This is a genomic window from Deltaproteobacteria bacterium (genome assembly GCA_026712905.1).
Lineage (GTDB): Bacteria > Desulfobacterota > Binatia > UBA9968 > JAJDTQ01 > JAJDTQ01.
This window is the reverse complement of sequence record JAPOPM010000038.1, coordinates 1-57,671: the sequence shown is the minus strand read 5'-3', so window position 1 is coordinate 57,671 and position 57,671 is coordinate 1. Positions and strand designations below refer to the sequence as shown.

The window sequence follows — 57,671 nt, the reverse complement described above, 5'->3', positions numbered from 1 at the left end:
TCGCCGGAACGGCGCGAGGACATGTCCGGGTGGTTCTCGGTGGCGGACTATTCGGACACGGTCTTCGCCCTCGAGATCCGCACTCCCGGCAATCCGGGTGCGCCGGGCACCGCCCGCTACCAGCTCTTCATGGGGCCCAAGGTTCTCAACCTGCTCAAGTCCTTCCGGCGCGGTCTCGATGAGTCCATCGACTTCGGCTACTTCGGCTTCATCTCGGTGCCGATGCTGCAGGCGCTGCACTTCTTCCAGACCTATACCGGGAACTACGGTCTCGACATTATCCTGCTCACGCTCATCATCAAGCTGCTGCTGTGGCCGCTGACGCAGAAGAGCTTCGTCTCCATGAAGCGCATGCAGAAGCTCCAGCCGCAAATGCAGCGTCTCAAGGACAAGTTCGGGGAAGACAAGACGCGGCTCAACAAGGAGATGATGGACCTCTACAAGCGGAACAAGGTGAACCCGCTGGGAGGCTGTCTGCCGATGCTCCTGCAGTTCCCCTTCTTCATCGGCTTCTACAACGCCTTGTTGACGCCCATCGAGTTGCGGCACGCGAGCTTCCTGTGGATCAAGGACCTGTCCCGTCCCGACTGGGAGTCGCTGCCGTTCTCCCTGTTCGGGTTCGACGCGGGCATACCGGTGCTGGTGCTGCTCATGGGCGCGAGCATGTTCATCCAGCAGTGGATGTCGCCGGCCGTCGGCGATCCCAACCAGCGGCGCATGATGATGCTGATGCCGCTGATATTCACCGTGATATTCGTGAGCTTCCCGTCGGGGCTCACCATCTACTGGTTCGTCAACAACCTGCTGAGCATCCTTCAGCAGTACATGATCAACCGCAAAGAGCGCTGACAGCCCCGTGGCGGCAGTCCCGAAGGCTGTCGCGCCCCGTGGAGGAGAGGCTTGTGATGAAGCAAGTGGAAACGGAAGGCGAGACTCTTGACGAGGCCATCGGCAAGGCGCTGAGCTTGTTGGGAGTCGAACGGGACGAGGTGTCCCTCGACATTCTGGCGGATGAGAAGGCCGGGCTGCTCGGCTTCGGGCGCCAGAACGCACGTGTCCGCGCCACCATACGGACCTCGGTGACAGCCGTGGTCGACGAGGCGGCGTCCGATGGGGGTTCCGAAGATGAGGCCCGGGAGAGCGAACCCGCCGAAGCGGCGGCCGAGGTGGACGTGCGCGACACCCCCGTCGTGGACGAAGCCGGCGATTCGCCCGTGCCGGATGAACCCGCGGAAGAGCTGTCCGCGGATGTCGAAGAGAGCGTGGCGGAGGTCCGGAAGATCGGTGTCGAGGTGCTCACCGAGATACTGCGACTGATGGGCATCGATTCCAAGGTCGTGGTCAAGCCGGGGCACGGTCCCGCGGAAGTCGTCCTCGACATCCAGGGTGACAGCGGCGCGCTGCTGATCGGTCGCCGCGGTCAGACCCTGGAAGCGCTGCAGCACATCGTGAGCCGCATCGTCGCGGAGAAGGTCGGGGCGGACGGCGCGCAGCCCATCGTCGACACCGAAGACTACCGTGGCCGGCGTATCCGCTCCCTGGAGGACATGGCCCTCCGTCTGGGCGAGAAGGCCAAACGCAGCCGCAAGCCCCAGAGCATCGACGCTCTCAACGCGCGCGACCGGCGTGTCGTGCACATGGCGCTCAAGGACGACCCTTGGCTCACCACCAAGAGCCAAGGCGAGGGCGCCTTCCGCCAACTCCTGATCGTCCCCGAGGGGGACCGGCGCTCGCCCGACGAGGACGGCGCCGGCGACGACCGCTGAGTCGGTTCACCGCGTTTCAGCGGTTCCCGAGCAATTCGCCGAAAGGTTGACTTGCCCTATTGACTTGGGTGCGGCTGGTACTATAATTTTTAATTGACCGGCTGGCCGGTCATATTGAGATATGCCTATCGTTGTCGACAAGGAGCGCAAGCGCGCGGAGATCCTGGAAGCGGCCATGGCCGTTTTCGCCAGCAAGGGCTTCCATCGCGCCAAGATGGAGGAAGTGGCCGCCGCCGCGCAGATCGGCAAGGGCACCATCTACGAGTATTTCACGAGCAAGCCGCAACTGCTTCAGTCCCTCCACGGCCACATGCTGGGCAAGCTCAAGGAGTACTACGGCGAGAAGCTCAAGGGCATCGAGGAGCCTCCCGAGATCCTGGCCCATTTCCTGGCCGCGGCCCTGGCGAGCTTCCGGGAATGGCAGCCCTTCTTCTACGTCTTTTGCGACGTCTGGGCCGAGGCCGGCCGGCCCGAGCAGCAGAACCTCCTGCGCATGCAGTTGCGCGAGGCCTACCGGTCGTCCATCGACGACCTGACCCGTGTGGTCGAGGCGGGCGTGGCCGGCGGATTCTTCCGTTGCGAGCAGCCCCGGCTGGCGGCCGAGCACATTCTCGCCTGCGTCGACGGCCTGGCGCTCCACTGGCTCTATGACCAGGAGGCCTTCGACCTCGACGAGATGACCGAATCGCTGACGCGGACGGTCCTGAGGAGCCTTTCGTGAGAGTCCGCATCGCCGTATCCGTGTTGTTGATCCTGCTGCTGAGCGCGGTGACCGCGGTGGGCGTGTACGTGATCCAGGACGTGGAAGAAAAGCCGCCGGTCCAGCCCGTAGCGGTGCCCGTACCCGTGGAGGTGGCCGCGGTGGCGGCGGCCGACTTCATGCACCGGATCGAGGCCTTGGGAAGCATCGCGGCGGTGCGCGAAGGGCCGGTCAGCGCCGAGGTTGCCGGCCGCATCGTCGAGATCCCGGCGGACGTGGATCTGGGCAGCGAGGTGGCGACCGGCGATCTGCTGGCCAAGGTGGATCACCGGGACTACGAGATCTCGTTACGGAAGGCCGCGGCCCAGGTGTCCGCGGCCACGGCGCGGCGGCGCAAGGCCTCGGTGGACATCGAGAGACAACGGAACTTGGTGCGCCTCAACGCGGAACAGCTCCGGCTTGCGCAGGCGGAGCACGACCGCCTCCTCAAGCTGCGCGAGAAGGAGCTCGTGTCCAGCCAGGAAGTCGAGCGGCAGGAGCTTTCCTGGCGGCGCATCGAGGAGGAACTGGAGTCGGCCAGGAGTGGACAGCACCAGGCGGAAGCCCTGTACGCCATCGCCCAGGCCGACCTCGACCTCGCCGGCGTGCAATTGGAACAGGCGCGGGAGACGTTGCGCGACACCGAGATCCGCGCGCCCTATGCCGGCATCATCGCGCGCAAGAGCATCACTCTGGGAGAGCGGGTCGCGCTGGGCCAGGTGCTCTTTCAACTGGCCGACGTGGAGACGGTGAAACTCGACGTGCGCATCCCGGCCTCCGATATTCGACAGATCAAATCGCGGGTGGCGGCGAGCGTGCGGGTGACCGGCATGGAGCGGGAATTCACCGGACAGGTGACCAACATCGGTCCGCGCGCCGACCCGGGCACCCGCTCCTTCCCGGTGGAGATCTTCCTGTCCAACGAGGGACGCCGGCTTCTTCCCGGGATGTTCGCGCGGGCCAGGATTCCGGTCCGCGGCTATCCGGGGGCCATCCTGATCCCGCGGGAAAGCGTGCTCTTCGAGGGCGACAAGGCCACCGTCTTCGTGGTGGATACCGATTCCGGCCGCGCGGCGCGGCGCGCGGTGCGCATCGCCGGGCGTTTCGGCGCACGCTACATGATCGCCGGGGGCCTTGAGCCCGGAGACCTACTCATCACCGCCGGGCAGCGCCTGCTGCTGGACGGCGCGCGCATTCGCGTGGTCACGCGCCGGGATCTTTCCTCATGAAGAAGGTGATCGAGTTCTCGATCGGGAACCCCGTCATCGTCAACCTGGTGGTGCTCCTGATCCTCGTCTCGGGGGTCATCGCCTTTGTCGGGATGAAGCGGGAGTTGTTCCCCGATTTCTCCCGCCGCGTGATCCGGATCGATACGACGTACCGAGGCGCCTCGCCCGAAGAGGTGGAGGAGCTCATCACCGCCAAGATCGAGGACAGGGTCCGCAACGTGGACGGCGTCAACGAGATGCTGTCCACTTCCCGCGAAGGGCAATCCGAAATCCGTCTACAGATGCAGTCGGATACCGAGATGAGCCGCGCTCTGGGGGACGTGCGCGCCGCCCTGGACCAGGTCGCCGGACTACCGGAGGAGGCCGAGGAGCCCCGGGTGAGCGAGGTCTTGTCCGCCGTCCCGGTGATCACCGTCGCATTGAGCGGCGACATCCCCGAGCGCGAGTTGGGGGAGATCGCCAAGGACGTGCGCGATCGGCTCCGGCGCGTCGACGGCGTCGCCACCGTCTCGATCTTCGGCTTGCGCGACAGCCGTATCCTCATCGAGATCGATCCGGAACGGCTCGATCAGTACGGGTTGAGCCTGGAAGAGATTCGCGCCGCCGTGGCCAATCAGAACCGCAACGTGCCCGGAGGCGCGCTGAAGACGGCGCGCGGCGAAATCCTTGTGCGGACCCTGGGGGTGGCCGGAGGCGTGGCCGATGTGGAGCGCATGATTCTCCGCTCCACCAGCACCGGGCATGCCCTCACGGTCGGTGACGTGGCCGTGGTGCGCGAATCCTTCGAAGACCCCACGGCGTTGTCGCGTTACGGCGGCAGGCCGGCGATGAACCTTGTGGTGATCAAGGAGGACAGCGGCGATACCATCAGTGTCTCGGAACGCGTCCGCGACTCCGTGGCGGAGTTCCGCGGCACCTTGCCGGGAACCGTTTCCATCGGGATCTTCAACGACTTTTCGGTGTTCATCCGAAACCGTTTGGGTACTCTGGGCGAGAGCGGCGCCATCGGCCTGAGCATCGTGCTGGCCACGCTGTGCCTGTTCGTGCGCGGCCGGATCGCCGTGTTGACCGCCCTCGGCATTCCGTTCGCGGTGCTGGGCTGCATGGTTCTGATGTCGGTCTTCGATTACAGCCTGAACATGATCTCCGCCTTCGGTCTGATCCTGGTCCTCGGCCTCTTGGTGGACGATGCCGTCATCGTGACCGAGAACGTGTACCGTTACGTGGAGCAGGGTCTGCCCGCCAAGGAGGCGGCGCTCCGGGGCACCTACGAGGTCGCCTGGCCCGTGGTCACCACCGTGATGACCACGGTCGCGGCTTTCGTTCCGTTCCTGCTGATCCCGGGAACCATCGGCTTCTTCATGGAGCCGCTCCCCATCGTGGTGACCTTCGCCTTGCTGCTCTCGCTGCTCGAGGTGTTGTTCATCCTGCCGTCGCATCTTTCGGAGGTGATCACGCCGGCCTATGCGAACAAGCTGCGCCGCGGGGAGCGCCTGTGGCTTACGCGAATGCGCCGTCGCGACCGCCTGACCGGTCTCCGGCGCATGCACGTGCCCGGCCAGCGCGCGTGGCTTGCCAGACTGCGCGGGGGCTATGAAACGATCCTCGGAGTCGCGGTCCGCTGGCGTTATGTGGCGGTCAGCGTGATCGTCGCGGGCAGTGTGCTGCTGGCGGTGGCGGCCCAGTATCGGGTGCCCTTCGTGCTCTTCAAGGAGTTCGAATCGAGCCAGTTCTTCATCAACTTCGAGACTTCCGCCAACGCCAAGCTGGAAGACACGGAGGCCGTGGCCGTTCAGGCAGAGGAGATCGTGCTGGGGTTGCCACCCGGCGAGATGAAGTCCCTATCCACCACCGTCGGCGCCGCCTTCCTGGACGTGAACCGCGTGGTGCGGGGAAGCAACGTGGGGCAACTCACCCTGGAGTTGCAAGAAGATCGCGTCCGCGGCTCGGGCGAGGTCATCGAGGATCTCCGGGACAAGATGGAGCGGATACCGGGCATCACCAAGCTCCAGTTCCTCAGTCTCCAGGCCGGACCCGGAGGGCCGGACATCGAGGCCCGGGTCATCGGCGAGGACCTGGCGAGCCTCAGGCGGCTGACGGATGAGGTGAAGGCGTTCCTGGCGACCTTGCCCGGAGTATTGGACATCCGCGACGACGTGGTCGCCGGCAAGGAGGAACTGCGCATCAGCCTCAAGCCGGAAGGGCGCACGCTGGGACTCGATGTGAGGAGCATCGCGCGTCAGGTGCAGCAGGGTTTCCAGGGGGTCGAGGCTTCGAGCATCCAGCGCGGCGACGAGGACGTGCCCATCGTCGTCCGGTTTCCCGGAGACCAGCGCAGCCAGGTCGACACCGTGTCGCGCATGAAGCTCACGTTGCCCTCCGGTGAGCGGGTCTTCCTGAGTGACGTCGCCGACATCGGCACCGGCATCAGCGCGACCCAGATCAACCGGGACGACCAGAAGCGGGCGCTGAGCGTTTTCGCGGACGTGGAGGTGAAGACAACCACGGTGTTGGAGGTTACGGACGCCTTGAAGCGGCAGTTCGCCGACGCCGGCCGCCGCTACCCGGGCCAGCGCGTCGTGGTCAAGGGCGAGCGGCAGGAGATGGAGGAGTCGCTGGGTTCCCTGCCGCAAATCTCCTTGATCACGTTGTTCGTCATCTATTTCGTGCTGGGTTCCCTGTTCAAGTCGTTCGTACAGCCGTTCATCGTCATGGCCGCGATTCCCTTCTCCCTCGGCGGCGTCGTGATCGGCCATCTCGTCATGGGGGAAAACCTGACCTTCATGTCCCTCCTGGGCTTCATCGCCCTCGCGGGCGTGGTGGTCAACGATTCCCTCATCCTGGTGGACTTCATCAACCGCAGCCGGAAAAGCGGCACGCCGGCGTACGAGTCGATCATCCAGTCGGGCGTCGTGCGCCTGAGGCCGGTCATGCTCACCACCGTCACCACGGTCGGCGGGCTTCTGCCGCTGGCCTTCTTCGCCACCGGCCAGGCCAAGTTCCTCTCGCCCATGGCCATCTCGGTGGTCTGGGGTCTGTCGTTCGCCACCGTCCTCACGCTGATCCTCACCCCCTGTCTCTACGCCATACTGGATGACTTGAAGGTGATCGTCCGGCGGTTGTTCCGCTACCGCGCCATGCCGCCCGAGGCAGTCGCCGCGGAGCATCCTTGAGACCAGGGAGCGCCGGCCAGGATCCGCTATCCCAGCGGAACAGGCTGTGTCCGGACCAGCCAGGCAAGGACCTCACGAACCGTCATTCCCGCGAAAGCTTGCCCTCGACCCCGATCGGGGGCGGGAATCCAGGGGTGGGGCGCGGCGGCATGGCGAGACAGCCCGAATTTGACACCTTCCGGGGCGCTGCCTATAAGTGATGCATGCGCTGGCGAACGTCTTTCATACCCACGGTCAAGGAAGACCCTTCGGACGCGGATGTGGTCAGTCACCGGCTGCTGGTGCGCGCCGGCATGATCCGGCAGGTGAGCCGCGGGGTGTACGATATCCTGCCGCTGGCGCTCCGCACCCTGCGCAAGATCGAGGCCATCGTGCGCGAGGAGATGAACCGGGCCGGCGCCCAGGAACTGCTGATGCCCGTCACCTCCCCCGCCGAGCTGTGGCAGGACAGCGGCCGCTGGAACGTGTACGGCAAGGAGCTGCTGCGCTTCAAGGACCGTCACGAGCGCGACTTCTGCCTCGCCCCCACCCACGAGGAGGTCATCACCGACATCGTGCGCCGGGACGTGCGCTCCTACCGCGAGTTGCCCATGAACCTCTACCAGATCCAGACCAAGTTCCGGGACGAGGTGCGGCCGCGGTTCGGGCTCATGCGCGGGCGTGAGTTCATCATGAAGGATGCCTACAGCTTCCACCTGGACCGGGAAGACGCCGAGCGCGAGTACCACAACATGTACGACACCTACCGGCGCATCTTCACTCGCTGCGGCCTGAGCTTCCGCGCGGTGGAGGCCGATTCCGGCGCCATCGGCGGGAGCCTGTCGCACGAGTTCCAGGTGCTGGCGGAATCGGGCGAGGACGCGCTCGCGGCGTGCGGCGCCTGCGACTACGCGGCCAACGTGCAGAAGGCGGAGTCGCGGCTGGCGGAATACGAGGGCGCCGCGGGCGGTGCCGAGGCGGAGGTGGTGGCCACTCCCGGCCTCAAGACCGTCCCGGAAGTCTCCGAGTTCCTGAAGGTACCGCCGGAGCGCTTCATCAAGACCATGATCTACCGGAAGCCGTCCAGAGGGCTGCTGGCGGTGCTGGTGCGCGGCGACCACGAGGTCAACGAGACCAAGCTGGGCAACCTGCTGGATACCATCGCCGTGGAGTTGGCCGACGAGGATGAGGTGCGGCAGGCCGTGGGGGCGCCGACGGGGTTCCTGGGCCCCGTGAACCTGCCCCTGGAGGTGTGGGCGGACCACGCCGTTCAGGGCATGACCGACGCGGTCGTCGGCGCCAACCGGAACGACGCCCACACCATCCACGTGGACCAGGCCCGGGATTTCACCCCCGCGCGCTTCGCGGATCTGCGTCTGGTTCGGGCCGGAGACCGTTGCGCGCGCTGCGAGGCGGGCGTCATCGAGGAGCATCGCGGCATCGAGGTGGGGCACGTCTTCTACCTCGGCCGCAAGTACAGCGAAGCCATGAGTGCCACCATCCTCGACTCCGAGGGGCACGAGCGCGCCATGGAGATGGGCTGCTACGGCATCGGCGTCACGCGGCTCATGGCCGCATCCATTGAGCAGAACAACGACGCCGACGGCATCATCTGGCCCCTGTCCATCGCGCCCTTCGCCGTCGAGCTGCTGCCCCTCAACTACAAGGAGGACGCCGTCCGGGAGGTCACGGACCGTATCTACGACGGCCTCAGGGAAGCCGGCTGGGAGGTCTTGCTGGACGACCGCGACGAACGGCCCGGCGTCAAGTTCAAGGACGCCGACCTGGTGGGCATCCCGCTGCGCATCACCGTCGGCGCCCGGGGTCTGGCCAAGGGCAACGTGGAACTGCGCTGGCGCCGGGATGGGGCCAGCGAGGATATTCCCGTGGATGACGCCGCGGCGCGCATCGTCGCGGCGCTCGAAGGAGCGGCGACATGACCTCCGGCGGCTCCGGTGTCAAGGAACGGCTGATCGTCGCGCTGGACCTGGCCGACCCGGAAAAGGCGCGCTCCCTCGCCACCCTGCTGGCGCCGGAAGTGGGGATGTTCAAGGTCGGCAAGCAGCTCTTCGTGAACGCCGGGCCGGACATCGTGCGCATGATCCACGACCTCGGCGGCGAGGTTTTCCTCGACCTCAAGTTCCACGACATACCCAACACCGTGGCGGCGGCGGCCGTGGAGGCCGCCCGGCTGGGCGTCAAGCTGTTCAACGTGCACGCCTCCGGCGGGCGCGAGATGATGCGCCAGACCGCGGCGGCGGTGGAGGAAGCGTGCGCCGCGGAGAGCCTGCGGCGTCCGGCGGTGCTCGGCGTCACGGTGCTCACCAGCCTGGACGGCGCGGACCTCGAAGCACAGGGTATCCAGGGAGACGTTCCCGCTCACGTGGTGCGGCTTGCACGCATGACCCGTGAGACCGGACTGGCGGGCGTGGTCTGCTCCGCGCAGGAAGTCCGCGACATCCGGCGCGCTTGCGGCGACGCGTTCCTGCTGGTGACGCCGGGCATCCGCCCCGCCGGCCAGCAGGCGGGCGACCAGAAGCGGGTCATGACCCCCGGCGACGCCGTGCGCGCCGGCATCGACTACATCGTGGTGGGCAGGCCCATCACCGGGGCGGACGACCCGCCCGCGGCGGCGCGGTCGGTGGTGGCGGAGATGGATGGCGGATGTTAGGTTAGGAACCCATGGCCGTAGCCACCATCGAAGAATCACTGGAAGACATCCGTCAAGGCAAGATGGTCATCCTGATGGATGACGAGAACCGCGAGAACGAGGGCGACCTCACCATGGCCGCGGAGTTGGTCACTCCCGAGGCCATCAACTTCATGGCCACTTGGGGACGGGGCCTGATCTGCCTGCCGCTGACCGAGGACAAGGTCGCGCAACTCGGCCTCACCATGATGGTGCGGGACAACACGGCCCCCTATGGCACGGCCTTCACGGTATCCATCGACGGCGTCAAGAACGTCACCACCGGCATCTCCGCCTCCGACCGCGCCGAGACCATCCTCGCCGCCATCGCGGACGACGCCAATCCCGGGGACCTGTGCACTCCAGGACACATTTTCCCCCTGCGCGCCAGGAACGGCGGCGTGCTCGTGCGCACCGGCCAGACCGAAGGATCCGTGGACCTGTGCCGGCTGGCGGGGCTCAAGCCCGCCGGCGTGATCTGCGAGATCATGAAGGACGACGGCACGATGGCGCGGCTGTCGGACCTCGAGGAGTTCGGCGAGAAGTACGACCTCAAGCTTTGCACCATCAAGGACCTCATCGAGTACCGGCTCAAGCACGACTCGCTCATCCACCGGGTCGCCTCGACGCGCCTGCCCACGCGCTACGGCGGCGATTTCCAGGCGGTGGTGTACAACACCCACGTGGATGCCACCGAGCACCTGGCGCTCATCAAGGGAGAGATATCCGGGGACCGCGAGACCATGGTGCGGGTGTGCACCAAGTTTCTCCCCGGCGACGTCTTCGGCTTCGAGTTCTTCGACACCGGCTCGGTCATCAAGCAGTCCATGGAGCTGATCGCCAAGGAAGGCGCCGGCGTCGTGCTCTACCTGCAGCCCGAGGGCAAGGGACTGCGCACCGACGAGGCGGGAAAGCAAAGGAGCTTCCGCGACTTCGGCATCGGCGCCCAGATCCTCCGGGACTTGGGCGTACGCAAGCTCCGCCTCGTCACCAACAACCCTCGAAACCTCGTCGGCCTTTCCGGCTACGGCCTCGAAATCACCAGCTCCGTCTCCTTCACCACCCCGCCCAACACCATCGGCAGACCCGCCGCGGGCGGCTGACGCCTGCTCACCCGAAGGTGAAGAGCCGCGGGTCGTATTCGAACATCCGGGTGTAGGAAATATAGATGCGGGTCACCGCCTCGTGCCGGTGGTTGATCAGAAAGTTTCTGTCGCCGGACTCCGCGATGGGAACGATCACCGATGGAACACGCAACAGGCAACCGCCGGCGCCGTGCAGCCATTCGTCACCGATTCGCTGTGTCGCTGGTTGGTTCGATCGCCAATTGACCGGCAATTGGTCTGTTCGGACTTCGTCCGTTGCGAGCTCGTCAGGCACTTCGTAACAGACCAGCGTGGTGCCGTCCGGCAGTAGTGCCGGGTCCTCCACATGAACGAGCTTTTCCAGCACACAAAGCGCGGGACCGGTGGCGCAATAGGTCACAAGGTGCCCACGCGTATTCCAGCGGCCATCATGGTACAGGCCATAGCCGCCGTCGAAGCGGTGGGCATCCTCGGCGTTCGACAACCGCCAAAGCCGCATCAGGCAGCGGCACCCCAGGCGATTTTCGCCAGGATGTCTTCGACGAGACGGGTGCCTGCCGCCGTTTGGGTCAGGTCGATCGGTCGCCGATCGTCCAACGAAGCGAGGTTCTTGTGAAGCCAGCGACAGGCCTTGTCTTGGTTTCCGAAGGTCCTCTCCGCCAACGCGATCACCCGAGCCACCCGCGCCGCACGGTCGGATTCCTCGACCGTCAGCCTCCCGCTGCCTGCCCTTCGGTGGGAGAGGGTCCGAGGTTTGATGATCAGGCGGCCAATTTCATTTTCCGTTACCCCCCGCCGTCTCAGAGCGTCAACAGTCGTGACGGAGAAACCGCCCTCTACCGCTTTGGTCATGTCGGCATCGGTGTTCACCGTCACCCCAATGGCTCGACATCCGCCAAGTATGGTTGCCGCAACATTCGCCAAATGCATCGTGTCTTCCATAGTCGCTCCCTGCGCATTTGCGTAGTTTGTAGCGGCAAATTGCGATCCGGGCAAGGGTTGGCGTCCATCCTTCCGGCGTGGCCCGGCTGCCGGCATGGTCGTCGATCGTGTGTATGTGGAGGTCGGCTTTGAACCAACGTGCGCCAGGGATGTCGCGTTGCCATTGGTCAGTTGATTGTCGTCTGAAGCTCATGACTCCGCCTCGACCACTGTCGTCCGCAAATACCGGTGCACGGAATTTCGCAGGCGCTTGAGGGCGTCGTCGATGGAGCGGAACATCTGCTCTTCGACCAGGTCGCCGTGGATCCAGTAGTCCAGGGACGGCGACTCGGTGAAGTTGATGTCCAGGAGCTTTTCGCCCGGGGGGTCGCCGGTGATGAGGATGCGGACGGAGTAGCCGGCGTCGACGGCGAGGGCGCGGGCGTAGCGCGGGATGCGCAGGGCGTCCTTGATGTGGTTGAGGCGCTTGGTGGGGAACTCGCCGACACCCAGGGACACGTAGACCCAGCGTTCGTCGTTGTTGCCCAGCTCGCGCAGGACCTGGCCGTTGATGTTGACGATGTTCTGGAGCGCGCGTTCCTGGCGATAGTCCTTCAGCAGCTCGAAGGCCCAGCGCTCTATGACGCCCTTGGGTTCGCGCTCGGCGGGTTCCTGTCCCCGCCGGATGCCGGTGTCGATCCACCACTTGGTTTCCTGGATGGCGGGATCGGGGCCGCTTGCTGACGGCTCCGGCGTCATGGGCTGTTCGGGCGGAGGGGCGTCGCCGCCCGGCTTTTCGGGGTCGGCCAAGTACCTGTACCTTATACGATGCCTATACCTTGAACTCGTTCAGCGTGCTCGGCGCGAACAGGCTGTCCACTTCCAGCCGCTGCTTGATGAGACCCTGCTCGTGGGCGTAGCCCACCAGCGTCTCCAAAACGTGGCGGTTGGGCTCCAGGCCGTAGGCCCAGGGGTCGGGCCCCAGGACCTCCCGTTCCTTCTCCATCTGCTCGATGGACCAGGCCATCATGTACTTGAGCGCGGAGTATTCGTACATGGCCTCGGCGCACAGCCGCTTGGACTCGCAGAAGGCCTTGTAGAGGTTCTGGGCCACCCAGGGATGGCGTTCGTACACGTCCTCCCGGAAGACCAGGGTGTGCATGATGGGGAAGATGCCGGTCTTGCGGAAGTACGCCTCCTCCACCGCGCGGAAGTCCGGGAACAGGCGCGCCACCCCGGGGGAGCGGCGCACGAAGGGCGACGGCATGTGCGCCGAGATCAGCGCGTCGATGTCGCCGTTCTCCAACATGGAGGAGAGCGTCTGCTCCGGGCCGATGGGGGTGATGGAAAGGGTCTCGGGGAGGTCCGGACGGAGCTTTTCCTCCCGGCCGGGTGTCTCTTCCCCGCCCGTGAACCAGTTTACCTTTTCGAGTTCCACGCCGTACTCGTGCTGCAAGAGGCCGCGTTGCCAGATGGCCGCGGTCATCTGGTACTCGGGAACACCGATGCGCTTGCCGTTGAGGTCGCCGGGTGCCTTGATGCCGGAGCCGGTGTGAATGTAGATGCCGGAGTGGCGGAAGGCGCGGGAGGGAAACACGGGAATCGCCACGAAACGGGGCGTGCCCTTGTCCTTGGACATCAGGTACGAGCCCATGGACATCTCGGCGGCGTCGAAGTCCTGGTAGCGCAGCATGCGCCAGAAGGTCTCCTCGACGCGGAACGGCAGGTAGGTCAGCTCGACCCCCTCCACCGGCACGCGGCCCTCCTGCAAGGGGCGCGTACGGTCATAGTCCCAACAGGCGACGGTGATGCGGACACTTGCCATGGTGTGTGCTCTCTTTCGTTGCGTCGGAGGGTTTGCGCCGGCCATCCGGCTGCCGGTTAGGGTAACAGGAACGGTGCGGCAGTGTAAGCGCGCCCCGTGGCTGGCCCGCACCGCTTGGTTTGACCGGGAGGGGCTTTTGTGTATATAGTGGCCGTCTGAAAAAGGTCATTGATTTCTTTAGCTTATCCAAGGAAAAATGCTTTTCGACTTTGCCAGCGTCCTTTGCTTCACGTTGTTGGGGGCGGCCTTCGTCTGGGTCAACCTGCTGATCGGCCGGCTGCTGAGGCCTTCCAATCCGCAGCTCCGCAAGCTCATGACCTACGAGTGCGGCGAGCCCGCGTCCGGCAGCGCCTGGGTCAACTTCAACGTCCGGTTCTACTTTATCGCCCTCATATTCATCATCTTCGAGGTGGAGATCGCCTTCATCTTCCCGGTGGCGGTGGTGTTCCGCGACTGGCTCCAGAACGACGCGGGGCTCTTTGCCTTCGCCGCCATCTCCGTCTTCACCCTCATCGTGTTCCTGGGGCTCATCTACGACTGGTGCAAGGGCGATCTGGAGTGGGTGAAGAACTGACCCTTCGTCTCCGGCAGGTACCGACGACATGACGGCAAAAGAGATATACGAGCGCGTCCGGGAACTGTGCCCGGACGGCGTGGGTGGGTTCGACGAGGAGGTTCCGGAGCCGTTCTTCAAGGTCGAGCCGGCGCGCGTCCAGGAGGTCTGCCGAGCGTTGCGCGACGACGAGGCCCTCAGGTTCCACGTGCTCTCGGACCTGACGGCCGTGGACCTCCCGAAGGAGAACGTCATCCAGGTGGTCTACCACCTGTATTCATACGACTCCAAGGAGCAGACCGTGGTCAAGGTCGATCTCGACCGCGACGCGGCGCGGATCGCCACGGTGGAGGAGATCTGGAAGGTCGCCAACTGGTTCGAGCGGGAGGTGTTCGACCTTTTTGGAGTCTTCTTCGAAGGGCACTCGGACCTGCGCAGGATCCTGTTGCCCGAAGACTGGGTGGGTTATCCCCTGCGCAAGGATTTCGTCGAGCAGGAAGAGTACGACGGCATCAGCACCGAGCGCGCGCCGCTGGTGCCGGAGAACCTGCGGTAGGGACGGGGCTCGAGCCCCTCGCGTCCGGCCGCGAATCGGGCCGAGGGCGGGGTTTGATGCCGTCCGGTCAGGCCGTCGTCGGACCGACTGACGAAGGATCGATATCATGAGCGAGGTTTCCACCGGTACGGGCCTGCACACCGAGGACATGACCCTGAACGTGGGGCCGCAGCACCCGAGCACCCACGGGGTGCTTCGGTTCGTGGTCAAGACCGACGGCGAGGTCATCAACGAGGCCATCCCGGACGTGGGCTACCTGCACCGCTCCATCGAGAAGATCGGCGAGAAGTGCACGTGGCACGGCTACGTGCCCTACACCGACCGGGCCGACTATCTCGCCGCCATGTTCGCCAACCAGGGCTTCTGCATGGCCGCCGAGCGGCTGGGCGGAGTCGAGGTGCCGCCGCGCGGCGAGTACTGCCGCGTCATCGCCTGCGAGCTCAACCGCGTCGCCAGCCACCTCATCGCGGTGGGCACGTTCGGCCAGGACATCGGCGCCATCACGCCGTTCCTGCACGCGCTGCGCGAGCGCGAGACCATCAACGACCTCATGGAGGAGATCTGCGGCGCGCGCCTCACCTACAACTACCTGCGCATCGGCGGCGTCGGCTACGACATCAAGCCCGAGACATGCGGCCGCATCACCGCGTTCCTGGACCACTTCGAGACCATCGTCGACGAGTACAACCGGTTGCTGTCCAACAACAAGATCTTCATCGAGCGGCTGGCCAACGTCGCGGTCATTTCGAAGGAGGACGCGCTCCAGTACAACCTGGTGGGGCCCAACCTGCGGGCGTCCGGGGTGCATTGGGACATTCGCCGGGACATCCCCTACTCGGTCTATCCCGAGCTGGACTTCGACGTGCCGGTGGGCCGGGGGGAGCGCGGCTCGCAGGGCGATTCCTACGACCGCTACTACGTGCGAATTCGCGAGCTGCTGGAGAGTTGCAGGATCCTGCGCCAGTGCCTCGACAAGATGCCCGACGGCCCGGCCGTCGCCAAGGTCGCGCGCAAGTTCAAGCCGCCCGCCGGTGAGACCTACGTGCGCATCGAGGCGCCGCGCGGCGACATGGGCTACTACGTGGTGAGCGACGGCAGCGAGTACCCTTACCGGGTGCGCATCCGCACCGGCTCCTTCACCGCCATGAGCATCATCGACAAGATCAGTCCGGGCATCATGGTGGCGGACCTGATCGCGCTGATCGCGAGCCTGGACGTGGACGCTCCAGAGATTGACCGCTAGACACGACGCTGAGGCCGCAGAGATGGAATTCACCGTTCAAGACCTGATACAGGCGTTGCTGCCGGCGGCGATCCCGGCGCCCGTGGGCTATGCGCTGGCCGCGATCCTGGTGGCCTTCGCCGTGCTGTCGTTGTTCGTGGCGCCGCTGGCCGGGGTGACGAGCTGGCTCGAGCGGCGCGTGTGGGCGCGCATGCAGTCCCGCGTCGGCCCCAACCGGGTCGGGCCGCAGGGTATCCTCCAGTGGCTCGCGGACGGCGTCAAGAACATACAGAAAGAGGACATCATCCCGTCGTCGGCCGACAGGAAGCTCTTCCTGCTGGCACCGTACATCGTCTTCGCCGGGTTCCTCGGGGCCTTCGTCGTCATCCCCTTCGGCAGTTGGCTGATCCCCGCGGACCTCAATATCGGCATCCTCTACCTGTTGGCCATCACCTCGCTCGCGGTGGTGGGCATCCTGATGGCGGGCTGGTCTTCCAACAACAAGTGGTCGCTGCTGGGCGGCATGCGCTCGGCCGCGCAGATCGTCAGCTACGAGATCCCCGCCGGGCTGTCGGTGCTGACGGTGATCTTCCTGTCCGGCACCCTGAGCATGCAGGGGATCATCCAGGCCCAGGGATGGGCGCCGCAGGACTGGTTCATCTTCTACAATCCCTTCACCCTGGTGGCCTTCTTCATGTTCTTCACCTCCGCGCTGGCCGAGGGGAACCGCACGCCCTTCGACATTCCCGAGGCGGAGTCGGAGCTGGTGGCCGGCTACGTGACCGAGTACAGCGGCATGCGCTTCCTGTTCTTCTTCTTCGCGGAGTGGGGCAACCTGTACGTCATCGGCGCCATCGCGACGACCCTGTTCCTCGGCGGGTGGCAGATCCCCGCGACCATCCTGGGCGTGACCATGGCCGAGTATCCGGTGGCCAAGGGCGTGGTGGAGTTCACGGTCTTCTTCGCCAAGTCGTATATGTGGGTCCTCGTGGCCATGTGGATCCGCGGCACCCTGCCGCGGGTGCGGGTGGACCAGCTCATGGCCATGTGCTGGAAATACATGGTGCCCATCGCGTTCGTGTGCATGTTCGGCACCATCGTGCTGCTGGTGGCCTGGCCCGACGGGAATCCCGCGCTGAGCCTGGCGACCCTGGGCTTCACGGTGCTGGTCGTCCTTTATTTCATGTGGCGGGTGGTCTACCAGATCATGCACTCGCGCCCCGAGCTTTACCTCAAGCCCTACGTATAGGGACCAACGCGGGGAAACGTCATGAGCGAAGTCATCAACTACTTCCAGAACATCAAGGATACGGTGAGCAGTATCTTCGAGGGCATGTCCATCACGTTCTCGCACTTCGTGCGCAAGCCCTCGACGGTGCAGTATCCCGACCGCATCGCCCAGCAGGTGCAGGACACCCTGCCGCTGCGTTACCGCGGCATCCTCGAGGTCGACATGGACATCTGCACCGGGTGCCTGGCGTGCGAGCGGGTGTGCCCGATCAATTGCATCGCCATCGGCATCGAGCGGAACACCGAGACGAACCAACGCGACTTCACCCTGTTTGACATCGACATATGCAAGTGCATGTATTGTGGGCTGTGCATGGAGGCCTGCCCCACGGGATCCATTCGCCACACGCAAGAGTTCGAGGGCGCCTGCAACAATCCCGCCGGTCTGGTGCGCCATTTCGTGACCGAGAGTGTGCCCCTGTACAAGCCGAAGAAGGGCGGCGAGACGGAAAACCGGATGGTCCAGAAGGTGGATATCGGAAAGAGGTACTTGGACGAGATAGCCGAACCGGAGAACTGACGGCCACGAAGTCGGATCCGCGAGGCTTGATCGCCGAAAGGCTGCCGTTCCCGCCGCCGCGGTGCACCATACTACCGGCCCCATTCGTTTGCCGCGGGCCGATCGACTCCCATCACAAGGCTGATTTGATCATGGAGATTCCCATAAACGTCCTCGTATTTTACCTGGTTGCGCTGGTGGTGGTGGGGTCCGCGTGCATCGTGGCGTTCTCGCGCAACATCGTGCACTCGGCGTTCTCGCTGCTGGGCACCTTCGGCGGGGTGGCCGCGCTCTACGTGTTCCTGGGCGCGGACTTCGTGGCGGCGGTGCAGGTATTGATCTACGTGGGCGGGATTCTCGTGCTGATCCTGTTCGCGGTGATGCTGACCCACCGAATCAGCGATATCGACATCACCAACCGCACCGTGGGACGCATCCCCGGACTGGTGGCGGGCGCGGTCTTCCTCGGCATCCTCGTCTACGCCATCGCCGGGACCGACTGGGCGAAGGCCAAGGAAGTGGCTTTCGAGCCGACCACGGCGGTCATCGGCAACCTCTTCCTGGGCGAGTACCTGCTGCCGTTCCAGATCGCCGCGGTGGTGCTGCTGGTGGCCCTCATCGGCGCCATCACGCTGTCGCGCAAGGAAATCAAGGAATAGAGTCTCGCGAGATGGCTGAATACGTTGCATTGCTGGCGGGCGTCGGACTGAAGCACTACCTGGTGGTGTCCGGCATCCTGTTCGCGCTGGGTATCTACATCGTTCTCACGCGGCGCAACGCCATCAGCATCCTGCTGGGGGTCGAGCTCATCCTCAACTCCGCCGGGCTGAACTACGTGGCGTTCTCGCACTTCAGCACCGGTCAGGTGGACGGGCAGATCTACACGGTGTTCATCATCATGCTGGCCGCTTCGGAAGCAGCCATCGGTCTGGCCATCGTCCTCGCCATCTATCAGCTCTTCGCCACCATCGATGTCGAGGCCACCGAGACGCTCAAGGATTAGTTAGCCGCGCCATGGATCACCCCGTTCAAACCGATTTTCTGCGTTGGATCGTGCTGTTCCCGCTGCTGGGCGCGGCGGTGAACGGCCTGCTGGGTGCCCGCATTCAGGAGAACTGGGGCAAGCGCGCGGTGGCGTTCATCGCCTGCGCTCCGGTGACCCTGTCCTTCCTGTTCTCGCTGTGGGCCTTCGGCCGTCTGCTCGGGCTTCCGGCCAAGGAGCGTTTCCTGATCGACGCGTTCTACACCTGGATCCCCATGGGCTCGTTCAGCGTGGACGTGGCCTTCTGGGTGGATCCCCTGTCGGCGATCATGATCCTGGTGGTGAGCGGCATCGGCGGCCTGATCCACTTCTACTCCATCGGCTACATGCACGAGGACCGCTCCTTGTGGCGCTACTTCGCCTACCTGAACCTGTTCACCTTCTCGATGCTGCTGCTGGTGACGGGCGACAACCTGCTGCTCATGTTCGTGGGTTGGGAAGGCGTCGGGCTGTGCTCCTGGGCGCTCATCGGCTTCTGGTACAACGACCACACCAACACGCGTGCCGGCAACAAGGCCTTCATCGTCAACCGGATCGGCGACTTCGGCTTCGTGCTCGGCATCTTCCTGCTCTACTGGACCCTGGCCGGGCAGGGCCAGGGCACCCTGGCGTTCCGTGAGATCGAGGAGCACGTGGGCCTCTTGGCCAACATGCAGCTCTGGGGCATCGGCGTGGCGACGCTGGTGACGTTCCTGCTGTTCATCGGCGCCACCGGCAAGTCGGCGCAGCTCCCGCTCTACGTCTGGCTCCCCGACGCCATGCAGGGCCCCACCCCGGTGAGCGCGCTGATCCACGCCGCTACCATGGTGACGGCCGGCGTCTACATGATCGCGCGCCTCAACGTGCTGTTCTCGGCCGCTCCCGCGACCCTGGGGCTCATCGCCGTCATCGGCGCCGCCACCGCGGTGTTCGCCGCGACCATCGCGGTGACGCAGAACGACATCAAACGGGTGCTGGCCTACTCGACCATCAGCCAACTCGGCTACATGTTCCTGGCCATGGGCGTGGCCGCCTACACCGCCGGCGTTTTCCACCTGCTGACCCACGCGTTCTTCAAGGCGCTGCTCTTCCTGGGCTCCGGCAGCATCATCCACGCCATGCAGGGGGAGCAGGACATGCGCCAGATGGGCGGTCTGCGCACGGCGATGCCGGCGACCTTCTGGACCTTTACCATCGGCGTCCTGGCCATCGCCGGGACGCCGTTCCTGGCCGGCTTCTTCTCCAAGGACGCGATCCTGTGGCAGGCCTGGGCGAGCCACAACGAGGTGCTGTGGGGCGTGGCCGTTTTCGTGGCGGGCCTGACGGCCTTCTACATGTTCCGCCAGTTCTTCATGGTGTTCTTCGGTGAATGCCGCGCCGACCATCACGTGCGCGATCACCTGCACGAGTCCCCGAAGATCATGACCTGGCCGTTGTGGATCCTCGCCGCGGGCTCCGTCGTCGTGGGCTATATCGGGCTGCCGCCGTTCATGGGGGTGAACCTGCTGGACGGCTGGCTCGATCCGGTGATCCACTTGCCGCACGGCGAACACCATTCCGTGGCGGAAGAGGTGGGCGTCATGAGCGTGTCCATCGCCGCCGCGGCCGCGGGCGTGGCCGTCGCCTGGTTCCTCTACTACCTGCGTACCCCGTCACGGGACGACTCCCCGGAAGCCAAGGGGCCCGTCTACCGCCTGCTCTACAACAAGTACTACGTGGACGAGGTCTACCAGTTCGTCTTCGTGGGCGGCACGCTGCTGCTGGCGCGCATCGGGGCGGCCTTCGACCGTTACATCATCGACACCATCGTGGACGGATCGGCCAAGGTCACCATCATCATCTCCTGGTTCAACGGCCTGTTGGACAAGTACGTCGTCGACATGCTGGTCAACGCCGTGGCCAACGTGACCTTTGCGGTGGGCAACAATTTCCGCCGGGTCCAGACCGGGAACATCAACAGCTACCTCTACGTCGTGGTGGGAGCCGTGGTGGTCGCCCTGATCGTCAAGCTGCGCTACTGGAGCTGAGAAACGCGCGGCGCCGCCGGAGCTGATTCAGAAGGAGAGATGCGAAAATGACCGAACATGTGCTGAGCTACATGGTCTTCTTCCCCCTGGCCGGGATGTTGATCGTGCTGTGCCTGCCCAGTGATCGCCACGACCTCATTCGCTGGGTTTCGGCCGCGGCCACGGTACCTCCGCTCCTTCTGGGGATCTGGCTCTACGCCAACTTCGACACCACCACCACCGCCATGCAGTTCGTGGAGCGGGCCGCGTGGATCCCGGCGTTCAACATCGAGTACTTCGTGGGCGTGGACGGCCTCAGCGTCTCCATGCTGCTGCTGACCGCGCTGCTGTCCTTCCTCTGCATCTTCGCGTCCTGGGGCATCGACAAGGGGGTCAAGGGTTACTTCGCGTTGTTCCTCTTGTTGGACACGGGCATGACCGGCGTGTTCGTGGCGCTGGACTTCGTGCTCTTCTACGTCTTCTGGGAAGTCATGCTGCTTCCCATGTACTTCCTCATCGGCATCTGGGGCGGCCCGCGCAAGGAATACGCCGCCATCAAGTTCTTCCTCTACACGCTGCTGGGCAGCGTGCTCATGCTGATCGCGATCCTGGCGCTCTACTTCTACTCCGAGCCCAACACCTTCGACATGACCAAGCTCATGGACCGGAACAGCCTGTACAGCACCGAGCCGCTGGGAATGTGGCCCTTCAGCGTATGGGGCTGGGGCTTCCAGCACGTGGTGTGGATGGCCCTGTTCATCGGTTTCGCCATCAAGATCCCGGCTTTCCCGTTCCACACCTGGCTGCCCGACGCCCACGTGGAGGCGCCCACCGCCATCTCCGTGATCCTGGCGGGCATCCTCCTCAAGATGGGCACCTACGGCATCCTGCGCATCAACTACCCGATGCTGCCGGAGGCCACCGCCGATCTGGCTTTCTGGTTCCTCGCCGCCCTGGGCGCGTGGAACATCGTCTACGGCGGCCTCTGCGCCATGGCCCAGACCGACATGAAGAAGCTGGTGGCCTACTCCAGCGTGAGCCACATGGGCTACGTCATGCTGGGGATGGCGGCCTTCAACACCCAGGGCATCAACGGCGCGGTGCTGCAGATGTTCAACCACGGCACCATCACCGCCATGCTCTTCCTGCTCGTGGGCGTCATTTACGATCGCGCCCATCACCGTGATATCGACGGCTTCGGGGGACTGGCCGGCATCATGCCGGTGTACGCCGGCTTCACGGCGCTGGCGTTCTTCGCCTCCATGGGTTTGCCGGGGCTTTCGGGCTTCGTCTCCGAGGTGCTGGTGCTGCTGGGGGCCTGGCCCAGGTACCATGCGCTCACCATCATCGCGGCCCTGGGCATCGTCATCACCGCGGGCTACATGCTGTGGATGATGCAGCGCGTCTATCTCGGCCCGCCCAACGAGAAGTACCGCTCGCTGCCCGATATCAACGGGCGCGAGATTTTCACGCTGTTCCCGCTGGGCGTGATCGTGGTGATCGTCGGGGTCTATCCCCGGGTGGTGCTGGACCTGCTCCAGGCCTCTCTCAACAACATCAACCAGATGGTGATCACGCACCTGTCGTAGCGCCATGGATCTCGGTAACGTCGCAAGCCTGAGTCTGTTCTATCCGGAGATCGTCCTCGCGGGGACCATCATCGCGCTGACGATCCTGGACCTTTTGGTGCCCAACAAGCGCGCCATGGCGTACCTGGCTCTGGCCGGGTGCCTCATCGCCCTGGGCGCCACCGTGGAGCTCTACGGCACGGAGCCCACGCTCCTGTTCCACCGCATGGTGGCGCTGGACAACTTCAGCCTGTTCTTCAAGGTGGTCACCCTGGCGGCGCTGGTGGGCGCCATCTGGATGTCCATCGGGTCGAGCGAGGTGCGCCAGGTGCACCTGGGCGAGTACTACATCGTGCTGCTGACCTGTGGGTTCGGCATGTTCTTCATGGCCTCGGCCAACAACCTGCTGATGGCCTATCTCGGCCTCGAGCTGGTGAGCCTGACCTCCTACATCCTCACCGGCATGCTGCCGCACAACCGGCGCTCGGCTGAAGCCGCGCTCAAGTACCTTATCTACGGCGGTGTCGCCTCCGGCACCATGATCTACGGCATGAGCTGGGTGTTCGGCATGGCCGGCAGCCTCGACTACGCCGCCATCAACGCGGCCATGGGCGAGGCCGGCGGCAACCAGCTCGCCCTCTTCATGGCGTTCGTCTTCATCCTGGCCGGGTTCGGCTACAAGATGGCCTTCGCGCCCTTCCACATGTGGTCGCCCGACGTGTACCAGGGGGCGCCCACGCCCTTCACCGGGTTCCTGTCGGTAGCGTCCAACGCCGCCGGCGTGGCCATCCTGATCCGCTTCTTCTACCCCGCGGTGTCCACGCTGGGTCAGGATGGCGCGTGGGCTTTCCAGGCGCTGCCCGTACTCCAGTGGACCGACCTGCTGGTGGCCATCAGCATCGTCACCATGACCTGGGGCAACCTCTCGGCCTTGAACCAACGCAACGTCAAGCGCCTGCTGGCCTACTCGGGCATCGCCCACGCCGGCTACATCATGATGGGCTTGGTGGTGCTGAACAACGACGGCCTGAACGCCATGTTGTTCTACGTGGTGGTCTACCTGATCATGAACCTGGGCGCGTTCCTGGTGGTCATGATCGTGGCCAACGCCACCGGACGCGAGGACATGGACGCCTACCGCGGCCTGGCCTGGCGCGGCGCGGCCTTTCCGGCCGTGTGCATGATGGTGTTCCTGGCCTCCCTCACCGGGCTGCCGCCCTTGGCGGGTTTCATCGGCAAGTTCCTGCTCGTGGCCGCCATCATCGAGGGCCAGTTCTACGTGCTGGCCGTGGTGGCCATGATCAACACGGTCATCTCGCTCTACTACTACTGGCGGATCGTCAAGACCATGTTCCTGGACGAGCCCGCTCCCGAGGACGGCCCCGTGGCCGCCACCGCCAGCGCCATGCCGCTGCTCGGCGCCCTCATGGTGCTCACCGTCGTGCTGGGAGTGTACTGGGCTCCGCTGCTCGATTACACCAGCGGGTCGCTGGGTTTCTTCATGCAATAGGCAGGCCCGACAAGGGCGGGTTCGGCTCGCCCTTGTCGGCGTTGGCGCCGGCGCTCTTCCCTCTCAAAACTGCATCCGGAGGGCGAGGAAGAAGGTCCGCCCCCAACCGGCTTCCGTGGGACCGTCCACGCTATGGGGGTTGGCGGTGTTCACCGAGAGGCCGGTGTCGGTGACGTTGAAGACGCCGGCCGTGATGCGCGCACCCTTCAGTCCCAGCGGATCGGTCCAGTCCAGCGTAAGGTCATGGCCGACCCACGAGTCGAAGGTTCCGCTGGCCGTCCGGTTCTTGTAGCTGGAGCGGTAGTAGGTCGTCCAGGTGGCGGTCACGCTGCCGCGCCTGCCCAGAACGGTGAGACGGGCGGCATTCTTGGGGATGGCGAGCCGGTCCTCTTCGCCGGCGATTCGCAGGTCGGCGTTGGCGACGTGCCGCCAGGCTCCCCGGAGGCCGACCACGCCCCAGCCGGTCCTGAAGCCCGTGCCGAACCGGGTATTGATGCCGGAGACCCCGTCGTCCACGATGTTGGCATAGATGTCGTGAATCGTGATGTCGCCGCCGTCGCGGTAAATGCAGTTCGTCCGGTCCTGGCCCACGCATTCATGCAGGTGTCGCATGGCCCAGTCCGCGCTGTTCTGCCCCGGCCGATCGGAGCGCGAAAGGCTATACCATTCGACGTTCAGGAAGAGCGGCCCCTTGCGGGCTTCGGCGCCGATGGCGATCCTTTCGGTGTTCGAAGGATCGAGTTGCGGGTTGCCGGCGGTCTGGCGCTCCACCTGTCGGGAATTGAGCTCCATACACTCGCGCGGCGGAGACCCGGGCCCGGGGTCGCACTCGACGTAGGGATGGTCCTGCAGATCGAAGGCGTGGAGATGGAACATCGATGGCGCGCGCTCTCCCGCGTTCCAGGAGGCGCGTAGCGTGAGGATGTCGCTTGCGCGGTACGCGGCCCCGAGGCGCCAGGACGCCATTCCGCCCACATCGTCGTAGTCGTCCATGCGCCCACCGACCCTGACGTCCAGTTTCTCGGCCAAAGGCAGAGACATTTCCGCGAACGTCGCCCAAGCCTTGCGCTCGCCCCGATAGTTGGCGCCGCCGGTGCCGAGCACTTCGTATATCCGGCGTTCCGTGCCGTCCGCGCCGCGATAGACCGTGATGTCATGGGCGTCGGCTCTGCCCAGCTCGAACCCCGCGGTCCATGCCACGTCGCGGTCGCCGATGGCGAATCCGGAACCCTCCAGTGCCAGACTGGCTCCCACCCCCTCGCCGCCGAAGTCGTTCTCCAGCACCAGGCTGCTCTCCTCGATGGCACGCGAATGCTCCGGGGCGTCGGAGAACGGGTCCGCAAGGTCGTAGCGTCCCTCCCGGATGGCCGTCGCTATCGTCGCTTCATGGACGAAGGTGTTGCCCTCCTGGAAAGCGTCCTGCCGGTAGGCTTCGAGGCGCACATCGTAGCCGAGGCTCTCCGTGATCCGACCCTCCATGCCCACGGAGATGTCGTATTCCTCGGAGTCCGTCAGCCAGTCCCGGTTGCCGTGGCGGACGAAGCGGTGCGCCACGACGAACCGGTCATTGTCGTCCGCCGTGAAGGCCGAGCCGGCTGCCTCGTTGATGGCGTCCAGCAAATCGCCGTTCGGCGTGAAGCCGAACGCGCCCACCGACGGCGCGTAGCGGAAAGCCGTATCGGCGCGAGTAAAATTGGCGTCCAGGTGGAGGTTCGCCTCTTCGGTGAGCGGGTGCTCCAGGTTCAGGATCGCGCTCTTCTGCTCATAGCTGGTGCTGTTCCACATGATGGCGCCGTACGCGAAACCGCAGCCCTTGTCGCCAGACAGGATGCCGGACGGATTGATGAGCGGGCCGGTATAACCTCTCGCCGGGTCGCAGTCGCCCAGTGCGATGGACCTCAGGCCGGTCGGTACGCCGGTTTCATCCCGCTGGACGATCCAGACGGTGTTGCCGCCGAAGCTGACGTTCTTCGTGTCCTTGAACGAGCCGCCCTCCCGCCAGACGGAGCGGCTGTACTCCCGGCTTCGCGCGGGGATTTCCCGACGTTCGAGGATGTCCACACCGAGCGTCATGCGGCCTTTGCCCACCGCCCCGCCCCAGAAGGCGCTCCCCTGCCAGCCGTCGCCGCCGTCCTTGCCCGGCATCCGTGCGAGCGCTCGCGTCTCGACGCCGTCCAGATCCTTCCGCAGCACGACGTTGACCGCGCCGCGCACGGCGCTGCCGCCCAGGGTGCCCAGGCTGTCGCCGCTCAGAAGCTCGATGCGCTCGATGGCCGAGAGCGGCAAGGCATCCAGATCGCTGGAGGTGGAGGAGTAGGGCCTGCCGTTGACCAGCACGAGCAAAGCCTGCCCACCGGTGAGGAAGTAACGGGCGATGCCTGTATCCAGGTATTCATCGAGCGTTTGGGCGCCGGAACGCTCGATGGCGTCTCGCCCCAATGTGGCGATGACGCGTGGCTCGGGCGCGAGGGGGCCGGCATGGGCTCCACCAGCCGCCAGAACGGCGAATACAGCAACCGAAGCCAAAAGGGTCTTCATTGGGACTTCCCTCCGTTCGAACCAACGCGTGATGTCCTGGACGACGATGTCCCGAAACGGGCCGACCGTGTGCCTCGCCGAAACCAACCGAGCACGACGAGGATTTCCTAGAGGAAGGGTTGCAGGTTGGCGGGTATCTCCACATCGCCGCTGACCGATTCCCTGACCTCGTCCGCCAGCAGGTCCAGCCGGTCGCTTGCCGGCAGCGTCCGTTCCACGATCACCCACTTCCTTCCCTTGACCGTACAGCCGCCGCTGCGCACCCGGTAGCCCAGGTCGCGCGACAGCTTCTCGCAGCGCACCTCGATCCCGCACTGTTCCGCGAAACCTCGTAGTTCCTGGAACAGACGCTCCTGAAAGTTGTTTTTGGCCGAGGTCTTCCTTGCCATATCGGCAATATTACCATCCTTCGAAACGATTTGTCATGCAGCCGCGCCCCTGAGGTCCTTGAATGGTTGAAAAACCCCGATGTGCTGCTATCGTCGGGTCAAGCGCCTCAAACGGAGTCTGTTTCTCCTTCACATCGCTGGAGTCGATCCATGAAGTTTCTCGCGGCAGCGATCCAGATGCTGGCCACCTCCGACAAGGAGGCCAATTTGCGGGAAGCCGAAGGCTGGATTCGGCGCGCCCACGCCGAGGGAGCTCGACTCGTGGTCCTGCCGGAGGTGTTCAACTGGCGCGGGCGCGGCAGGGACACCGCGGCCAACGCCGAGCCGGTGCCCGGCCCGACGACGGAACGGATGGGCGAACTGGCGGCCGAGTGCGGCCTTCACCTGTTGGCCGGCTCGATGCTGGAGGCCGCGGGCGCGGACGGGCGCGCCTACAACACCAGCGTGCTCATAAGCCCGGACGCGAAGATCATCGCCAGGTATCGGAAGATCCACCTCTTCGACGTCGACATCGAAGGCGAAGCGCCCATCCGCGAGTCCGAGTTTCGCCGCCCGGGCGAGGATGTGGTGGTGGCGGACACCCCCATGTGCCCCATGGGCCTCTCGGTCTGCTACGACCTGCGCTTTCCCGAGCTCTATCGCCGCCTCACCGCCGCCGGCGCCAGGGTCGTCTTCGTGCCGTCGGTGTTCACGGTCCCCACCGGCCGGGCGCACTGGGAACCGCTGCTGCGCGCCCGCGCCATCGAGAACCAAGTCTACATCATCGCCCCCGACCAGACCGGCTCGCACCCCGCCAGCATGGACGCCTACGGCCACTCCGTGATCGTCGACCCATGGGGCAAGATCATCGCCCAAGCCGGCACCGAGCCGGGCCTGGTCCTGGCCGAGATCGACCTCGACTACCTGGAGGATGTCCGGCGCCGGCTGCCGGCGCTCGACCACCGGAGGGGGTTCCTGACAGACCACCCGCTCCCGCTCAGGAGAGCGGGATCATGACGTGCTCCTTGTAGGCCGGGCGCTCGCACAGGCGCGCGTACCAAGTCTCGACGTTGCGCATGGAGGGGCGCTGGATGTCCATGGCGAACCAGCGGTAGGCCCAGATGCCCATGGGGATGTCGCCGATGCTGAAGGAATCGCCGGCGAGATAGTCCTGGCCCTCGAGGTAGCGCTCGACGATCCCCCACATGCCGACCGCCGCCACCACCGCCTTCTCGATGGCGGCGGCGTCGCGCTCGGCTTCGGGGGTGCGGATAAGCCCAAAGAAGATCGGCACCATGAAGGCGTTCACCGTGGACAACTGCCAGTCCATCCAGCGGTTGGCGTTGCCGCGCCCTTCGGGCGTGTCGGGCAGGAGCCTGCCCCCGTTGTACTTCTGGACCAGGTACCGGACGATGCTGTTGGACTCCCACAGGACGAAGTCGCCGTCCTGTATGGTGGGGACCACGCCGTTGGGGTTCAGGTCGAGGTAGGGACGCTCCCGGTTCTTGCCGAACGGGCCGCCGATGTCCTCGCGCTCGAAGGGGATGTCCAGTTCGCCGCAGCACCACAGGACCTTCTGCACGTTGGATGAAGTCTTTCTGCCCAGAATTTTCAGCACTTGAGGCACCTCCAAGAGAAATTCGGCCCGGCCGGGCCGCCGCCGAGGGACAAACCCGCCGGAGCACCTCGAAAATCTACTACGAAACCCGCGAAAGCGTCCACACACCCACTTGACTGCGGGAAAATCATGCTTAAATTCGCGCTCAAATCCTATCATCTCATTCTTAAAGGGAGGTTCTTATGGCGGCGAAAGTAAAGCCTTTGCACGACAGGATTATCGTCAAGAGGCTGGACGAGGAGGAGACGACGGCCGGCGGCATCATCATCCCCGACACGGCGAAGGAAAAGCCCCAGGAGGGCATGGTGGTGGCGGTGGGCTCCGGCAGGCGCGAGGACGGCAAGGTGGTGGCCCTGGACGTCAAGGAAGGCGACAAGGTCCTGTTCGGGAAGTATTCCGGCACCGAGATCCAGTTGGACGGCGACGAGCACCTCATCATGAGGGAAGACGACATCCTCGGGATCGTCGAATAAGGAGGTACGGCGAAAATGGCTGCAAAGGACGTAAAATTCAGTGAGGAGGCGAGGAGCAAGGTCCTGAAAGGGGTCAAGATCCTCGCGGACACCGTCACCTGTACCCTGGGTCCCAAGGGACGCAACGTGGTGCTGGAGAAGTCCTGGGGCGCCCCCAACGTGACCAAGGACGGCGTCACAGTCGCCAAGGAAATCGAGCTTGAGGACAAGTTCGAGAACATGGGCGCGCAGATGGTCAAGGAGGTCGCCAGCAAGACCTCGGATGTGGCCGGCGACGGCACCACCACGGCCACCGTGCTCTCCCGCGCCATCTTCAGCGAGGGACTCAAGATCGTTGCCGCCGGCCATGACCCCATGGCGGTGAAGCGCGGCATCGACAAGGCGGTGGCGAAGGTCGTGTCCGAGCTCCAGAAGCAGTCCAAGTCCACGCGCGACCGTTCCGAGATCGCCCAGGTGGGCGCCATCTCCGCCAACAACGACAAGACCATCGGCGACATCCTCGCCGACGCCATGGACAAGGTCGGCAAGGAAGGCGTCATCACGGTCGAGGAGGCCAAGGGCCTGGAGACTACCCTGGAGTTGGTGGAAGGCATGCGTTTCGACCGCGGCTACCTCTCCCCCTACTTCGTCACCGACCCCGAGCGCATGGAAGGGATCCTCGACGAACCCTACATCCTGATTCATGAGAAGAAGATCTCCAGCATGAAGGACCTGCTGCCGGTGCTGGAGAATATCGCCAAGAGCGGCAAGCCCCTGCTGATCATCGCCGAGGACGTCGAGGGCGAGGCCCTGGCGACCCTGGTGGTCAACAAGATCCGCGGCACCTTCAAGTGCATCGCCGTCAAGGCCCCGGGCTTCGGCGACCGCCGTAAAGCCATGCTTGAGGACCTCGCGATCCTCACCAACGGCCGGATGATCGCCGAGGAGCTGGGTATCAAGCTCGAGAACGTGACCTTGAACGACCTCGGCACCTGCAAGAAGATCATCGTCGACAAGGAAAACACGACGGTTGTGGAAGGCGCTGGCGAGAAGGCCGACATCGAGGGCCGCATCAAGCAGATCCGGGCGCAGATCGAGGAGACCACCTCCGACTACGACCGCGAGAAGCTGCAGGAGCGGCTGGCCAAGCTGGCCGGCGGCGTCGCCGTGGTCCAGGTGGGAGCCGCCACCGAGATCGAGATGAAGGAGAAGAAGGCCCGCGTCGAGGACGCGCTGCACTCCACCCGCGCCGCGGTCGAGGAGGGCATCGTGCCGGGCGGCGGCGTCGCGCTGATCCGCGCCGCGGTCGCGCTCAAGGACCTCGAGGTGGACGAAAACGAGTCCTTCGGCGTCCGTATCATTCAGCGCGCGGCCGACGAGCCTGCTCGCTGGATCGCCAGCAACGCTGGCGCCGACGCCTCCGTGGTGGTGGATGCCATCAAGAAGGGCAAAGGGGCCTACGGCTACAACGCCGCCACCGGCGAGTTCGAGGACCTCATCAAGGCCGGGATCCTGGATCCCACCAAGGTGGTCCGCTCCGCGCTGCAGAACGCCGCGTCCGTGGCCGGCCTGCTCATCACCACCGAGGCCATGATCACCGACAAGCCGGAGAAGAAGCAGTCCGCTGCCCCGGCCATGCCGGAAGACTACTAGAAGGCAACGGCCCGAAGGCGGGCCGGGACCGACAAAAGGGGGAGGACCCAGTCCTTCCCCCTTTTTTTTGCCTCACTAGACTGACAAGTCCATAATGCCTTCGCTGGTCTCGCAGGTGCCCCAACTCTCCCTATATTTGTTTGTGTCAGTTCGTTAGACTTATGTGAGCCAGTGGCGCATGGCATTGGCGTCAGGGTCGCCATCGTACACGGAATGCCGCAGGTGATGACAATGGAGTTGGAAGGATATGGCCAGTCAATCATCCACCTTGCGTGGTTCCGCGACGACGATACCTACCATTTGGTGTTTGGGATGGTCGAATTGCGTCCCGCCGAACTTCCGCATGACTCGGGTTGTTCGACAAAGGCCCTTCGGTCCGGGAGTAAGGGCCGCGCGTACGTCTACTACCAGCGCTTCGCGTCCTCGGTGGGCGATGCCATTGCGTGGTACACGAACACGATGCGGGATGTTCTCACGTTCCCTGACGAACAAGAGCCCGTCCAACAGAAAAGGCTTCACGGCGGTCCTTTCGTTCAGGAGCCACCGTGGCCCCATCTCGTCACATCGAACGAGTTGGTTTTCGCGCCCGACTGGATGCATGGTTCGCGGGCGCATTTCCTGTTCCCGAAAAACGTTCTTCCCGCCAAGATCGAACACACTGTCGAGGGCGACAAGATCCGTGAAAAGTTGACAGAATGGCTCAATTTTGACGTTGTCCATACGTACCGTGAGTACCTGGGAGCGATCTGCCTAGTTGCCCCAAACCCTGTGTTTCGAGCCGTCGAAAAATCCCACCTCGAAAACGCCCGCTCAAACGCGGCTAAATCCATTGCATACAAGATCGTCGCTCGCCACGGTCACAGTGTTGACGGTTTGCGATTGGAAGTCGTCAACGAACGCCCACGGGGACGCATGGTGCCGATGGTCCATGAATTCGGGAAGGATCCGATCGTCGTCTTTGACTCACCGGCCGAAGTGTACAGTGAGGGCGAGTCGATCGCGCACCCCGACCACGGGTTGTTCAGTTGGCACGAACCTCTTCCGGTATTGAGGACCGTGCATGTCGGGATGGAACTACCCCGTCGACAGAAGGAGGTGTTCGTTCCGGCCGGTGGCCGCAAGCGTCCCGGTTACAACTACCGGGTGGAGGAGGTCGACGACGCGGGGGAGGTGGTTATAGGCGAACCGCTGACAGACCAGGACATAGTTTCTCGCCTCACGGCTACCGAGGCACGCAGAGCACGTCAACAGGCGGCGCGGGAACACGACCAGCGGTGGTTCCACCAAGCACCCGCTGACGCGGCACATTATTTGCGTGGGTTAATCGGTCGTGCGCATGACCAGGTTGTCATCGTCGATCCGTATTTCGACGCCCGCGGACTACTGGAGTTCGGCCACGCGAAGCGGCGGCCGGCCGTGAGTCTGCATATTTTGACGTCGGCCCGTGGCCTGAGAGAAGGGATCGACGATTCGGCGGACAAGGATCGGGGGTCGCAACTCCAGCGAGCCCTGGAAGAAACCTTCGATACACCATCGATAAGACCGGAGGTTCGTATACTTCGTGGCAAGACACCTGACGTGCATGACCGCTTCCTGGTCGTCGACAGAAACGTCTGGCTCTCGGGGAATTCTCTGAGCACTCTTGGCGAGCGTGCGGCAATGATCGTGCGACTACCCGATCCGGAGCCAGTCATCGAACGACTCGAAGCGTTCTGGCGTAGGGCGCCGAGCTTGGCAGACTGGTTGTCAAACCGGCGCAACACAACGGCGGGAGATTGAGGCCATGTATGGGCTGGCCACCCCGCATGCAGCGAATGCCTTTCACCCATGAGTCGGCTGCGGCCCGAAAAAACCGAGGACTTGAGAGAGGCATGGGCGCATCGGCGTTCGGCCGAGTTGGGGGTCGCACGGATCTTGTGGCCCTCGATAGAATACGGGCAAGGGATCGACAATCGCGATCGACCTCGATTCCCTGATCGGAATCAGGTCGTTCAGCGATATAACAAGGGAACTGCCCGCAAAGACTTGGCACTCACGACATTTCAAGCGGCCGTCGGCCAATCATTGGATCACGTCCTGGTCCTGGACCCTCATTTCGACGAATTGGGCGTTAACGCCTTGGCGTTCCCACTCGCATCGAGCCATGCCGGGGATATCCGTTTGCTTACCGGTGGCAGCGCAACGGGAGAACGGGGCATGGCCGAACTCAAGGACACACTTACCCAATTCCGCAACATGAACCGGTCCGGGTCCGACTTGGCAGAGGTGCGCTGGAGCAGTACACTGGATCGGCATCGGTTCCCGTTCTTGCACGACCGGTTTGCCATCGTGGACGGGGCGCTATGGCACTTCGGCGCGACAGTTGGCGGCGGACATCCCGGAGTGACGGCAGCAAGCGGACCCTGGTCTGAAGCCGAGACTCGTGCACGGCATTTCTTTGAAGAATGCTGGAGCGCTTGCAATGCGTGATCCATTGTTCGAGCACGACGACCCTTCTCTTGCAGCCACACAAAGGGCGGCTGCCACAGCTCGCGCTGAGGCGCGACAGTTGCTTGACGCTGAAGACCTCGTCGTGGGGCTGGCGGAGTGGTGCAGGCAAACACTGTTCGGCACGGACATTCTCGACCCTGGGCCTGACGGTTCCAATCTGTCCGATCTCTTGGCACTTCCCGGGTCCACGTCGCTGACCTTTGAATTCGTTCGCAATGTGAAGAAACGGCAATCTTTGCAAACTGGCTTCACGGCGCTACTTGAGAACCGCGAGGACCCTCGGAAACACGTCGCCGCGTGGTTGTTCGGAACAGGTCTGGCCAACGCGATCACAAAAGAATTCGTGGTAGCGGACGGTTCAGCGGGACGTGTGCTATCCGGCGTCTGGGATTTGGTCAGTTCCAACGCCCTGATGAGCGTGGCATTCGGTGAGGCGATACCGGAACTGTTGCGCCGGTCACCATTGGCTTTCCAAGCCCTCCTGCGGGACCTAAATGCTCGATTCGAAGACATCAATAGAGATCCTGGGCTCGGAACGTACTCAGGTGAACGTGAAGCGTTCAACGCTCTCGTAGGGACACTCCGGTCGGAGAAGTCTCTTCTGAAGAATTGGTTGGCACGAGACCCATGGTTTCCCGTCCATTACAATCTCTTGAACCTGGTGCCGTTGATCCTGCCGGTGGACAGAGTCCGCGTCCTCGAACTCGTCGACGCCTTTGACTTCCCGCATCCCATACGGCAGATCCTGCAGCACCACACGTTCCTGCACGACCGCGACGAGATCGCCGCCGCCCTCGGGGCAGCACCGATCTGCAGAGATGACGAGTGCTCCTGGAACCATCGTCTGACAGTCCTACTGATTCTGGAGGCTGCCGAACGTCACTGCCACGATCGTTGGCAGATCGTGCGCAGGCAGGACGACCTGGACGGGGCTCTCTTGGCGACCATGGAAAAAGCAACTGCAGTTCTTTCGTCGTGGGTTGAAGGGCTCGCCCAAATAGTCATGGAGCGCCGCGATGGTGATTTTCTTGGCTCACAATGGCTGCTGCTGAAGGCTTCCGATGAGCGCACGCACCGTCCGCATGGCGCCACAGCAGGAGAGCCGCACCAAGACTACCTGCGTCAGGACGATCTGATCGAATGGATCGCGGTCGGCCTTTCCAGGGCCGGATTATCCGGAAAACATCTTGCTGCCCAGAGTGACTTTCCGGACAGATCGAGCACCCGCAAGTTTTCTCCGTTGCCGCCGGAGCCAGCCGATGGACGGCAACCCTCTGTCCACCTTGACGGCCTGTCGATGATGACGGTCTTGGATCACATGATCAACGAGGGTTGCGACGTTGATCCTGGCAAGAACATTACTCTGCTGGACGCGTTGTTGGGGACTCGTGATCCAGCCTTCGATAGGGAAGCCGCTCTCGATCCGACGGCCGGTGGGCTGCCGGCGAATAGCTGTGGACTCCTGTTCGCGAGAGCGAAGGAACCCACTCTACGGTGGCGAAAATCCTGGGAGTTGCTCACCGAGCAAAGGCGGCGGGTCCAGCACTGGCGCGAAACGCAGGACAGTGATGCGCTGGCGCCTTCCTTGTTTCTTCTCGCTGCCGGAACGTCGGGTGTTGACTGGCTGACCAACCATAACCGTCGCGATAAGGCAGGAGAACTGTGGCGCGAAGTATTCGAAGGTGCACGGGAGTGTTGGTTGACAATTTCCTTGGCCCATCTCGTGGAACGGATCGAGACGCACATCGGTCGCCTGTTCGCAAGGCATCCTGCGGTTTTCGGCGAGTCAGAAGGACAAGGGGAATCTGAGTCGGCAACCGTTGTCGACGACTATGGGGAAGTCCTGGCGCGGGATCTCGGGTATCTGGGTGGAAACGACCGCATGCTGGCCATCTGCTGCTTGAACGCTTTTCGAAACGGGGCAAGGCCAACGACGATGGACAAGGTTCTGAAGGACAATTCAGGTCAGGTTGACGCCTTGCTCAGGCAGTTTGAACGATGGCAGGAATACGAGCGACCCGTTCGAAGAAGGAGCGACATCCTAGAAGAGTTGGCTGGACTGCGAACCGAGATTGACCGTTTGGGAGAGTCTTGAGAGTCTTGATGGCCGGGTCGACGATTGATGCGCAACTCCGCGTCGCACGCGTGTCGCCGCCGAGCCACCGTGCTGCGTCTCACTCTCCGAGTACCGCGAACATGACGGCGGTGTCCGGATCTCGCCCGAACCAGGTGCGGAAGGACGCGGCGCCCTGGTGCACGAGCATGCCGATGCCCTCCACCGTCCGGCATCCCATGTGTCGGGCCTCCCGGAGGAGCACGGTCTCCCGGGGCTGGTAGACGATGTCGTAGACGGCGTGGCGCGGTTCCAGGAGGGCGGGGTCGATGGGACAACCTCGAACGTCCGGGGCCATGCCCACCGATGTGCAGTTGATGATGAGGTCGGCTTCTCCACCGAAGGCGGCGAAATCGGTCAGCGGGCCTGAGCGCACCGCCGTGCCTGCCGCGCTGGCCGCCGCAACGTCTTGCGCCAGCGCGCCGGCTTTTCCGGCGTCCCGGCCCAGCAGGGTGAGTTCCGGCAACCGGAAGGTCTCGTCGACCCCGCCGGTTCCCGCGCAGGTGCCCCGGGCCAGCACGAAGGCGAGCGCCCGAGCCGCGCCGCCATTGCCGAGGATCACGACGCGCCTGCCGTCCAGTTCAAGACCGGCTTCGCGGAGGTTCAGCACGGCGCCCGGGGCGTCGGTAGTGGTCCCCATCAGCCGGTCGCCTTCCCAGTAGAGGGTGTTGACGCTCCCGGTGAAGCGGGACTCCTCGCTCAGGCCGTCGAGGTGAGGGATGACCGCCTGCTTGTGCGGGATGGTCAGGTTGGCCCCGAGAAACCCGAGGCCGCGCAGGCCGGCGATGACGTCGCCCAGGGCCTCGGGCCGACACGGGAAGGGGACGTAGCACGCGTTCAGGCCGGCGGCTTGTATGGCCGCGTTGTGCATCACCGGCGATTTGGAGTGCTCCACCGGCCAGCCCAGCACGCCCAGCAGTTTCGTGGTGCCGTCGATCATGACTCGGGTTCGATGGTTACCGCCACGCCTTCCGTCGCCGGAGCCGATCCATGGCGAAATACCGTGCGATCATTCCGTGGCTGCATGAACCGCATGGCCCTCAGCGGTTTCGTCGGCCGGCAGCGCGAACAGCATCCGAGCGTTGCGGCTAACGGCGTCCGCGATCTCGTCCACGCCGACCCCCCGCACCTGGGCCAGGGTCTCGGCCACAAAGCGGACGTAGGCGGGCTCGTTCCTGCGCCCGCGCCGGGGAACCGGCGCCAGGAAAGGCGCGTCGGTCTCGATGAGCAGCCGGTCCGTGGGGACCTGACGCGCGACGTCCCGTAGCCCGTCGGCGTTCTTGAAGGTGACGATGCCCGAGAACGACAAATAGAAGCCGAGGTCGAGGAACGTGCGCGCGGCCGCGGCGTCGCTGGTGAAGCAGTGGATCACCCCGTGAAGTGCCCCGCCGCCCCGGCCCCGAATCGTCTCCGCTACCTCGCGATCCGATTCCCGGTTGTGCACCACGATGGGCAGCCCGGTCTCCACGGCAAGGGCCGCGAAACGCTCGAACATGTCGCGCTGTACCTGCCGGGGCGAGTGGTCGTAGTGGAAGTCGAGGCCGGTCTCGCCGATGGCGACGACCTTGGGATGCCGTGACAGGTCCCGCAAGCGCGCCATGTCTTCCGCGGCCACGTCCTTGGCGTCGTGCGGGTGCATGCCCACGGTGGCATAGAGACCCGCGTGCTTTTCGGCCAAGCGCACCGCCTTGTCGTTGGTGGAGAGGTCGCCGGCGCCGCCAACCACGATCAGGGTGTCGACGCCCGCCTCCGCGGCACGCTCCAGCACCGCGTCCCGGTCCTCGTCGAACTCCTCGGTCTGGATGTGGCAGTGGGTGTCGATCACTCTCCGTCGTCCTCCGTTTCCTCGATCCTCGGAAACAGTATCCGCGGCGCCTGCACCGCGTGCCCCTCGGGGAACGAGCCGCCCCACTCGGTGCGGAGGCCGTCGGTGGCGGGTAACCCCAGGAGTTCCCGTACCGCCGCGCCGGTCTCGGGCAGGAACGGGCTCAGCAACTCGCCGGTGAGGCGCACGCTCTCCAGTACGTTGTGCAGGATCTCGCCCACGCGCGGCTTCTGGTCGGGGTCCTTGACCAGGGTGAAGGGCGCGGTCTGCACGATGTACTGGTTGGTGCGGTCCAGGGCGGCGAAGATCGATTCCAGTGCCCGGTGGAAAGCCATGTCCTCCATGTACCGGTCTACGCTCTCGGCCGCTTCCTGGAAGGCCTCCTTGAGCTCCCGGTCCTCGGCACGTTCGCCGTCGCCCATGGGCTGGACCACCCCGCCGAAGTAGCGTTTCTGCATGGCGAGAACGCGGCTCACCAGGTTGCCGAAGTTGTTGGCGAGATCGGCGTTGACCCGGTTGATGAACGCGTCCATCGAGAAGGCGGCGTCCTGGCCGAACACCATCTCCCGCAGCAGGTAGTAGCGGAACGCGTCCATGCCGTAGCGCTCCTTCATGTCGAGCGGGCGGATGACGTTGCCCAGACTCTTGGACATCTTGCCCTTGTCCATGATCCAGTAGCCGTGCACGTTGAGCCGGTGGTAGAGCGGCAGGCCCGCGGCCATGAGCATGGTGGGCCAGTAGATGGCGTGAGGCTTGAGGATGTCCTTGGCGATGATGTGGTTGCAGCAGGGCCAGTAGGCGTCGAAGGACCCCGCGCCCTTGTGTTCCAGCGCGCTCACGTAGTTGATGAGCGCGTCGAACCACACGTAGGTGACGTAGTCCTGGTCGAAGGGCAACGGGATGCCCCATTGCAGCCGGCTCTTGGGCCGGGAGATGCACAGGTCTTCCAGGGGCTCGCGCAAGAGCGACAGCACCTCCGCGCGGTAGCTCGACGGCGTCACGAAATCGGGGTCCTTCTCGAGCTGATCGAGCAGCCGGTCCTGGTACTTGCCCATGCGGAAGAAGTAGTTCTTCTCCTCGATGAAGGCGGCCTCGGTCTGGTGGTCCGGACACTTGCCGTCCTGCAACTCCTTCTCGGTGTAGAAACGCTCGCAGCCGTAGCAGTAGTACCCGCCGTACTCCCCGAAGTAGATGTCGCCGGCGTCGTAGATGTGCTGGAGGATCCGGCTCACCGTGGCCTTGTGGTAGTCGTCGGTGGTGCGGATGAAGTAGTCGTAGGCGATTCCGCAGGTGTCCCAGGTGGAGCGGAACAGCCCGCTGATCCGGTCCGCGTAGGCCTTGGGGTCGATGTCGTCCGCGGCCGCCGCCTGGGCGATCTTGTCGCCGTGTTCGTCGGTGCCGGTGAGGAAGAACACGTCCCGGCCGCGCATCCGGTGGTAGCGCTTCAGCGTGTCCGCGATAATGGTCGTGTACGTGTGCCCGAGGTGCGGCTGGGCGTTCACATAGTAGATCGGCGTGGTGAAGTATATCCGGTCCATGGTGGTGGTGCGGTCCCCTCGGTCTGATGTCTGCGCGTCAGCGGTAGCCTATGTCAGCGGTAGCCTATTCTTGGCTCAAGATACCGGGAATGAAGCCCTCCAGCACCATGCGCCGGTTGAAGTTCCGGTTAATCGACCGGGTCGCGTTGTCGATCTCGGCCATGGCGGCGGTGGAGTCCTGCACGCGCCGGGCGCCGGCGGCCCTCTGGAGCGGCTCCAGCAGGTCCCGGTTGCACACGGTGGCGGCCGAGCCCGTGACCTGCAGCACCATGATGTCCCGCAGCCACCCCCGCACCCAGTCCAGGAAACGCAGGGCCTGCTCCCGGTCCTTGCCCATCTCCTCGGCCAGCTCCGAGATGCCGCGCGCGTCGTCCGGTGAGAGGCCCGCCAGCCGGCGGAAGCACTCCCGGCGCTGTTCCAGGAGCGCCTCGTCCTCTCCCGCCAGCGCCTTGCCGAGGCTCCCGTAGCTGAGACTGGCCAGCAACATCGCCCGGTCCTCGGAAAGCCCCTCGCGCCGCGCCACGATGGCCGCCACCTGCTCCACCGTCAGGGGAAAGAAGGGCAGCCGCAGGCAGCGCGACAGCACCGTGGGCAGCACGCCGCCGGTGCTCTCGGCGATGAGGATCAGCAGCGAATGGTCCGGCGGCTCCTCCAGCGTCTTGAGCAGCGCGTTCTGGGCGTGCAGGTTCATGAGCGTCAACGGGTCGATGACGGCGACCTTCTTCTTGCCGTTGAAGCGGTGCAGCGCCAACTGTTGCTGCAGCTCCCGCACCTGCTCGATGGTGATGTCGCGCTTGCCCTTGCGCGGCGCCAGCCAGTGCACGTCCGGGTGGTTGTCGTGCTCGACGGCCCGGCAGGCCGAGCAGTCCCCGCAGGCATCGCCGGTGCCGGCGGAACACTGAACCGCCGCCGTCAGGGCCGTGGCGACGGTGCGCTTCCCCGTCCCTTCCGGGCCGACGAACAGGTAGGCATGGTGCAGCCGGTCCCGTTCGACGGCGCGCCGCAGCAACGCGATCTGCCCTTCGTGGCCGATGATATCATGGAAGCCAAGCAGCATTATCCGAACATCACCACGGGAGCGCCGTCACTGGACTCGATGGTCCACACGCCAACGTCCTGCGCCAAATTGATCACACCGTCCGCGGAGGTTACCCGCTGGCCGCCGCGTACCCGTCAAGCCATTCCGCTACGATGCGCCGCACCTGTTCCTGGGTTGTCTCGACCGGGCCTTCCGAATGCACAACCCGATAGCGCTCCGGATCCGCCTCGGCCAGCTTGAGGAACCCGTCGCGTACCCGGCGCTGGAAGGCGGTGCCCTCGGCCTCGAACCGGTCTTCGCGCGCCGCCCGCGGGTCCGCCCGCTCGGCCGCCCGTGCCAGCGCCACCTCCACGGGGCAGTCCAGCACGATCGTCAGCTCGGGCATCGTCCCGCCCGTCGCCTCGTGGTTCAACCGCCGCAGCAGGTCCAGGTCCATGCCCCGCCCGTAACCCTGGTAGGCCAGGGTGGAATCGGTGAAACGGTCGGACACCACCAGCTTGCCCTGTTCCAGGGCGGGCCGGACCACCTCCCGGACGTGCTGCGCCCGGTCGGCCAGTATCATGAACAGCTCGGCCTCCCGGGAAAGCAGCCGCGGGCCGCGCTCCAGCAGGAGCCTGCGCAACTCCTTGCCCAGCGGCGTGTCGCCCGGCTCCCGGGTCATCAGCCGCGGTACTTGCCGCGCGCCCAGATACTCGTCGAGCAGCCGGATTTGACGGCTTTTCCCCGATCCGTCGCCGCCCTCGATGGTCAAAAAACGCAGCATTCCATGGTCGGGGGAGCACCCCCGTATGAGAAGAATATTACACGAGAACGGGACGGCTGCCCAACGGCGGCCAAGGGAGATCTCTTCGAGAGAGCGGCAAATCAGGCCGTGTCACAGACTCCGGTCGGATGAGAACCGGCATCAACGCCCGGAGTCGTCATTCCCGCGAGACAGGCTGTGTCAAGACCCGTGAGGCAAGGACCCTACGGAACGTCATTCCCGCGGAAGCGGGAATCCAGGCGGGGAAACACGCCCGTTTGGCCCCTCCCAACCCATGGATTCCCGCCCCCGATCGGGGTCGAGGGCAAGCTTTCGCGGGAATGACGGTATGGGATGTCGTTGCCATTTCTCGTTCGAATGGAGTTTTGACACACCCTGGGAAGCGGGAATCCAGGGACCGAGAGGGGATCAGGTCAGTCGCGGACCGATTCCGTGTAGCGCCGCAGCACGTACAGGCCGTCCGGCGTGAAGGGCTGGATCGCCGCGGCCTCGAAGACCGCGTCCACGGGCATGAACGAGCCGCTCTCTACTTCTTCCTCCTGGAGGGTCACCGGTCCGTCGTAGACGCAACGGTAGGCCGCGCCCCAGACACGGCTGTGGTCGTCGGCATGGTAGAACTCGAACAGGCTCTCCAGCGGGACGTCACGGATGCCCATTTCTTCCTCGAGCTCGCGCTTCGCCCCATCGAGGTAGCTCTCGCCCGCCAGCACCACGCCGCCGGCCGCGGGATCGTAGTATCCAGGGAACACGTCCTTGGTCAGGGTGCGTTTCTGCACATAGACTTCGCCGGCTGAGTTGAAGACCAGGATGTAGGTACTCCGGTGCGGCAGCCGCCGCGCGCGCATCTCCCGCCGCGGCGCGGACCCCACGACACGGTTGTCCTCGTCCACGATGGCTATGATTTCATCGCCCGGATCCACAGGACGGGACGGTAGCGGGCGGTGTTTGGCCTTGTCAACCGGAGCCCTGGAACATCGTTTCCGCGCAGCGAGCTGTGTCAAGACTCATGAGGCAGAGCTCCCTCGAATCGTCATTCCCGAGAAACATCTGTGTCAAGACTCATGAGGCACCTACGTAATGGAACGTCATTCCCGCGGAAGCGGGAATCCAGGGGTGGTGAGGTGGGGAAACGCCGCCGTAGTGCCCCTCCACTGCCCCTGGATTCCCGCTTCCGCGGGAATGACGTGTGCCGTCTCCTGGCCGACCGGAGCATTGACGCAGCCGCTTTCACGGGAATGACCTTCCGGAGGGCCGTGCCGTCTCCTGGCCGACCGGAGCATTGACGCAGTCGCTTTCACGGGAATGACGATTCAGGCGTTGGCGCCATCAGAACGCCGTCAGCACCACGCCGCCCGCGCAGATCATCAGCGCGCCGATGACCGCCTTGGAGGTGACCCGTTCGTGGTCCCTCAGCAGCAGGTGGGTGAAGGCCACCGAGAACAGCGGCGTGGTGGCGATCAGGGGGTCCACCAGCACGACGTCGCCGCGGCTCAGGGCCAGCATGTAGGACGTGATGCCGCAGCTCGTCACCATGCCCGAAAGGCCGAACCACATCACCGCCCCGCGGTTGAAGTTCAGGTCGCGGTAGCCCCGCGCGGCTACCAGGTAGACCAACAGGCCGCTGACACTCCCCATGATCGTCAGACTGACCGCCAGCGGCACCGATGTGATCATCGAATAGCCGAACTTGCGAATGGGACTGGCGATGCCTCCCAGGATCGACGCGCCGATGGCGAGAAGGAGGTCGCGCTTGCGGAAGGCCGTGAGCGCCTTGGCGTCGCGCATCCCCAGAATCGTCGCACCCAGGATGATCAGCATGGTGCCGCCGAGCAGCGTCAGGGTCCATTGCTCGCCCAGCCACGCCACCGCCACCACGCCCGCGAACAGCGGCGAGGTGTTCCTGAGCGGCGAGGCGCGGGCCACGCCGACCCGGGAGATGGCCGCGTAGAACAGGAACTGGGTGGTGAGCGGCGCCACCGCCCCGGCGAACATGAACCAGCCCACCGCGGGCACCGACGCCTGCGACCATTCGGCCAAGGGACCCATGACCGCCAGCAGCACCGTGCCCATGGTGATGATGTTGAAGGTGATGGCGGTGGTGGTGGAGCCCGTGCGCATGCCGTAGCGCACCAGGATATGGGCGGAGCCGAAGAAGAACGCGGCTGCCAGGGCGGTCAATGTTGCCATGTGCAAGCGGGACGGGCGGACCGTGAAGGCATCATGTCAGCGGCCCGTCGCGTATGAATCGCCGGCAAGAAATCAGCGGACCGCGTGACAGGCCAGCAGACGGCACACTATACAATACCCGGCTTACATAGGCTAATCTGTCCCGGAAGGTGCCGGACTCGATCCGGAAACGCCGCGCACGCCGCGAGCGACCCTCGACGAAGGAGAACGACGACATGACCTACGACGACCGCAGCGTGAAACCCATGAGCTCCAGCCTCCTGCGGGCGCAGATCGGTACCAAGCTCCTGGCCGGCCTCTACGACTCGGTGCCGACCATGATGACCAGCGCCATCCGGCTCTACGTGGATCTGCCCGGCTCCGCCGCCACGGCGGGTCCGCCCTTCGCCTTCAACATCGCCATCAGCCCGGCGTGGTGCAGCGGCATCCAGGGGGCGCGCCTGGTGGGGCGGCGCAAGATCGACATCGCCTGGCTCAACCCCTCGGTGATCCCGGCCATGGCGTATCACGGACGCGGCCCCTTCCGGAAACCGCTGCCCCTGCGCGCGCTGGCGGTGTTCCCCTCCTACGATCGCCTGGTGATCGCGGTGGCGCCCAAGTGGGGCATCCGCTCCATGGACGATCTGAAGCGGAAGCGTCCCGCGCTCACGGTATCGGTGGCCACCAACGACTGCGTCGATTTCGCCATCGGCGCGCTGCTGCGCGCCCACGGCATGAGCCTCAAGACCTTCGAGGAGTGGGGCGGCGTGGTGGAGCCGGTGGTGCGGCCCAGCAACCCGCGGCGCCTGGAGGGAATCGCGTCCGGCGAGGTCGACGCGGTCATCGACGAGGGCCTGACATCGTGGGCAAGCACCGCGGTGGAGCACGAGATGGCCTTCCTGCACCTCTCGCCCAAGGGCATGGCGCGGCTCGACCGCTACGGTTTCACCCACGCGCCCCTGAGCGGCCCACTGTTCGACGGCAAGGTACCCGAGCCCGTCACCGCCGTGGACTTCAGCGGCTGGCCCATCGTCACTCACGCCGACATGCCGGACGAACTCGCCTACCAGGTGGTCGGCGCCATCGAGCGCATGCGCGAAGACATCGGTTACGACACCCCCGGCGTGCCCCCGATGCCCCGGTTCTGCAGCGATACTCCCGACGGCCCGCTGGACCTGCCGCTGCACCCCGGGGCGGAGCGCTACTACCGGGAACAGGGTTACCTCTGAGACGGGAAAGCGCGTCTCTGGCGGTGCGGCCGCCTACGCCGAGCAGATGACGTTGATCACCGCCTGGCGCTTCTCCACTTCCACCGCCTTGAGGCCGCGCTCCAGGGCGGGCATGAGGTCGGCGGCTTCCTCCACACGCTCGCCGTAGCCGTCGGCCACTTCCACCGCCTTCTCGTACTTGTCCACGGCGTTGAGCATGGTGATGGGCTGGTGGTCGCTCTTGGCCGCGTAGCCCTCGGGGTTGAGGCCCACGGTGGCGCGGCGCACCGCCTGCCATCGCTGGTTGTTGAAGATGACCGTGAGGTGCGGCAGCTTTTGCTCCGCCGCGACGTAATGGCTGGCGATGGGGTTGCCGAACATGTAGGAGCCGTCGCCGTGGGTGCCGATGACCAGCCGGTCCGGGGCCGCCAGCTTGGCGCCCAGCGCGACGCCGAGGCCGTGACCCAGGCCCGAGGCGGCGCCGGCGTTGAGCAGAGTCCCCGGCCGGCTGATGTCGATGTGGGTCGACGCCAGTGCCGATTCCTTCACCACGATGGTGTCGTCACCCTTGATCTGGTTGATGCAGTCGGTGATCCAGATGGGGTGGATGGGCTTGTTGTCCTTCACCTGGTCCAGGCGCTTGGCCCAGCCGTCGCGCTGCTTGCGCCACATTTCCGCCAGGGCGCTCCGGCGCCTGTCGACGCGGGCCTTGACCCGGCCTTCGTGCGCCGACATGGCCTCGTTCAGCATGGTGAGGCCGGCGTCGGTGGCGCACGCCAGGGCGATGTCGCAGGGATGGCCGCGCAGCGGCACGTAGGTGTGCAGCGGGTCCGCGCCCATGTGGATCACCTTGGCGTCGTCGCGCACCTTGTCCGTGGCCGGCAGCCACGGCACCGCCACGTCCACCACCAGGATCACGTCCGCCTGGCCCAGCAGCGGGTTCAGGTCGTAGCCCAGGTTCATGGGGTGGTCGGTGGGCAGCGACATGTAGCGGTTGCGGTACTGCACCACCGGGATGGCGTAGCGCTCGGCGAGGGCGCCCAGGGGTTCCCACACCTGCGGGTTGCGGCCCGCCCAGTTGGTGATGATCAGCGGGTTCTCGGCGTCGGCCAAGAGCGCCGCCGTCTCGTCCGTGGCCGCCGCGTTGGGATAGGGCGGCGCCGCCGCGTGCTGGCGTCCGGGCGACTCGTAGGTGAACTCGTTCAGTTGCTCCGCCAGCACTTCCCGCGGCAGGCTCAGGTACACCGGACCCGTGGGCTCGCTCTTGGCCACGGCCAGGGCGCGGTCGACGATGGTCTCGGTCTGCTTGCCGTTGCGCAGCTCGTAGTCCCACTTGGCCGCCTCCCGCACCATGGAGGCCTGGTCGAACATCTCCTGGGTCCAGTGGATGTCCAGGCTCCGGTGGCCGTCGAGGCCCTCCTCGTTGGTGGGCGTCCGGCCCGCCGTGAACAGCACGGGGATGTTGCCCCGGGCGGCGTTCAGGAACCCGTTCATGCCGTTGGCGGTGCCGACGTTGACGTGCACCATCACGGCCTGGGGCTTCCCCGTCACGAGGTAGTAACCGATGGCCATGTGCATCGCCGTGTTCTCGTGTGGGCACGTGACCGGCTCGGGAATCCGCGTCTCCAGCGACTGTGCCTTGGCCATGGCCTCCACGATGGGCGCGAAGTCCGTGCCCGCGTTGGCAAAGAAATAATCCACGCCCCGATCCGCCAGCAGCGCCAGATAGGCATCCGCCACGGTCACGTTCAACAGGGTTGTCTTGGCCATCTCGTTCCTTCCTTGTGTATCAGGTGGATACCGCCGCCAGTCCACGAATGTAGTGTTCGACGCTATTGGTATATGATTGCAGGTGTACCGGCAAGGCGATGGGCCGGGGCTGCCGATCGCATGAGGAAAGCCAACGAACGGCAGACAAGTATCCACGAGGCTCTCGCGAACCGTGAACAGGTTTAAGGAACCCGCGACGTTGAGTCGGCGCACCTCAGGATGCCCAGGCCCGCGAGCAGCAGAGTGATACCCGAGATAGCCGCGCGGGCCGTGTTCCAACGCTGCCACGGGATGGAGTAGCCCTGCCACACTTCCCGCGCGCGGGCCGGCTCCAACGGGGTTTCCACCTGGGCGAGCGCTTCGTTCATCGGGACGTGGACCGTCATGGTCAGGATCATGCCTCCAACGAGATAGAGCATACCGGCGGCGCCGAAGAGCCACGCGGCGCGGCTCTCTCCGGTCACCCATGCGATCAGCGCGGTGGCGAGCAGGACGAAGGGCGTGCCGAAGAAGGCCGGCGCAAAGACGGCGTTACGTACGCTCGCGTTCATGGCCTGCATGGCGGCGATGGCGACGTTGGGATCGGCCGCGTCGAGCCCCCACATGGTCGAACAGACCCAGGCAAAGAAGAAGCCGAAAATGGCGCCCGAAAACAACACGGACAGAACCGCCATCGGTTTCAACAGAACGCGCATCCCTGTCTCCATACTTGGTCAGTTTGCCCTATTCGGAGGCCGAATCAACCGGGGTGATGCGTGGCGGCGCTCTCGCCACGCCCTCTTGTCCAAGTCTACTTTCCGGCCGCGGGATGGTATACACGATCCACCGTTGCAGGTCGTAGCGAAAGCGGGGAAACCGGTGGCGAAGGCATCGAAGCGCGTGCTTCCGAAGGTGTTCGTAGGGACGTCCGCGATTCATGGGGACGGGCTCTTCGCGGGCGAGCGGATCCGGAAGGGCCGGCGCATCATCGAGTACAAGGGCGATAAGGTTCCCGCCGGAGAGGGCGCCACCCGGTCCAGGGGCGATGAGGAACTCACCTACATCTTCAATCTCAGCGACAAGTACGACGTGGACGGTTCGTTGAACGGCAACGAAGCGCGCTTCGCCAACCATTCCTGCGACGGCAACGCCTACGCCGACATCATCAACAACCGCATCTGGTTCATCGCGGAACGGGACATCGAGGAAGGCGAGGAGATCACCTTCGACTACCGGCTCCAGGGCGATGAGGTGTATCCGTGCGTGTGCGGCACCGGAGAGTGCCGCGGTTACACGAACGACGCCGACGACGAGGTGGTGAAGACGGCCGTGGGCGATGCGTGCCAAGAGCCTGCGCCGCAGAAGACTGGTTGAATTGTCACGCCCCCGGATCGAAGTCGAAGGACCATGGTCATGGCTCCTCCTCTTACCGAACGCGACCTGGAACAGCTCCGGGCTCGTGGCATCTCACCCGAGCAGGCCGTCGACCATCTGACAACCCTGGCCGGGGGCGTGCCGTACGTGGTGCTGGACCGTCCCTGCACGCCGGGCGACGGCATCACGGTGCTGGACGGGGCGGAGTTGGAACGGCTGGCGCGGCGTGGCGAGGAGGCCGCGCGGGCCGGGCGTTGCCTGAAGTTCGTTCCCGCGTCGGGAGCGGCGAGCCGCATGTTTCAGGCGCTGCTGGAGGCCCGGGACCGGGCCGGCGATGCGGTGACGGCCGTGGATGACCTTCGCGATGCGCCGGGATACCCGGTGCTGCGGGAGTTCATGGCCGGGCTTGAGCGCTTCGCGTTCTACCCCGAGTTGAACGCTGCCCTGGAACGGCAAGGGAAGCGCCTTCGGCCGCTGCGCCAGGCCGGACGCTTTCGCGAGATACTGGACTGCCTCCTGGAGCCCGGCGGAATGGGTTACGCCGCGCTGCCCAAGGCTCTCGTCCCCTTTCACCGCTACGCGGACGACTGCCGCACCCCCGTGGCCGAGCACCTGCTGGAGGCATGCCGGTATGTCCGGGACCGGACCGGGATGGTGCGGGTTCACTTCACGGTCTCTCCCGAACACGCGCGCGCGGTGGAGGACCATGTCGCGGCCATGTGCCGCCGCTGCGAGGACCGGGATACCTCCATCGACGTGACGCTTTCGGTTCAGCGGCCCGACACCGACACGCTGGCCGCGACCCCCGACAACCAGCCGTTCCGCGAACCGGACGGGAGCCTGTCGCTCCGGCCCGGCGGCCACGGCGCGCTGCTGGCGAACCTCAACGATCTGGCGGCCGACCTGGTGTTCATCCAGAATATCGACAACGTCGCCGTCTATGCCGGGACTGCGGTCCGCTACCGCAAGGCGCTGGCGGGCATGCTGGTGGAACTGCAGGCCCGGGTGTTCCATTACCTCGACGCCCTCCACGCCGACCCCGCGGCGTCGCTGGTGGACGAGGCGGCGCGCTTCGCCCGCGACGCGCTGGGCGTGGCCGGCCCGGACAGCCTCAAGGGCGCGCCCGCGGCGGAACGCGCCGGCTTCCTGCGCGCGGCGCTGGACCGTCCGCTCCGGGTGTGCGGCATGGTGCCGTCGGCCGGCGAGCCCGGCGGCGGCCCGTTCTGGGTCCGGGGCGCCGACGGCGCGTGCTCGCTCCAGATCGTCGAGTCGTCCCAGGTGGACATGGAAGCGCCGCGCCAAGGGGACGTCTTCGCCGCGTCCACCCACTTCAACCCGGTGGACATGGTCTGCGGCGTGCGCCGCCCCTCGGGCGCGTGCCACGACCTCATGCGCTTCAGCGATCCGCAAAGCGCGTTCATCTCCGTCAAGTCCAGCGGCGGGCGCCCGCTCAAGGCACTGGAGCACCCCGGCCTCTGGAACGGCGGCATGGCGCGCTGGAACACGGTGTTCGTCGAGCTCCCCGCGGCCAGTTTCGCGCCGGTGAAGACCGTGCTCGACCTGCTGCGGCCGCGGCACCAGCCCGTCCGTACATTGACACATTGAAATAGAGGCTGGGCGAGTCTATATTCGATTGTTTCGGGAACCCTGAGTTCGGCCATTCCAACCCGGCCCGGACTCTCGGGCCCATGGATCCCCGCGGAACGGCAAGGCAAGGTAACTCTACATGGCACTATTCGGCACGCGGTTCCGGCGGCGCAACGCCGGCGGAGAGAAGAGGAACGACATGTCCAGCGCCACCCACGAATCCGTTCTCGCGGCCCTGGGGACCGTCCAGGACCCGGAGCTGCACAAGGACATCGTCACCCTCGGCATGGTGAAGGACCTCGCGGTGGACGGCGGCAAGGTGTCGCTGACGGTGGAGCTGACCACCCCGGCGTGCCCGCTCAAGGACAAGATCCAGGGCGACGTGGAGCAGGCCCTGGCGCCCCTGGGGGTGTCGGAGGTGGCCCTGGAGTTCGGCGCCCAGGTGCGCGGCAGCAAGTCCGGCGCCGGCACCACCGACCTTTTGCCGAGTGTCAAGAACATCGTGCTGGTGGCCTCGGGCAAGGGCGGCGTGGGCAAGTCCACGGTGGCGGCCAACCTGGCGGTGGCGCTCAAGATGCACGGCGCCGCCGTAGGGCTGCTGGACGCGGACATTTACGGGCCGTCCGTGCCCATCCTCATGGGCGTCAACAAGGAACCGGACAAGGTGGAGGTGGACGGCGGCTTCAAGCTGGCGCCGCCGGTGGCCCATGGCGTTCCGGTGATGTCCATCGGCTTCTTTCTGGAGAGGGACCAGGCGGTGATCTGGCGCGGCCCCATGCTCGGCAAGGCGCTGCAGCAGCTCATGTCCGACGTGCAGTGGGGCGAGCTCGACTACCTGGTGGTGGACATGCCGCCGGGAACCGGCGACGTGCAGATCACTTTCTCGCAGCAGCTCAAGTGCAGCGGCGCGGTGCTGGTGGCGACGCCCCAGGACGTGGCCCTGGCCGACGTGGTGCGCGCCAAGTCCATGTTCGACAAGGTCCAGATCCCCATCGTCGGGATGGTGGAGAACATGAGCTACTTCGTGTGCGATGGCTGCGGCAAGCAGCACGAGATCTTTTCGCGCGGCGGCGCGCGGCGGGCCGCCGACAAGTTCGGCGTGCCGTTTCTGGGCGAGATTCCCTTGGTGCCCGCGATCCGCGAGTGGGGCGACAAGGGCACGCCGATCCTGGCGCAGGAGCCCGACTCGCCCACCAGCCAGGCGTTTCTCGAGGTGGCCGCGCGCCTGGCCGGCCAGCTCTCCATCGCGTCGGAGGCCGCCGAGCAGGCGCCGAGCTTGAGTATCGTCACGACCTGAGGGACATGGCGTTCCCCGTGGAGATCAACCACGTCAAGGCCCAGGGGGTCGTGCGCATCACCTGGGACGACGGGCACGTGGGCGAATACCCCAGGATGTACATCCGGGGTTACTGTCCCTGCGCCATGTGCCAGGGGCACGACTCGGCCGTCGAGAAGCGTTTCGTGGAAGTGCCGGACGCGGGCCTGGTGGCCATCGAGCCGGTGGGCAACTACGCCGTCTGTTTCCGCTGGAGCGACGGCCACATGACCGGCATCTACACGTTCGACTACCTGCGTTCGCTGTGCCCATGTGAGGAGTGTGTGAAGACCGAGCGCCCTGCCCCATAGAGCATTCGTGGGACAGGACACGGCAGGAGGAACCATGGTTACCAAGGAACAGGTCTATGAAGCCCTGCAGGACTGTTACGATCCCGAGATCCCGGTGAGCATCGTGGAGCTCGGCCTCGTCTACGATGTCGAGGTCGAGGACGACACCGTGGCGGTCAAGATGACCCTGACCGCACCGGGATGCGGCATGGGCGGCATGATCGCGGCCAACGCCGAGTCCCTCATCAAGGAGATCCCCGGGGTCAAGGGAGCCAGCGTCGACCTCGTGTGGGAGCCGCCCTGGGACCCCAGCCGCATCAGCGAGGAAGCCCGGCAAAAGCTCGGCATCGGATAGCCCGGACGTTACCAGCCATCCCGCATCCCGATTCCCGTCCACCATGGATCAGGGCTGGATACACGTTCGCGGCGCCAGGCAGAACAACCTCAAGCACATCGACCTCCGGATTCCTCTCGACGCGCTGACGGTGGTCACCGGCGTCAGCGGGTCGGGCAAGTCCACCGTCGCGTTCGACATCCTCTACGCGGAGGGCCAGCGCCGTTACGTCGAGAGCTTCTCGGCCTACGCGCGGCAGTTCCTCGACCGCATGGAGAAGCCCGACGTCGACGCCATCGAGAACATCCCGCCCACCATCGCCATCGACCAGACCCGGCCGGTGAAGACCTCGCGCTCCACGGTCGGCACCATGACCGAGCTGTACGACCACCTGAAGCTGCTGTTCGCCAAGATCGGCATCCTCCACTGCTCGGGCTGCGGCAAGGTCATCGCCAAGGACAGCGCTCCGTCCGTCGCGCGGCAGCTCCAGGCCCGCGGCGAGGGAGTGCGCTGGGTGCTGACCTTCCCGGTGGCCGTGCCGCCGGCCTTGCCCTGGGAGGAGGTCAAGGGAGGGCTGCTCCAGGCCGGGTTCCACCGGCTCCTGCGGGACCGCGAGCTGGTGGATCTCGAATCCCTCGAGGCCGCCCCCGGCGAGGTGGTGGACGTGGTCGGCGACCGTTTCGTGTACCGCCGGTCCACGCGCAAGCGGGTCACCGACTCGCTGGAGCAGGCATTCCAGTTCGGCAAGGGCCGGCTGGATCTGCACGACATGGAGAACGGCTGGCGCCGGGAAGGCTTCAGCAACCGCCTGCACTGCTCCGCCTGCGATCTGTCCTACGCCGAGCCGCAGCCCAACCTGTTCTCCTTCAACAGCCCGCTGGGGGCGTGCGAGACCTGCCACGGCTTCGGCCGCGCCATCGACCTCGACCTCGACCTGGTGATCCCGGACCCGTCCAAGTCCATCGCCGACGGCGCCATCAAGCCCTGGACCACCCGCGCCGCGCGCTGGGAGCTGCGGGAACTCAAGAAGTTCTGCGAGCGCCGGGGCATCTCGCTGGAGCGCCCCTTCATCGAGCTGGACGAGGAGGACCGCCGGCTCATCATCGACGGCGAGGGGAGCTGGCAGGACGGCAAGTACTACGGCATTCGCGGCTGGTTCCGGTGGCTGGAGCGGAAGAGCTACAAGATGCACGTGCGCGTGTTCCTGGCGCGCTACCGCTGCTACGTGACCTGCACCGATTGCCAGGGCACGCGCCTCAAGCCCGAGGGCCTGAACTTCCTCATCGCCGGGCGCAACATCGCGGACGTGAACCGCATGAGCGTGGCGGAGGCGCACACCTACTTCCAGGCCCTCGATCTGGACGCCACCCGCGACCAGGTCGCCAGCCTCGTGCTCCACGAGATCCGCCGCCGCCTGGACTATCTCATGGGCGTGGGGCTGGAGTACCTGACCCTGGACCGGCAGTCCCGCACCCTGTCCGGCGGCGAGCTGGAGCGGGTGGACCTCACCACCGCCATCGGCTCGTCCCTGGTGAATACGCTGTACGTGCTGGACGAACCTTCCATCGGTCTGCATCCGCGCGACAGCCACCGGCTGGTGGAGATACTTCACCGGCTGCGTGCCAACCACAACACCGTGGTGGTGGTGGAGCACGACCCGGAGATCATCAAGGAGAGCGACTACGTCATCGACCTGGGTCCGCACGCGGGCGAGCGCGGCGGCGAGGTGGTGTTCGCCGGCTCCTACGACGAGTTGCTGGCGAGCGAGACCTCCCTCACCGGCGACTACCTGACCCAGCGCAGGTCCATCCCGCTGCCGGTGCGGTACCGCCCCTTGATCCCGGGGCGCACCCTGGACATCCTCGGCGCCCGCGCCCACAACCTCAAGAACATCGACGTGAGCATCCCGCTGGGCCGTCTGGTGTGCGTCACCGGCGTGTCCGGCTCGGGCAAGTCGAGCCTGGTGGACGAGGTCATCGCCCACAACATCCGCCGCCTCAAGGCCTCGCCGCTGGCCACGCTGACGGACTGCGACGAGATCCGCGGCATCGACCGCGTCCCCGAGGTGATCCTGGTGGACCAGTCGCCGCTGGGCACCACGCCCCGGTCCAACCCGGTGACCTACATGAAGGCGTTCGATCCCATCCGGCGCCTGTTCGCCGGCGTGGACCTGTCGCGCTTCCGCGGCTACACGCCGTCCACCTTCTCGTTCAACGTGGAGGGCGGACGCTGCGAGTCGTGCCGCGGCGAGGGCTTCGAGAAGATCGAGATGCAGTTCCTCTCGGACGTGTTCGCCACCTGCTCGGAGTGCGGCGGCGCGCGCTACCGCCAGGAGGTGCTGGAGGTCAGCTACCGGGGCAAGAACATCCGCGACGTGCTCGGCCTCACCATCGCCGAGGCCATGAAGTTCTTCGGCGACCAGCCGGAGATCGTGCGCGGGCTGCGGCCGCTGGTCCGCGTGGGACTCGATTACCTGCGCCTGGGGCAGCCGGTCACCACCCTGTCGGGCGGCGAGTCCCAGCGCCTCAAGCTCGCCTCCCACATCGTCCGGGCCACCAAGACCGGCACGCTGTTCATCTTCGACGAGCCCACCACCGGCCTGCACTTCCATGACATCCGCCGGCTGCTGTCGGCCCTGCAGGAACTCATCGACCAGGGCCACTCGGTGATGGTCATCGAGCACAACCCCGAGGTCGTCAAGTGCGCCGACCACATCATCGACCTGGGACCCGAGGGTGGCGACGGCGGCGGCGAGGTCGTGGCCATCGGAACGCCGCCGGAAGTGGCCGCGGTGGAGAGCTCCCACACCGGCCGCTACCTGAAAGAGCACCTGCGCCCGTCGTCGTCCCGCTTCAGCCCGAAGCTGGCCAAGACGCAACCGCGCGCGGCGGCACGGACCGAGGGGCCGGCCCCGAACGGGCGAGCGGGCAACGGGAAGGGGCTCAACGGGAAGGCCGCGGCCCGGAAGGTCACAAGCGGGAAAGCTGCCGCCGGGAAGGCCGCCAACGGGAGAGCCGCCGACGGCCAGGGGTCCAACGAAAAGGCGATCAACGGCGCGGGGGCGATCCAGATCATCGGCGCCCGGGAGCACAACCTCAAGGGCATCGACGTGGACATTCCGCGGGACCGGCTGGTGGTGGTGACCGGCCTCAGCGGCTCGGGCAAGTCGTCGCTGGCCTTCGACATCATCTACGCCGACGGCCAGCGCCGCTACATCGACAGCCTGTCCGCCTACGCGCGCCAGTTCATGAAGATCATGGCGCGCCCCAACGTCGACGTGCTCGCGGGCATCCCGCCCACCGTGGCCATCGAGCAACGCCTGAGCCAGGGCGGGCGCAACTCCACGGTGGCCACGGTCACCGAGCTGTACCACTACCTGCGCCTGCTCTATTCCAAGGTGGGCAAGCAGCACTGCCCGCAGTGCGGCGGCTCCATCACGTCGCTCACCCGCAGCCGCATCCTCGACCGGGTGGGGCGCAAGTACCGCGGCAAGGACATCACCGTGCTGAGTCCGGTGGTGCGCGGGCGCAAGGGCTACCACAAGGACGTGATGATGGCGGCGCGCCGGTTGGGCTACGCCCGCGCGCGCATCGACGGCGCCGTGACCGCGCTGAGCGCGTCGCTGCTCCAGAACGGGCTGGGGCGTTTCCACGAGCACGACATCGACATCGTCGTGGGCACGGCCAAGGCCGGACGCCTGAGCATGGAGACGGTGCTGGGCCAGGGGCTGCGCCTGGGCAACGGAGTCATCCACGTGCTCTCGGAGGGCGCCGAGGAGGTCTACAACGAGCGCCTGTTCTGCCGCGCCTGCGGCGTCGGCTACGAGCCCCTGGACCCGCGGCTGTTCTCGTTCAACAGCCGCCAGGGGGCGTGCCCGGACTGCCGCGGCGTGGGCGCCTCCGAGGAGTTCGACGCCGACCTGGTGATCCCCGACCCCGAGCAGAGCTTCGCGCAAGTGGTGGAGCGGCTGTGCGCCGAGGCGCCCGAGGGGCGGCCGGGCCTCAAGCGGCGCCTCGGCCAGTGCCAGGGCGAACTCGAGCGGAAGCTCGGCATCCCCGGCGACGTGCCCATCGGGAACCTTTCCGCCAAGCAGCGGGAGGTGCTGCTCAACGGGCGCTCGCGCCCGCGGGTGGCCGGTCTGCTCACCGTGCTCGCCGGGCTCCAGGTGAAGAGCGACGGCCCGCTGGGCGGCTACCTGGCGTCGTTCGTGAGCGAGCGCACCTGCCCGTCGTGCCAGGGCGCCCGGCTCAACGCGCGGGCGCGCAGCGTGCGCGTGGCCGGCAAGGCCATCTGGCAGATCACCGCGCTGTCGGTGAAGGAGGCGCTGGGCCGCTTCGCCTCCCCGCAGGAGCGGCTGGTGGCCAACAGCCCCGACGCGGAGCGGATGGTGCTGGAGAAGACCCAGAAGGAGATCCACCACAAGCTGCGTTTCCTGGACGAGGTGGGCCTGGGCTACCTGACGCTGGACCGGCGCGCCAACACCCTGTCCGGCGGCGAGGCCCAACGGGTGCGTCTGGCCGCGCAACTGGGCTCCAACCTGCGCGGCGTCTGCTACATCCTGGACGAGCCCACCATCGGCCTGCACACCCGCGACAACGACCGTCTGCTGGCCACCCTGCGGCGGCTTGTGGAGGCGGGCAACACCGTGCTGGTGGTGGAGCACGACGAGACCACCATCCGGGCGGCGGACGTGCTGGTGGACCTTGGCCCCGGCGCGGGCGTGCGCGGCGGCCGGGTGGTGGCCATGGGCACGCCGGAGGAGGTGTGCGCCAATCCCGAGTCCGTCACCGGCGCGTTCCTGGGCACCACCCGCCGCCGCCTGTGGCCCGAGCGGCCCCTGAAGGGCGGCGACTGGCTGGTGGTGACCGGCGCGCGCGAGAACAACCTCAAGAACCTCAAGGTGCGCCTGCCCCTGGCCAAGTGGACCTGCGTCACCGGCGTGTCCGGCTCGGGCAAGAGCACCCTGGTGAAGGAGGTGCTGTTCAAGGGCGTCAAGACCCGGCTGGGGCACAACACCGGCCGCCCCGGCCAACACGAGGACATCGCCGGCTGGGAGGCCATCGAGCGCGCGGTGGAGGTGGACCAGACCCCCATCGGCAAGACCCCGCGCTCGGTACCCGCGTCCTACGTCGGCTTCCTGGACGAGATCCGCCGGGTCTACGCCCTCCATCCCGAGGCGCGCATGCGCGGCTACAGCCCCAGCCGGTTCTCCTTCAACGTCAGCGGCGGGCGCTGCGACGAGTGCGCCGGCCAGGGCCGGATCCGCAAGGAGATGAGCTTCCTTCCCGACGTGTTCGTGAACTGCGACGGCTGCGGCGGCCAGCGCTTCAACGAGGAGACTCTGTCCGTGCGCTTCAACGGCAAGAACATCGCCGAGGTGCTGCAGATGACCGTGGAGGAGGCCGTGGAGTTCTTCCGCCCCTTCCCCAAGGCCTACCGCCCGCTCAAGCTCCTGGACGACATCGGCATGGGCTACATCGCCCTGGGACAGGCCAGCAACACCCTGTCCGGCGGCGAGGCCCAGCGCATCAAGCTCGCCTACGAGCTCGGCAAGGAATCCCGCGGCAAGACCCTCTACATCCTCGACGAGCCCACCACCGGCCTCCACTTCGCCGACGTCGAGAAACTCATCGACATCCTCCACCGCCTGGTCGATGCCGGCAACACCGTCATCACCATCGAGCACAACCTCGAGATCATCAAGGACGCCGACTACCTCGTCGACCTCGGCCCCGAAGGCGGCGACAAGGGCGGCCGCGTGGTCGCGCACGGTGCCCCGTCAAAGGTCGCCCAGGACGGCAAGCGGTCCTACACGGCGCGGGCGCTGCGGGAGTATCTGGAGGCGAACGGGGCGGGGTAGGCGCTCCTCTGCCGTTAGTCGTCGCGCGAATTTGGACGCGTCAGGCCGCGGCAAAACTCTCGACCTTCATTTGATCGGCGCGTTCCCGCGCCCGCCAAAGATCGTAGGCCATCTGCATTCCGAGCCAAGTCTCGGGGGTCGACCCGAACGCCTTCGACAGTCGTATGGCCATATCCACGGAAATTCCCGTTCGCTCATTCACGAGTTCGGAAAGTGCCTGACGCGTCACGCCGAGGCCCCGAGCAGCACGGGTGACGGAAAGCCCCAGTGGTTCCAGGCACTGCCGCTTTACGAGCCCTCCGGGATGGGGAGGATTTTGCATCGCCATCACGACCTCCTCAGTGACCTGATCATCCCAAGACGCTAGCATGTCGGCCGTCAATTGGCAATTGACGATTTCGTAACACCTACGAGGAGAGGGTGTTTGCATTTGCCGGTCAAAACGGAAAGAAAGGGAGCAGACTTCACTGGCCGACCGCAGGAGGAAACACATGATCATCGAGATGAGAACCTACACGCTCAAGCCCGGCAAGACGCCGGATTTCGAGAAGGCTTTCGAGGAAGGGCTGCAGCACCGCGCCAAGATCTCCCCGCTGGGGGCGTTCTTTCACTCGGAGGTGGGGCAACTGAACCAGGTCATCCACATCTGGCCCTACGAGAGCTTCGCGGAAAAGGACCGCATCGGCGCCGAGGCCCGGGCCACCGGCCACTGGCCGCCCAAGGTTCGCGACTTCATGGTAACCCAGGAGAGCAAGGTCTTTCAGCCCGCGCCCTTCTCCCCGCCGCTGGAGCCGCGCGAGATGGGCAACATCTACGAGATCCGCACCTACACGGTGCATCCCGGCCTGATCCCGGACCTGATCAAGCGCTGGGAGGACTGCATCGAGGACCGGGTCAAGATCTCGCCCCTGGCGGCCGCCTGGTTCACCACCTACGGCGCGCTCAACCAGTGGGTGCACATCTGGCCGTACAAGGACATGGGCGAACGCTCCCGGCTGCGCGCCGATGCCATGAAGCTCCCCAACTGGCCGCCCACCACTCGCGAGATGCTGCTCCACCAGGAAAACTCCATCGTCGTGCCGGCGTCGTTCTCGCCGCTGCACTAGTCGAAACCCGCCGCTACTCGGGCGTCCAGATCGCTGCCGCTCGGCCGGTTGTTTGGTGCACGATACCAAACTTCCGGCCTCGGCGGCGCGTGAGCGACGAGACCCAACAAAGAGACGTTGTTCCCGTCACCGGCAGGGATCACCGCGCCGCTCTTCCCACTATCGACGCCATGCTCGATCGTTGTTGACCAACCTGACCGTGTCTATGGGTTCGCTGCCCATGAGTGGCGGCGTGGAAGTGCAGGCGCAGCCACGGAGTCTTGATGATGACCACTACGACAAAGGCGTTTGGATTGTTTGGCTGTATCGGCTTCTTCGCCCTCGCGGCGACCTGGGCGTTGGCGCAGCATGATCACACGATGTCCCCTTATGCGCATTCCCAAAGCGCCGAGTTCGCAACCCTCACGCCTGACGAGGTGCGCGAGTTGCGGAACGGCGAAGGCATGGGCCTCGCTCGACCGGCCGAGTTGAACAGTTTCCCCGGGCCGCGGCACCTTCTCGATCTCAAGATCGACCTCGATCTCACCCGGGAACAGATCGCGCTCATCGAGGCGATTCACGCTAAAATGAAGACCAGGGCCATCGCCAAGGGCGAGGCCATACTCCAGGCGGAGTCGCACCTTGCGAACCTGTTTGCCGCGGGACGGCCCACCG

Annotated in this window: 50 protein-coding genes (1 of these 50 running past the window's edge); 33 read left to right on the top strand and 17 right to left on the bottom strand. The window is 65.4% G+C overall.

What is annotated here, in order from left to right; all coding sequences use genetic code 11:
- The 8 genes from yidC to ribB form a co-directional block, all read left to right on the top strand.
- A protein-coding gene (gene yidC, locus OXF11_02930; protein ID MCY4486054.1) for a membrane protein insertase YidC crosses the window boundary here: on the top strand, positions 1-849 show its end. Its footprint begins 894 nt before the window's first position; 849 of the gene's 1,743 nt are visible here — the last part of the coding sequence; its start codon lies beyond the left edge, outside the window; the stop codon is at positions 847-849.
- A 56-nt stretch (positions 850-905) separates the two neighbouring features.
- Positions 906-1,766 (top strand): Jag N-terminal domain-containing protein, encoded by an 861-nt coding sequence (locus OXF11_02925; GenBank protein ID MCY4486053.1) that lies wholly within the window; start codon positions 906-908, stop codon positions 1,764-1,766.
- A gap of 121 nt (positions 1,767-1,887) precedes the next feature.
- Positions 1,888-2,487, top strand: coding sequence for a TetR/AcrR family transcriptional regulator (locus OXF11_02920; protein MCY4486052.1), 600 nt, complete (start codon positions 1,888-1,890; stop codon positions 2,485-2,487).
- A complete protein-coding gene (locus tag OXF11_02915; GenBank protein MCY4486051.1) occupies positions 2,484-3,734 on the top strand; it encodes an efflux RND transporter periplasmic adaptor subunit in 1,251 nt (416 codons plus the stop codon). The genes OXF11_02920 and OXF11_02915 overlap by 4 nt, the downstream gene beginning before the upstream one ends.
- Positions 3,731-6,907, top strand: a complete 3,177-nt coding sequence (locus OXF11_02910; GenBank protein ID MCY4486050.1) for an efflux RND transporter permease subunit — start codon at positions 3,731-3,733, stop codon at positions 6,905-6,907. Before OXF11_02915 ends, OXF11_02910 begins: the two co-directional genes overlap by 4 nt.
- A gap of 203 nt (positions 6,908-7,110) precedes the next feature.
- Positions 7,111-8,826 (top strand): proline--tRNA ligase, encoded by a 1,716-nt coding sequence (locus OXF11_02905; GenBank protein MCY4486049.1) that lies wholly within the window; start codon positions 7,111-7,113, stop codon positions 8,824-8,826.
- Positions 8,823-9,557, top strand: coding sequence for an orotidine-5'-phosphate decarboxylase (gene pyrF / locus OXF11_02900; protein ID MCY4486048.1), 735 nt, complete (start codon positions 8,823-8,825; stop codon positions 9,555-9,557). Before OXF11_02905 ends, pyrF begins: the two co-directional genes overlap by 4 nt.
- Positions 9,558-9,568: 11 nt before the next feature.
- On the top strand, positions 9,569-10,678 hold the full coding sequence (gene ribB, locus OXF11_02895; protein MCY4486047.1) for a 3,4-dihydroxy-2-butanone-4-phosphate synthase: 1,110 nt from the start codon (positions 9,569-9,571) through the stop codon (positions 10,676-10,678).
- 7 nt (positions 10,679-10,685) lie between these two features.
- On the opposite strand, the gene OXF11_02890 is transcribed toward ribB, so the two are convergent.
- The 4 genes from OXF11_02890 to OXF11_02875 all read right to left on the bottom strand — a co-directional run bounded on the left by OXF11_02890 (position 10,686) and on the right by OXF11_02875 (position 13,406).
- The gene (locus OXF11_02890) at positions 10,686-11,159 is read right to left on the bottom strand and encodes an RES family NAD+ phosphorylase (protein MCY4486046.1); all 474 of its coding nucleotides are present in this window, start codon (positions 11,157-11,159) and stop codon (positions 10,686-10,688) included.
- Positions 11,159-11,602 carry a DUF2384 domain-containing protein gene (locus OXF11_02885; protein ID MCY4486045.1) on the bottom strand — a complete coding sequence of 148 codons (444 nt, stop codon included), beginning with the start codon at positions 11,600-11,602 and terminating at the stop codon, positions 11,159-11,161. The genes OXF11_02890 and OXF11_02885 overlap by 1 nt, the downstream gene beginning before the upstream one ends.
- Before the next feature lie 189 nt (positions 11,603-11,791).
- A complete protein-coding gene (locus OXF11_02880) occupies positions 11,792-12,391 on the bottom strand; it encodes a hypothetical protein (GenBank protein MCY4486044.1) in 600 nt (199 codons plus the stop codon).
- Positions 12,392-12,413: 22 nt separating this feature from the next.
- On the bottom strand, positions 12,414-13,406 hold the full coding sequence (locus OXF11_02875; protein ID MCY4486043.1) for an ABC transporter substrate-binding protein: 993 nt from the start codon (positions 13,404-13,406) through the stop codon (positions 12,414-12,416).
- 196 nt (positions 13,407-13,602) lie between these two features.
- Here OXF11_02875 and OXF11_02870 point away from each other — a divergent pair, with 196 nt between their 5' ends.
- The 10 genes from OXF11_02870 (at position 13,603) to OXF11_02825 (ending at position 23,631) form a co-directional block, all read left to right on the top strand.
- The gene (locus tag OXF11_02870; GenBank protein ID MCY4486042.1) at positions 13,603-13,980 is read left to right on the top strand and encodes an NADH-quinone oxidoreductase subunit A; all 378 of its coding nucleotides are present in this window, start codon (positions 13,603-13,605) and stop codon (positions 13,978-13,980) included.
- A 28-nt stretch (positions 13,981-14,008) separates the two neighbouring features.
- Positions 14,009-14,515, top strand: a complete 507-nt coding sequence (locus OXF11_02865) for an NADH-quinone oxidoreductase subunit C (protein MCY4486041.1) — start codon at positions 14,009-14,011, stop codon at positions 14,513-14,515.
- 106 nt (positions 14,516-14,621) lie between these two features.
- Positions 14,622-15,758, top strand: coding sequence for an NADH-quinone oxidoreductase subunit D (locus OXF11_02860; protein ID MCY4486040.1), 1,137 nt, complete (start codon positions 14,622-14,624; stop codon positions 15,756-15,758).
- A gap of 22 nt (positions 15,759-15,780) precedes the next feature.
- A complete protein-coding gene (nuoH, locus tag OXF11_02855) occupies positions 15,781-16,986 on the top strand; it encodes an NADH-quinone oxidoreductase subunit NuoH (protein MCY4486039.1) in 1,206 nt (401 codons plus the stop codon).
- Between the two features lie 21 nt (positions 16,987-17,007).
- Positions 17,008-17,547: a 4Fe-4S binding protein gene (locus OXF11_02850; protein MCY4486038.1), complete on the top strand. Its 540-nt coding sequence runs from the start codon at positions 17,008-17,010 to the stop codon at positions 17,545-17,547.
- A 131-nt stretch (positions 17,548-17,678) separates the two neighbouring features.
- Positions 17,679-18,185 carry an NADH-quinone oxidoreductase subunit J gene (locus OXF11_02845; protein MCY4486037.1) on the top strand — a complete coding sequence of 169 codons (507 nt, stop codon included), beginning with the start codon at positions 17,679-17,681 and terminating at the stop codon, positions 18,183-18,185.
- Between the two features lie 11 nt (positions 18,186-18,196).
- The gene (gene nuoK / locus OXF11_02840; protein MCY4486036.1) at positions 18,197-18,529 is read left to right on the top strand and encodes an NADH-quinone oxidoreductase subunit NuoK; all 333 of its coding nucleotides are present in this window, start codon (positions 18,197-18,199) and stop codon (positions 18,527-18,529) included.
- Between the two features lie 11 nt (positions 18,530-18,540).
- Positions 18,541-20,574: an NADH-quinone oxidoreductase subunit L gene (gene nuoL, locus OXF11_02835; protein MCY4486035.1), complete on the top strand. Its 2,034-nt coding sequence runs from the start codon at positions 18,541-18,543 to the stop codon at positions 20,572-20,574.
- A 47-nt stretch (positions 20,575-20,621) separates the two neighbouring features.
- A complete protein-coding gene (locus OXF11_02830) occupies positions 20,622-22,142 on the top strand; it encodes an NADH-quinone oxidoreductase subunit M (GenBank protein ID MCY4486034.1) in 1,521 nt (506 codons plus the stop codon).
- A 4-nt stretch (positions 22,143-22,146) separates the two neighbouring features.
- Positions 22,147-23,631 carry an NADH-quinone oxidoreductase subunit N gene (locus tag OXF11_02825; protein MCY4486033.1) on the top strand — a complete coding sequence of 495 codons (1,485 nt, stop codon included), beginning with the start codon at positions 22,147-22,149 and terminating at the stop codon, positions 23,629-23,631.
- 63 nt (positions 23,632-23,694) lie between these two features.
- On the opposite strand, the gene OXF11_02820 is transcribed toward OXF11_02825, so the two are convergent.
- The gene (locus OXF11_02820; protein ID MCY4486032.1) at positions 23,695-26,169 is read right to left on the bottom strand and encodes a TonB-dependent receptor; all 2,475 of its coding nucleotides are present in this window, start codon (positions 26,167-26,169) and stop codon (positions 23,695-23,697) included.
- 107 nt (positions 26,170-26,276) lie between these two features.
- The gene (locus tag OXF11_02815) at positions 26,277-26,558 is read right to left on the bottom strand and encodes a hypothetical protein (protein ID MCY4486031.1); all 282 of its coding nucleotides are present in this window, start codon (positions 26,556-26,558) and stop codon (positions 26,277-26,279) included.
- A 150-nt stretch (positions 26,559-26,708) separates the two neighbouring features.
- On the opposite strand from OXF11_02815, the gene OXF11_02810 reads away from it, so the two are divergent.
- Positions 26,709-27,554 carry a carbon-nitrogen hydrolase family protein gene (locus OXF11_02810; GenBank protein MCY4486030.1) on the top strand — a complete coding sequence of 282 codons (846 nt, stop codon included), beginning with the start codon at positions 26,709-26,711 and terminating at the stop codon, positions 27,552-27,554.
- Here the strand turns inward: OXF11_02810 and OXF11_02805 are convergent.
- Positions 27,535-28,155: a glutathione S-transferase gene (locus tag OXF11_02805; GenBank protein ID MCY4486029.1), complete on the bottom strand. Its 621-nt coding sequence runs from the start codon at positions 28,153-28,155 to the stop codon at positions 27,535-27,537. The genes OXF11_02810 and OXF11_02805 overlap by 20 nt on opposite strands.
- A gap of 182 nt (positions 28,156-28,337) precedes the next feature.
- Here OXF11_02805 and groES point away from each other — a divergent pair, with 182 nt between their 5' ends.
- The 5 genes from groES (at position 28,338) to OXF11_02780 (ending at position 34,845) form a co-directional block, all read left to right on the top strand.
- Complete coding sequence (gene groES / locus OXF11_02800; protein MCY4486028.1) at positions 28,338-28,628, top strand: co-chaperone GroES; 291 nt, start codon at positions 28,338-28,340, stop codon at positions 28,626-28,628.
- Positions 28,629-28,643: 15 nt separating this feature from the next.
- Positions 28,644-30,260: a chaperonin GroEL gene (gene groL / locus OXF11_02795; GenBank protein MCY4486027.1), complete on the top strand. Its 1,617-nt coding sequence runs from the start codon at positions 28,644-28,646 to the stop codon at positions 30,258-30,260.
- 231 nt (positions 30,261-30,491) lie between these two features.
- Positions 30,492-32,039, top strand: a complete 1,548-nt coding sequence (locus OXF11_02790; protein ID MCY4486026.1) for a VPA1262 family N-terminal domain-containing protein — start codon at positions 30,492-30,494, stop codon at positions 32,037-32,039.
- Between the two features lie 417 nt (positions 32,040-32,456).
- On the top strand, positions 32,457-32,729 hold the full coding sequence (locus OXF11_02785) for a hypothetical protein (protein ID MCY4486025.1): 273 nt from the start codon (positions 32,457-32,459) through the stop codon (positions 32,727-32,729).
- Entirely contained in the window at positions 32,722-34,845 is a 2,124-nt protein-coding gene (locus OXF11_02780; GenBank protein ID MCY4486024.1) for a hypothetical protein, read from the top strand. Before OXF11_02785 ends, OXF11_02780 begins: the two co-directional genes overlap by 8 nt.
- Before the next feature lie 79 nt (positions 34,846-34,924).
- Here the strand turns inward: OXF11_02780 and aroE are convergent, their stop codons facing one another.
- The 7 genes from aroE to OXF11_02745 form a co-directional block, all read right to left on the bottom strand.
- Positions 34,925-35,803 carry a shikimate dehydrogenase gene (gene aroE, locus OXF11_02775; GenBank protein MCY4486023.1) on the bottom strand — a complete coding sequence of 293 codons (879 nt, stop codon included), beginning with the start codon at positions 35,801-35,803 and terminating at the stop codon, positions 34,925-34,927.
- A 69-nt stretch (positions 35,804-35,872) separates the two neighbouring features.
- Entirely contained in the window at positions 35,873-36,688 is an 816-nt protein-coding gene (locus OXF11_02770; protein MCY4486022.1) for a TatD family hydrolase, read from the bottom strand.
- Positions 36,685-38,226, bottom strand: a complete 1,542-nt coding sequence (gene metG, locus OXF11_02765; protein MCY4486021.1) for a methionine--tRNA ligase — start codon at positions 38,224-38,226, stop codon at positions 36,685-36,687. The genes OXF11_02770 and metG overlap by 4 nt, the downstream gene beginning before the upstream one ends.
- Before the next feature lie 64 nt (positions 38,227-38,290).
- Positions 38,291-39,283, bottom strand: coding sequence for a DNA polymerase III subunit delta' (gene holB, locus OXF11_02760; protein ID MCY4486020.1), 993 nt, complete (start codon positions 39,281-39,283; stop codon positions 38,291-38,293).
- A 91-nt stretch (positions 39,284-39,374) separates the two neighbouring features.
- Entirely contained in the window at positions 39,375-40,028 is a 654-nt protein-coding gene (gene tmk / locus OXF11_02755) for a dTMP kinase (GenBank protein ID MCY4486019.1), read from the bottom strand.
- A gap of 413 nt (positions 40,029-40,441) precedes the next feature.
- Positions 40,442-40,948, bottom strand: coding sequence for an NUDIX hydrolase YfcD (gene yfcD, locus OXF11_02750; GenBank protein ID MCY4486018.1), 507 nt, complete (start codon positions 40,946-40,948; stop codon positions 40,442-40,444).
- A 406-nt stretch (positions 40,949-41,354) separates the two neighbouring features.
- A complete protein-coding gene (locus OXF11_02745; protein MCY4486017.1) occupies positions 41,355-42,215 on the bottom strand; it encodes a DMT family transporter in 861 nt (286 codons plus the stop codon).
- Positions 42,216-42,430: 215 nt separating this feature from the next.
- On the opposite strand from OXF11_02745, the gene OXF11_02740 reads away from it, so the two are divergent.
- Positions 42,431-43,423: a hypothetical protein gene (locus OXF11_02740; GenBank protein ID MCY4486016.1), complete on the top strand. Its 993-nt coding sequence runs from the start codon at positions 42,431-42,433 to the stop codon at positions 43,421-43,423.
- Between the two features lie 33 nt (positions 43,424-43,456).
- Here OXF11_02740 and OXF11_02735 read toward each other — a convergent pair whose 3' ends face one another.
- Together OXF11_02735 and OXF11_02730 are read right to left on the bottom strand one after the other, a co-directional pair.
- Positions 43,457-45,172, bottom strand: coding sequence for a thiamine pyrophosphate-requiring protein (locus OXF11_02735; GenBank protein ID MCY4486015.1), 1,716 nt, complete (start codon positions 45,170-45,172; stop codon positions 43,457-43,459).
- 182 nt (positions 45,173-45,354) lie between these two features.
- A complete protein-coding gene (locus tag OXF11_02730) occupies positions 45,355-45,867 on the bottom strand; it encodes a DUF1772 domain-containing protein (protein ID MCY4486014.1) in 513 nt (170 codons plus the stop codon).
- Positions 45,868-46,030: 163 nt separating this feature from the next.
- On the opposite strand from OXF11_02730, the gene OXF11_02725 reads away from it, so the two are divergent.
- The 6 genes from OXF11_02725 (at position 46,031) to uvrA (ending at position 55,911) form a co-directional block, all read left to right on the top strand.
- Positions 46,031-46,525: an SET domain-containing protein-lysine N-methyltransferase gene (locus OXF11_02725; protein MCY4486013.1), complete on the top strand. Its 495-nt coding sequence runs from the start codon at positions 46,031-46,033 to the stop codon at positions 46,523-46,525.
- Between the two features lie 39 nt (positions 46,526-46,564).
- Positions 46,565-48,130 (top strand): DUF4301 family protein, encoded by a 1,566-nt coding sequence (locus OXF11_02720; GenBank protein MCY4486012.1) that lies wholly within the window; start codon positions 46,565-46,567, stop codon positions 48,128-48,130.
- Between the two features lie 181 nt (positions 48,131-48,311).
- Positions 48,312-49,409, top strand: a complete 1,098-nt coding sequence (locus OXF11_02715) for an Mrp/NBP35 family ATP-binding protein (GenBank protein MCY4486011.1) — start codon at positions 48,312-48,314, stop codon at positions 49,407-49,409.
- Positions 49,410-49,414: 5 nt separating this feature from the next.
- Positions 49,415-49,738: a DUF971 domain-containing protein gene (locus OXF11_02710; GenBank protein MCY4486010.1), complete on the top strand. Its 324-nt coding sequence runs from the start codon at positions 49,415-49,417 to the stop codon at positions 49,736-49,738.
- Positions 49,739-49,772: 34 nt separating this feature from the next.
- Positions 49,773-50,072, top strand: coding sequence for an iron-sulfur cluster assembly protein (locus OXF11_02705; GenBank protein MCY4486009.1), 300 nt, complete (start codon positions 49,773-49,775; stop codon positions 50,070-50,072).
- Between the two features lie 43 nt (positions 50,073-50,115).
- Entirely contained in the window at positions 50,116-55,911 is a 5,796-nt protein-coding gene (gene uvrA, locus OXF11_02700) for an excinuclease ABC subunit UvrA (protein ID MCY4486008.1), read from the top strand.
- Positions 55,912-55,951: 40 nt separating this feature from the next.
- Here uvrA and OXF11_02695 read toward each other — a convergent pair whose 3' ends face one another.
- Positions 55,952-56,239 (bottom strand): HigA family addiction module antitoxin, encoded by a 288-nt coding sequence (locus OXF11_02695; protein MCY4486007.1) that lies wholly within the window; start codon positions 56,237-56,239, stop codon positions 55,952-55,954.
- Positions 56,240-56,402: 163 nt separating this feature from the next.
- On the opposite strand from OXF11_02695, the gene OXF11_02690 reads away from it, so the two are divergent.
- Positions 56,403-57,017: an NIPSNAP family protein gene (locus OXF11_02690; GenBank protein ID MCY4486006.1), complete on the top strand. Its 615-nt coding sequence runs from the start codon at positions 56,403-56,405 to the stop codon at positions 57,015-57,017.
- Positions 57,018-57,280: 263 nt separating this feature from the next.
- A partial coding sequence (locus OXF11_02685; protein ID MCY4486005.1) for a hypothetical protein occupies positions 57,281-57,671 on the top strand: 391 nt, incomplete at its 3' end.

Coding starts and splice junctions, on each gene's coding strand:
- OXF11_02695 (MCY4486007.1), bottom strand. CDS start 56,239: ATGGCGATGCAAAATCCTCCCCATCCCGGAGGGCTCGTAAAGCGGCAG.
- uvrA (MCY4486008.1), top strand. CDS start 50,116: ATGGATCAGGGCTGGATACACGTTCGCGGCGCCAGGCAGAACAACCTC.
- tmk (MCY4486019.1), bottom strand. CDS start 40,028: ATGCTGCGTTTTTTGACCATCGAGGGCGGCGACGGATCGGGGAAAAGC.
- OXF11_02825 (MCY4486033.1), top strand. CDS start 22,147: ATGGATCTCGGTAACGTCGCAAGCCTGAGTCTGTTCTATCCGGAGATC.
- OXF11_02720 (MCY4486012.1), top strand. CDS start 46,565: ATGGCTCCTCCTCTTACCGAACGCGACCTGGAACAGCTCCGGGCTCGT.
- OXF11_02925 (MCY4486053.1), top strand. CDS start 906: ATGAAGCAAGTGGAAACGGAAGGCGAGACTCTTGACGAGGCCATCGGC.
- nuoK (MCY4486036.1), top strand. CDS start 18,197: ATGGCTGAATACGTTGCATTGCTGGCGGGCGTCGGACTGAAGCACTAC.
- OXF11_02885 (MCY4486045.1), bottom strand. CDS start 11,602: ATGGAAGACACGATGCATTTGGCGAATGTTGCGGCAACCATACTTGGC.
- OXF11_02830 (MCY4486034.1), top strand. CDS start 20,622: ATGACCGAACATGTGCTGAGCTACATGGTCTTCTTCCCCCTGGCCGGG.
- groL (MCY4486027.1), top strand. CDS start 28,644: ATGGCTGCAAAGGACGTAAAATTCAGTGAGGAGGCGAGGAGCAAGGTC.
- OXF11_02730 (MCY4486014.1), bottom strand. CDS start 45,867: ATGCGCGTTCTGTTGAAACCGATGGCGGTTCTGTCCGTGTTGTTTTCG.
- nuoH (MCY4486039.1), top strand. CDS start 15,781: ATGGAATTCACCGTTCAAGACCTGATACAGGCGTTGCTGCCGGCGGCG.
- OXF11_02815 (MCY4486031.1), bottom strand. CDS start 26,558: ATGGCAAGGAAGACCTCGGCCAAAAACAACTTTCAGGAGCGTCTGTTC.
- OXF11_02890 (MCY4486046.1), bottom strand. CDS start 11,159: ATGCGGCTTTGGCGGTTGTCGAACGCCGAGGATGCCCACCGCTTCGAC.
- OXF11_02745 (MCY4486017.1), bottom strand. CDS start 42,215: ATGGCAACATTGACCGCCCTGGCAGCCGCGTTCTTCTTCGGCTCCGCC.
- OXF11_02790 (MCY4486026.1), top strand. CDS start 30,492: ATGGAGTTGGAAGGATATGGCCAGTCAATCATCCACCTTGCGTGGTTC.
- OXF11_02870 (MCY4486042.1), top strand. CDS start 13,603: ATGCTTTTCGACTTTGCCAGCGTCCTTTGCTTCACGTTGTTGGGGGCG.
- pyrF (MCY4486048.1), top strand. CDS start 8,823: ATGACCTCCGGCGGCTCCGGTGTCAAGGAACGGCTGATCGTCGCGCTG.
- OXF11_02740 (MCY4486016.1), top strand. CDS start 42,431: ATGACCTACGACGACCGCAGCGTGAAACCCATGAGCTCCAGCCTCCTG.
- OXF11_02845 (MCY4486037.1), top strand. CDS start 17,679: ATGGAGATTCCCATAAACGTCCTCGTATTTTACCTGGTTGCGCTGGTG.
- nuoL (MCY4486035.1), top strand. CDS start 18,541: ATGGATCACCCCGTTCAAACCGATTTTCTGCGTTGGATCGTGCTGTTC.
- OXF11_02910 (MCY4486050.1), top strand. CDS start 3,731: ATGAAGAAGGTGATCGAGTTCTCGATCGGGAACCCCGTCATCGTCAAC.
- OXF11_02735 (MCY4486015.1), bottom strand. CDS start 45,172: ATGGCCAAGACAACCCTGTTGAACGTGACCGTGGCGGATGCCTATCTG.
- OXF11_02710 (MCY4486010.1), top strand. CDS start 49,415: ATGGCGTTCCCCGTGGAGATCAACCACGTCAAGGCCCAGGGGGTCGTG.
- OXF11_02705 (MCY4486009.1), top strand. CDS start 49,773: ATGGTTACCAAGGAACAGGTCTATGAAGCCCTGCAGGACTGTTACGAT.
- metG (MCY4486021.1), bottom strand. CDS start 38,226: ATGGACCGGATATACTTCACCACGCCGATCTACTATGTGAACGCCCAG.
- holB (MCY4486020.1), bottom strand. CDS start 39,283: ATGCTGCTTGGCTTCCATGATATCATCGGCCACGAAGGGCAGATCGCG.
- OXF11_02820 (MCY4486032.1), bottom strand. CDS start 26,169: ATGAAGACCCTTTTGGCTTCGGTTGCTGTATTCGCCGTTCTGGCGGCT.
- aroE (MCY4486023.1), bottom strand. CDS start 35,803: ATGATCGACGGCACCACGAAACTGCTGGGCGTGCTGGGCTGGCCGGTG.
- OXF11_02875 (MCY4486043.1), bottom strand. CDS start 13,406: ATGGCAAGTGTCCGCATCACCGTCGCCTGTTGGGACTATGACCGTACG.
- OXF11_02905 (MCY4486049.1), top strand. CDS start 7,111: ATGCGCTGGCGAACGTCTTTCATACCCACGGTCAAGGAAGACCCTTCG.
- OXF11_02810 (MCY4486030.1), top strand. CDS start 26,709: ATGAAGTTTCTCGCGGCAGCGATCCAGATGCTGGCCACCTCCGACAAG.
- OXF11_02785 (MCY4486025.1), top strand. CDS start 32,457: ATGGCCGAACTCAAGGACACACTTACCCAATTCCGCAACATGAACCGG.
- OXF11_02860 (MCY4486040.1), top strand. CDS start 14,622: ATGAGCGAGGTTTCCACCGGTACGGGCCTGCACACCGAGGACATGACC.
- OXF11_02865 (MCY4486041.1), top strand. CDS start 14,009: ATGACGGCAAAAGAGATATACGAGCGCGTCCGGGAACTGTGCCCGGAC.
- OXF11_02850 (MCY4486038.1), top strand. CDS start 17,008: ATGAGCGAAGTCATCAACTACTTCCAGAACATCAAGGATACGGTGAGC.
- groES (MCY4486028.1), top strand. CDS start 28,338: ATGGCGGCGAAAGTAAAGCCTTTGCACGACAGGATTATCGTCAAGAGG.
- OXF11_02715 (MCY4486011.1), top strand. CDS start 48,312: ATGTCCAGCGCCACCCACGAATCCGTTCTCGCGGCCCTGGGGACCGTC.
- OXF11_02920 (MCY4486052.1), top strand. CDS start 1,888: ATGCCTATCGTTGTCGACAAGGAGCGCAAGCGCGCGGAGATCCTGGAA.
- OXF11_02780 (MCY4486024.1), top strand. CDS start 32,722: ATGCGTGATCCATTGTTCGAGCACGACGACCCTTCTCTTGCAGCCACA.
- OXF11_02690 (MCY4486006.1), top strand. CDS start 56,403: ATGATCATCGAGATGAGAACCTACACGCTCAAGCCCGGCAAGACGCCG.
- ribB (MCY4486047.1), top strand. CDS start 9,569: ATGGCCGTAGCCACCATCGAAGAATCACTGGAAGACATCCGTCAAGGC.